This is a genomic window from Streptomyces sp. NBC_00094 (assembly GCF_026343125.1).
Taxonomy (GTDB): Bacteria; Actinomycetota; Actinomycetes; order Streptomycetales; family Streptomycetaceae; genus Streptomyces.
On the sequence record NZ_JAPEMB010000001.1, the window covers coordinates 56,676 to 112,683 of the forward strand.

At 69.5% G+C, this 56,008-nt stretch carries 53 protein-coding genes and 11 pseudogenes (2 of these 64 only partly in view); 34 read left to right on the forward strand and 30 right to left on the reverse strand.

All coding sequences use genetic code 11. The features are described from left to right. From OG580_RS00280 to OG580_RS00300, 4 genes are all read left to right on the forward strand, one after another. On the forward strand, positions 1 to 60 hold the 3' portion of the coding sequence (locus OG580_RS00280; protein WP_267041591.1) for a transposase. Its footprint begins 690 nt before the window's first position; the window shows 60 of its 750 coding nt (coding positions 691-750); its start codon lies beyond the left edge, outside the window; its stop codon occupies positions 58 to 60. 30 nt (positions 61 to 90) lie between these two features. Beyond that, positions 91 to 1,047, forward strand: a complete 957-nt coding sequence (locus tag OG580_RS36230; RefSeq protein ID WP_354006213.1) for an RICIN domain-containing protein — start codon at positions 91 to 93, stop codon at positions 1,045 to 1,047. Positions 1,048 to 1,171: 124 nt separating this feature from the next. After that, entirely contained in the window at positions 1,172 to 4,564 is a 3,393-nt protein-coding gene (locus tag OG580_RS00295; RefSeq protein WP_267041593.1) for an ALF repeat-containing protein, read from the forward strand. A 341-nt stretch (positions 4,565 to 4,905) separates the two neighbouring features. After that, positions 4,906 to 5,403: a hypothetical protein gene (locus OG580_RS00300; protein WP_267041594.1), complete on the forward strand. Its 498-nt coding sequence runs from the start codon at positions 4,906 to 4,908 to the stop codon at positions 5,401 to 5,403. A gap of 42 nt (positions 5,404 to 5,445) precedes the next feature. Here the strand turns inward: OG580_RS00300 and OG580_RS00305 are convergent, their stop codons facing one another. Both OG580_RS00305 and OG580_RS00310 read right to left on the reverse strand, forming a co-directional pair. Continuing rightward, a complete protein-coding gene (locus OG580_RS00305; RefSeq protein WP_267041595.1) occupies positions 5,446 to 6,003 on the reverse strand; it encodes a transposase in 558 nt (185 codons plus the stop codon). Beyond that, a pseudogene (locus tag OG580_RS00310) lies at positions 5,979 to 6,255 on the reverse strand (winged helix-turn-helix domain-containing protein); the annotation flags it as partial. The pseudogene OG580_RS00310 and the gene OG580_RS00305, both read right to left, overlap by 25 nt. Before the next feature lie 153 nt (positions 6,256 to 6,408). Here OG580_RS00310 and OG580_RS00315 point away from each other — a divergent pair. Together OG580_RS00315 and OG580_RS00320 are read left to right on the forward strand one after the other, a co-directional pair. Continuing rightward, the gene (locus tag OG580_RS00315) at positions 6,409 to 8,013 is read left to right on the forward strand and encodes an IS1182 family transposase (RefSeq protein ID WP_267041596.1); all 1,605 of its coding nucleotides are present in this window, start codon (positions 6,409 to 6,411) and stop codon (positions 8,011 to 8,013) included. 133 nt (positions 8,014 to 8,146) lie between these two features. Beyond that, positions 8,147 to 8,659: a hypothetical protein gene (locus OG580_RS00320; protein WP_267047841.1), complete on the forward strand. Its 513-nt coding sequence runs from the start codon at positions 8,147 to 8,149 to the stop codon at positions 8,657 to 8,659. Positions 8,660 to 8,740: 81 nt separating this feature from the next. On the opposite strand, the gene OG580_RS00325 is transcribed toward OG580_RS00320, so the two are convergent. The 3 genes from OG580_RS00325 to OG580_RS00335 form a co-directional block, all read right to left on the reverse strand. Beyond that, positions 8,741 to 9,385 (reverse strand): response regulator transcription factor, encoded by a 645-nt coding sequence (locus OG580_RS00325; RefSeq protein ID WP_267041597.1) that lies wholly within the window; start codon positions 9,383 to 9,385, stop codon positions 8,741 to 8,743. After that, entirely contained in the window at positions 9,376 to 10,482 is a 1,107-nt protein-coding gene (locus OG580_RS00330) for a sensor histidine kinase (protein WP_267047842.1), read from the reverse strand. Before OG580_RS00330 ends, OG580_RS00325 begins: the two co-directional genes overlap by 10 nt. A 212-nt stretch (positions 10,483 to 10,694) precedes the next feature. Further along, positions 10,695 to 11,354, reverse strand: a complete 660-nt coding sequence (locus OG580_RS00335) for a DedA family protein (RefSeq protein WP_267041598.1) — start codon at positions 11,352 to 11,354, stop codon at positions 10,695 to 10,697. 469 nt (positions 11,355 to 11,823) lie between these two features. Between OG580_RS00335 and OG580_RS00340 the strand changes: the two are divergent. Beyond that, a pseudogene (locus OG580_RS00340) lies at positions 11,824 to 11,883 on the forward strand (hypothetical protein); the annotation flags it as partial. Between the two features lie 93 nt (positions 11,884 to 11,976). On the opposite strand, the gene OG580_RS00345 reads toward OG580_RS00340, so the two are convergent. The 3 genes from OG580_RS00345 to OG580_RS36235 all read right to left on the reverse strand — a co-directional run bounded on the left by OG580_RS00345 (position 11,977) and on the right by OG580_RS36235 (position 13,689). Then, complete coding sequence (locus OG580_RS00345) at positions 11,977 to 12,279, reverse strand: hypothetical protein (protein WP_267041599.1); 303 nt, start codon at positions 12,277 to 12,279, stop codon at positions 11,977 to 11,979. A 90-nt stretch (positions 12,280 to 12,369) separates the two neighbouring features. Beyond that, a complete protein-coding gene (locus OG580_RS00350; RefSeq protein ID WP_267041600.1) occupies positions 12,370 to 12,531 on the reverse strand; it encodes a hypothetical protein in 162 nt (53 codons plus the stop codon). Positions 12,532 to 13,362: 831 nt separating this feature from the next. After that, on the reverse strand, positions 13,363 to 13,689 hold the full coding sequence (locus OG580_RS36235) for a DUF6431 domain-containing protein (protein ID WP_354006204.1): 327 nt from the start codon (positions 13,687 to 13,689) through the stop codon (positions 13,363 to 13,365). A gap of 90 nt (positions 13,690 to 13,779) precedes the next feature. Between OG580_RS36235 and OG580_RS00355 the strand changes: the two genes are divergently transcribed. The 4 genes from OG580_RS00355 to OG580_RS00370 all read left to right on the forward strand — a co-directional run bounded on the left by OG580_RS00355 (position 13,780) and on the right by OG580_RS00370 (position 16,854). After that, positions 13,780 to 14,277, forward strand: coding sequence for a hypothetical protein (locus OG580_RS00355; protein ID WP_267041601.1), 498 nt, complete (start codon positions 13,780 to 13,782; stop codon positions 14,275 to 14,277). A 629-nt stretch (positions 14,278 to 14,906) separates the two neighbouring features. Further along, positions 14,907 to 15,740: a thioredoxin domain-containing protein gene (locus OG580_RS00360; protein ID WP_267041602.1), complete on the forward strand. Its 834-nt coding sequence runs from the start codon at positions 14,907 to 14,909 to the stop codon at positions 15,738 to 15,740. Positions 15,741 to 15,918: 178 nt separating this feature from the next. Continuing rightward, positions 15,919 to 16,650, forward strand: coding sequence for a transposase (locus OG580_RS00365; protein ID WP_267041603.1), 732 nt, complete (start codon positions 15,919 to 15,921; stop codon positions 16,648 to 16,650). Positions 16,651 to 16,659: 9 nt separating this feature from the next. After that, positions 16,660 to 16,854: a hypothetical protein gene (locus OG580_RS00370; protein ID WP_267041604.1), complete on the forward strand. Its 195-nt coding sequence runs from the start codon at positions 16,660 to 16,662 to the stop codon at positions 16,852 to 16,854. Here OG580_RS00370 and OG580_RS00375 read toward each other — a convergent pair. Then, entirely contained in the window at positions 16,832 to 17,044 is a 213-nt protein-coding gene (locus tag OG580_RS00375) for a transposase (protein ID WP_323182538.1), read from the reverse strand. The two genes, OG580_RS00370 and OG580_RS00375, sit on opposite strands and share 23 nt — an antisense overlap. A 345-nt stretch (positions 17,045 to 17,389) precedes the next feature. Between OG580_RS00375 and OG580_RS00380 the strand changes: the two genes are divergently transcribed. From OG580_RS00380 to OG580_RS36240, 4 genes and pseudogenes are all read left to right on the forward strand, one after another. Further along, on the forward strand, positions 17,390 to 17,707 hold the full coding sequence (locus tag OG580_RS00380; protein ID WP_267041606.1) for a hypothetical protein: 318 nt from the start codon (positions 17,390 to 17,392) through the stop codon (positions 17,705 to 17,707). Between the two features lie 281 nt (positions 17,708 to 17,988). Next, positions 17,989 to 18,549, forward strand: a complete 561-nt coding sequence (locus OG580_RS00385) for a GNAT family N-acetyltransferase (protein ID WP_267041607.1) — start codon at positions 17,989 to 17,991, stop codon at positions 18,547 to 18,549. A gap of 29 nt (positions 18,550 to 18,578) precedes the next feature. Further along, a complete protein-coding gene (locus tag OG580_RS00390; RefSeq protein WP_267041608.1) occupies positions 18,579 to 18,722 on the forward strand; it encodes a hypothetical protein in 144 nt (47 codons plus the stop codon). Between the two features lie 485 nt (positions 18,723 to 19,207). Next, a pseudogene (locus tag OG580_RS36240) lies at positions 19,208 to 19,291 on the forward strand (hypothetical protein); the annotation flags it as partial. Between the two features lie 252 nt (positions 19,292 to 19,543). Here OG580_RS36240 and OG580_RS00395 read toward each other — a convergent pair. The 3 genes and pseudogenes from OG580_RS00395 to OG580_RS36245 all read right to left on the reverse strand — a co-directional run. Beyond that, positions 19,544 to 20,128 (reverse strand): 3'-5' exonuclease, encoded by a 585-nt coding sequence (locus OG580_RS00395; RefSeq protein WP_267041609.1) that lies wholly within the window; start codon positions 20,126 to 20,128, stop codon positions 19,544 to 19,546. 469 nt (positions 20,129 to 20,597) lie between these two features. After that, the gene (locus OG580_RS00400; RefSeq protein WP_267041610.1) at positions 20,598 to 21,239 is read right to left on the reverse strand and encodes a hypothetical protein; all 642 of its coding nucleotides are present in this window, start codon (positions 21,237 to 21,239) and stop codon (positions 20,598 to 20,600) included. Positions 21,240 to 21,471: 232 nt separating this feature from the next. Continuing rightward, a pseudogene (locus tag OG580_RS36245) lies at positions 21,472 to 21,768 on the reverse strand (SSI family serine proteinase inhibitor); the annotation flags it as partial. 268 nt (positions 21,769 to 22,036) lie between these two features. Between OG580_RS36245 and OG580_RS00405 the strand changes: the two are divergent. Together OG580_RS00405 and OG580_RS00410 are read left to right on the forward strand one after the other, a co-directional pair. Continuing rightward, positions 22,037 to 22,477 (forward strand): hypothetical protein, encoded by a 441-nt coding sequence (locus tag OG580_RS00405; RefSeq protein WP_267041611.1) that lies wholly within the window; start codon positions 22,037 to 22,039, stop codon positions 22,475 to 22,477. Positions 22,478 to 22,826: 349 nt separating this feature from the next. Continuing rightward, positions 22,827 to 23,261: a hypothetical protein gene (locus tag OG580_RS00410; RefSeq protein WP_267041612.1), complete on the forward strand. Its 435-nt coding sequence runs from the start codon at positions 22,827 to 22,829 to the stop codon at positions 23,259 to 23,261. Between the two features lie 52 nt (positions 23,262 to 23,313). On the opposite strand, the pseudogene OG580_RS00415 reads toward OG580_RS00410, so the two are convergent. After that, positions 23,314 to 23,409, reverse strand: a pseudogene (locus OG580_RS00415) (IS5/IS1182 family transposase); the annotation flags it as partial. 214 nt (positions 23,410 to 23,623) lie between these two features. On the opposite strand from OG580_RS00415, the gene OG580_RS00420 reads away from it, so the two are divergent. The 4 genes from OG580_RS00420 to OG580_RS00435 are packed head-to-tail and all read left to right on the forward strand — an operon-like array spanning position 23,624 to position 27,294. Further along, complete coding sequence (locus OG580_RS00420; protein ID WP_267041613.1) at positions 23,624 to 24,502, forward strand: thermonuclease family protein; 879 nt, start codon at positions 23,624 to 23,626, stop codon at positions 24,500 to 24,502. A 14-nt stretch (positions 24,503 to 24,516) separates the two neighbouring features. Further along, positions 24,517 to 24,915: a sugar dehydrogenase complex small subunit gene (locus tag OG580_RS00425; protein ID WP_267041614.1), complete on the forward strand. Its 399-nt coding sequence runs from the start codon at positions 24,517 to 24,519 to the stop codon at positions 24,913 to 24,915. Positions 24,916 to 24,929: 14 nt separating this feature from the next. Continuing rightward, positions 24,930 to 26,627, forward strand: coding sequence for a GMC family oxidoreductase (locus OG580_RS00430; protein ID WP_267041615.1), 1,698 nt, complete (start codon positions 24,930 to 24,932; stop codon positions 26,625 to 26,627). Between the two features lie 13 nt (positions 26,628 to 26,640). Then, on the forward strand, positions 26,641 to 27,294 hold the full coding sequence (locus OG580_RS00435; RefSeq protein WP_267041616.1) for a histidine phosphatase family protein: 654 nt from the start codon (positions 26,641 to 26,643) through the stop codon (positions 27,292 to 27,294). 387 nt (positions 27,295 to 27,681) lie between these two features. Here the strand turns inward: OG580_RS00435 and OG580_RS00440 are convergent, their stop codons facing one another. The 5 genes from OG580_RS00440 to OG580_RS00460 all read right to left on the reverse strand — a co-directional run bounded on the left by OG580_RS00440 (position 27,682) and on the right by OG580_RS00460 (position 33,514). Beyond that, positions 27,682 to 31,200, reverse strand: a complete 3,519-nt coding sequence (locus OG580_RS00440) for a CHAT domain-containing protein (RefSeq protein ID WP_267041617.1) — start codon at positions 31,198 to 31,200, stop codon at positions 27,682 to 27,684. Between the two features lie 3 nt (positions 31,201 to 31,203). Then, positions 31,204 to 31,353, reverse strand: coding sequence for a hypothetical protein (locus tag OG580_RS00445; protein WP_267041618.1), 150 nt, complete (start codon positions 31,351 to 31,353; stop codon positions 31,204 to 31,206). Continuing rightward, positions 31,350 to 32,000, reverse strand: a complete 651-nt coding sequence (locus tag OG580_RS00450) for a DUF6338 family protein (protein ID WP_267041619.1) — start codon at positions 31,998 to 32,000, stop codon at positions 31,350 to 31,352. The genes OG580_RS00445 and OG580_RS00450 overlap by 4 nt, the downstream gene beginning before the upstream one ends. Before the next feature lie 292 nt (positions 32,001 to 32,292). Next, positions 32,293 to 32,763 (reverse strand): ricin-type beta-trefoil lectin domain protein, encoded by a 471-nt coding sequence (locus tag OG580_RS00455; RefSeq protein ID WP_267041620.1) that lies wholly within the window; start codon positions 32,761 to 32,763, stop codon positions 32,293 to 32,295. A 577-nt stretch (positions 32,764 to 33,340) separates the two neighbouring features. Then, entirely contained in the window at positions 33,341 to 33,514 is a 174-nt protein-coding gene (locus tag OG580_RS00460; protein ID WP_267041621.1) for a hypothetical protein, read from the reverse strand. Between the two features lie 235 nt (positions 33,515 to 33,749). Here OG580_RS00460 and OG580_RS00465 point away from each other — a divergent pair. Together OG580_RS00465 and OG580_RS00470 are read left to right on the forward strand one after the other, a co-directional pair. Next, positions 33,750 to 34,559: pseudogene (locus OG580_RS00465) on the forward strand (RNA repair domain-containing protein); the annotation flags it as partial. Positions 34,560 to 34,600: 41 nt separating this feature from the next. Then, positions 34,601 to 35,119 carry a hypothetical protein gene (locus OG580_RS00470; protein ID WP_267041622.1) on the forward strand — a complete coding sequence of 173 codons (519 nt, stop codon included), beginning with the start codon at positions 34,601 to 34,603 and terminating at the stop codon, positions 35,117 to 35,119. A gap of 866 nt (positions 35,120 to 35,985) precedes the next feature. Here OG580_RS00470 and OG580_RS00475 read toward each other — a convergent pair. Then, a complete protein-coding gene (locus OG580_RS00475) occupies positions 35,986 to 36,663 on the reverse strand; it encodes a class I SAM-dependent methyltransferase (RefSeq protein ID WP_323182675.1) in 678 nt (225 codons plus the stop codon). A gap of 305 nt (positions 36,664 to 36,968) precedes the next feature. On the opposite strand from OG580_RS00475, the gene OG580_RS00480 reads away from it, so the two are divergent. Together OG580_RS00480 and OG580_RS00485 are read left to right on the forward strand one after the other, a co-directional pair. Next, the gene (locus OG580_RS00480; RefSeq protein ID WP_267047843.1) at positions 36,969 to 37,943 is read left to right on the forward strand and encodes a LacI family DNA-binding transcriptional regulator; all 975 of its coding nucleotides are present in this window, start codon (positions 36,969 to 36,971) and stop codon (positions 37,941 to 37,943) included. A gap of 309 nt (positions 37,944 to 38,252) precedes the next feature. Beyond that, positions 38,253 to 39,317: a Gfo/Idh/MocA family protein gene (locus OG580_RS00485; protein WP_267041624.1), complete on the forward strand. Its 1,065-nt coding sequence runs from the start codon at positions 38,253 to 38,255 to the stop codon at positions 39,315 to 39,317. 591 nt (positions 39,318 to 39,908) lie between these two features. Here OG580_RS00485 and OG580_RS00490 read toward each other — a convergent pair. Together OG580_RS00490 and OG580_RS00495 are read right to left on the reverse strand one after the other, a co-directional pair. Further along, a pseudogene (locus OG580_RS00490) lies at positions 39,909 to 40,124 on the reverse strand (transposase); the annotation flags it as partial. A 752-nt stretch (positions 40,125 to 40,876) separates the two neighbouring features. Beyond that, on the reverse strand, positions 40,877 to 41,254 hold the full coding sequence (locus OG580_RS00495; RefSeq protein WP_267041625.1) for a MerR family transcriptional regulator: 378 nt from the start codon (positions 41,252 to 41,254) through the stop codon (positions 40,877 to 40,879). A 65-nt stretch (positions 41,255 to 41,319) separates the two neighbouring features. On the opposite strand from OG580_RS00495, the gene OG580_RS36250 reads away from it, so the two are divergent. From OG580_RS36250 to OG580_RS00520, 6 genes and pseudogenes are all read left to right on the forward strand, one after another. Further along, complete coding sequence (locus OG580_RS36250) at positions 41,320 to 41,841, forward strand: transposase (RefSeq protein ID WP_354006214.1); 522 nt, start codon at positions 41,320 to 41,322, stop codon at positions 41,839 to 41,841. Next, entirely contained in the window at positions 41,765 to 42,514 is a 750-nt protein-coding gene (locus OG580_RS00500) for a transposase (RefSeq protein ID WP_267041591.1), read from the forward strand. The genes OG580_RS36250 and OG580_RS00500 overlap by 77 nt, the downstream gene beginning before the upstream one ends. Positions 42,515 to 42,520: 6 nt before the next feature. Further along, positions 42,521 to 42,797 (forward strand): annotated as a pseudogene (locus OG580_RS00505) (transposase); the annotation flags it as partial. Between the two features lie 269 nt (positions 42,798 to 43,066). Then, positions 43,067 to 43,234: a hypothetical protein gene (locus tag OG580_RS00510; protein ID WP_267041626.1), complete on the forward strand. Its 168-nt coding sequence runs from the start codon at positions 43,067 to 43,069 to the stop codon at positions 43,232 to 43,234. A gap of 60 nt (positions 43,235 to 43,294) precedes the next feature. Beyond that, a complete protein-coding gene (locus OG580_RS00515) occupies positions 43,295 to 43,681 on the forward strand; it encodes a DUF4253 domain-containing protein (RefSeq protein WP_267041627.1) in 387 nt (128 codons plus the stop codon). 163 nt (positions 43,682 to 43,844) lie between these two features. Beyond that, a complete protein-coding gene (locus OG580_RS00520) occupies positions 43,845 to 44,816 on the forward strand; it encodes an aldo/keto reductase (RefSeq protein ID WP_267041628.1) in 972 nt (323 codons plus the stop codon). Between the two features lie 227 nt (positions 44,817 to 45,043). On the opposite strand, the gene OG580_RS00525 is transcribed toward OG580_RS00520, so the two are convergent. After that, positions 45,044 to 46,525, reverse strand: a complete 1,482-nt coding sequence (locus tag OG580_RS00525) for a hypothetical protein (protein WP_267041629.1) — start codon at positions 46,523 to 46,525, stop codon at positions 45,044 to 45,046. 669 nt (positions 46,526 to 47,194) lie between these two features. Here OG580_RS00525 and OG580_RS00530 point away from each other — a divergent pair. Beyond that, positions 47,195 to 47,773: a hypothetical protein gene (locus OG580_RS00530; RefSeq protein ID WP_267048242.1), complete on the forward strand. Its 579-nt coding sequence runs from the start codon at positions 47,195 to 47,197 to the stop codon at positions 47,771 to 47,773. Between the two features lie 56 nt (positions 47,774 to 47,829). On the opposite strand, the pseudogene OG580_RS00535 reads toward OG580_RS00530, so the two are convergent. The 6 genes and pseudogenes from OG580_RS00535 to OG580_RS00560 all read right to left on the reverse strand — a co-directional run. Continuing rightward, a pseudogene (locus tag OG580_RS00535) lies at positions 47,830 to 48,006 on the reverse strand (IS110 family transposase); the annotation flags it as partial. 583 nt (positions 48,007 to 48,589) lie between these two features. Continuing rightward, positions 48,590 to 49,091: pseudogene (locus OG580_RS00540) on the reverse strand (transposase); the annotation flags it as partial. A 174-nt stretch (positions 49,092 to 49,265) separates the two neighbouring features. Beyond that, the gene (locus OG580_RS00545) at positions 49,266 to 50,114 is read right to left on the reverse strand and encodes an NAD(P)H-binding protein (RefSeq protein ID WP_267041630.1); all 849 of its coding nucleotides are present in this window, start codon (positions 50,112 to 50,114) and stop codon (positions 49,266 to 49,268) included. A gap of 368 nt (positions 50,115 to 50,482) precedes the next feature. Continuing rightward, positions 50,483 to 50,875, reverse strand: coding sequence for a hypothetical protein (locus tag OG580_RS00550; protein WP_267041631.1), 393 nt, complete (start codon positions 50,873 to 50,875; stop codon positions 50,483 to 50,485). 16 nt (positions 50,876 to 50,891) lie between these two features. Beyond that, positions 50,892 to 51,056 (reverse strand): annotated as a pseudogene (locus OG580_RS00555) (IS5/IS1182 family transposase); the annotation flags it as partial. Positions 51,057 to 51,085: 29 nt separating this feature from the next. Continuing rightward, the gene (locus OG580_RS00560; protein ID WP_267041632.1) at positions 51,086 to 51,769 is read right to left on the reverse strand and encodes an N-acetyltransferase; all 684 of its coding nucleotides are present in this window, start codon (positions 51,767 to 51,769) and stop codon (positions 51,086 to 51,088) included. Positions 51,770 to 51,957: 188 nt separating this feature from the next. Between OG580_RS00560 and OG580_RS00565 the strand changes: the two genes are divergently transcribed. After that, positions 51,958 to 53,574: a serine/threonine-protein kinase gene (locus OG580_RS00565; protein ID WP_267041633.1), complete on the forward strand. Its 1,617-nt coding sequence runs from the start codon at positions 51,958 to 51,960 to the stop codon at positions 53,572 to 53,574. Positions 53,575 to 53,709: 135 nt separating this feature from the next. Further along, on the forward strand, positions 53,710 to 54,513 hold the full coding sequence (locus tag OG580_RS00570) for an MBL fold metallo-hydrolase (protein ID WP_267041634.1): 804 nt from the start codon (positions 53,710 to 53,712) through the stop codon (positions 54,511 to 54,513). 130 nt (positions 54,514 to 54,643) lie between these two features. Here the strand turns inward: OG580_RS00570 and OG580_RS00575 are convergent, their stop codons facing one another. Beyond that, complete coding sequence (locus tag OG580_RS00575; RefSeq protein WP_267041635.1) at positions 54,644 to 55,390, reverse strand: DUF4232 domain-containing protein; 747 nt, start codon at positions 55,388 to 55,390, stop codon at positions 54,644 to 54,646. A 318-nt stretch (positions 55,391 to 55,708) separates the two neighbouring features. Further along, positions 55,709 to 56,008 carry the end of an aminopeptidase P family protein gene (locus OG580_RS00580; protein ID WP_267041636.1) on the reverse strand. The gene runs 1,212 nt beyond the window's last position, so only the last 300 of its 1,512 coding nucleotides appear in the window; its start codon lies beyond the right edge, outside the window; its stop codon occupies positions 55,709 to 55,711.

Consider the following 56,008-nt stretch of genomic DNA (forward strand, 5'->3'; position numbering starts at 1 on the left):
AGCCCCAACCGCATGACCGCCATCGCCGCAGCCATCCTCACCCTTGAGCGTCAACGCTGAAAATGCTCACTGGTCGACAGATTCTGGGTCCTGACCGCCGCGAGCTGCCTCGCCACCACCCCGGGAACCACCGTCCTCGCCGGCAAGCCGGCTCTCAAGACCACCGCCACGCTCAGCGACGGCAAGAAGATCGAGGTCGTCGAGGTCGCCCCCCGCGCGGACCGGGACGCCGCCCTCGTCCGCCTTGCCACGCCCGTCATCACGACCACACCTGCCCGCCTGTCGACCACCTTCTCGGTAGCCGCCGCCACGGCGGGCGGCACCGAACTGACGGCCGTCGGCTTCGGCCGCACCAAGACCGAGTGGGTACCGGACAAGCCCCACACCGGCACCTTCACCATCGACCCCGCCGCCACCACGGCCACCACCCTCGCAGTCACCGGCAAGAACGGCGCGGCGATCTGCAAGGGCGATGCCGGAGGTCCGCTCCTCAACGCCTCCGGCGAGATCGTTGGCATCAACTCCCGCTCCTGGCAGGGAGGATGCATCGGAACCCCCGCCACCGAGATCCGCACCGGCGCCCTCTCCGTCCGCACCGACCTCCTCTCCGACTGGCTGCAGGAGGTCCGCCTCACCACCGCATCCCTCCAGAACAGCCTGAGCAATCGCTGCGCGTACGTCAGCTGGCGCACCCCCGAGAACAATGCCCCGGCCCAGCAGGTGGACTGCGATCCGCAGTACGCCGACCAGGTCTGGAAGTTCGAACGGGTCGAGGGCGGATACCAGATCCGCAACCACAAGACCGACCGCTGCCTCGTGGTGTCGTGGAGCACTCCCCAGGACGGCGCCCCCGTCACCCAATACGACTGCCACCCGGAGTTCGGCGACCAGGTGTGGAAGCTGGAGCCGGTCGCCGGCGGCTTCTCCCTCCGCAACTCGGTGACCGACAAGTGCATGTACGTCTCGTGGACCACTCCGGGATGGGGGGCTCCCCTGCTCCAGGTCGGCTGTGACCCGCAGTATGCCGACCAGGTCTGGAAGATCTGATCCAGCCGCGCATCCGCGTCCCTGCCTCCCCGGGGGCCAGGGACGCGGGCGCACCCCTTCCCCTCTTTCTCCGTCCGGTGCGTGCCGCGCGGCACGCACCGGACGCTGATCCCGAAGGACCTTTGTGGACAGCACCTATTGGAGCCGACGCCGTGTGCTGGAGGCCATCGCGGCCACCGCGGCCGTCGCCGCCACCTCCAGTCTCGTACTCAATCCCCTGCCGGCCCGGGCGGCGGATGCCCCGCCCGCCGGCGACGATCCCTTCCGGCTTCCGGAGACCGAGCGGGCGAAGGTCGTCCGGGCGTGGTTGCTGGGCGGACGGGCCGTCCGCGCCGCCGCCGCGGCCGCGCTCACCGGATCCGACGCCGACGTACGGGTCTTCCTCGACGTCCAGCTGGCCCGCGAGACGGCGCAGGACAACCGGGTCGCCGTCATGCGGGGCCTGGCGGCGGCCGGCAAGGGCACCCGCCGTGACGCCACCGCTGCGCTCGACAACGGGGACTCGGCCATCGCCGCGTTTCTCGGCGGCGGCTTCAAGGCCTCGGTGCCAGAGGACCTGCGGGTCGCGACGGCCACGGTGATGAGCGTGGGCGGCAAGGCCGTGAACCGGGCCGGCAACGCAGCGCTGAACGACGGCGGCCAGGCCTCCCTGGAGGCCTTCCTCCTCGACGGCCAGTACACGGCGCGGTTGGAGGACCTGCGGGTCGAGACCTCCAAGCTGATGTTCCAGGCGGGGCCGGAGGTGCAGAAGTACGCCGGCCAGGCGCTGTCCGGCACCGAGGACGACGTCGTGTGGTTCCTGGAGACCGGGCAGCACATCGCCCGCGCCCGCGACCAGGAGCGCGCGAAGATCGAGGAGCTCGTCGCCGTCGTCCAGCGCGAGGGCAAGAACGCCGAGGCCAGGACCCGGCAGGCCGAGGAGGCCGCCGCCCGCGCGGTGAGCGCCGCCGCCAAGGCCAGGGAGGCCGCCGAGAACGCCGCCGCCGAGGCGCAGGCGGCCCAGGACGACGTGGCCGCCGCGGGCCGGGCCGCACGCAAGGCCGGTGACGCCGCTAAGGGTGCCGCCGACGCCTCCCGCGTCGCCATCGACGCCTCCCACGCGGCCGTCGAGGCCTCCCGGCGCGCCTCCTACGCCTCCGCGGCCGCGAGCCAGGCGGCGGCCAGCGCGGGTTCGGCCGCGGCCGTCGCGTACAGGGCCGCGATCGCCGCGTCCAGGGACGCCTCCCAGTCGGCCGCCGCCAAGGACGCCGCCGTCGCTGCTCGTAATGCCGCTTCGAAGGCCCGCAGCGCAGCGCAGGCCGCCGACCAGGCGGCGGCCGCCTCCGCTCAGGCCGCCGGTGCCGGTGAAGCCGCCGCGTCCGCGGCGCGCAACGCCGCCGCCGCCGCGTCCGCCTCCGCCCGGGCCTCGGCCTCCGCCGGTGCGGCGCGCAACGCCGCCGCCAAGGCCAAGCACCAGGCGGAGATCGCCAGTTCCAACGCCACGATCGCCACCACCGCCGCCGGAACCGCACAGGCCCTCGCGCATGCTTCCTCCACCGCCGCACAAACCGCCCGCGACGCCGCGAACAACGCCGCCGCACACGCCGACAAGGCCGCCGCGGCCGCCGAATGGGCCGTCCAGTATGCCGGCCAGGCGGTCGAATACGCCCACAAGTCGACCGAGTTCGCCGACGAGGCCACCAAGGCGGCGAACACCGCCACCGAAGCGGTCGCCCAGGCCGTCGCGGTAGAGAAGGCGGCCCGCGAGGCCGAGTGGCAGCGCCTGAACGAGGACACGCAGCGGGCGGTCACGGAGATGCGCCTGCTCGCCCAGGCGGAGGCTGAGGAGCGGGCCGCGTACGACCTCAAAAAGACCCAGGCCGAGCAGACCGACCAGGCCACCAAGGAGCTCATCGCCCAGGCCGAAGCGGCCCTGCGCGCGGGGAACGCCACGAGCGCCACCGACCTCGGCCGCAAGGCCGCCCTCGCTCTGCTGGACTCCACGGGAGGCTGGTCCCAGGAAGCCGCCCGCTACGCCCTGGCCGGGACGGACGCGGAGATCCACGCCTGGATCGACGTCGACCGGCGTATCGCCCAGCGGCAGGACGACCGGGAGTCCGTCCTCTTCCTCGCCCGGATCGCTCCGCCCGACGTCGCCTTCGCCGCCGCGGCGGCCCTTGAGAGCAACGACCCGGACGCGGCCGGCACCTTCCTCCGCGAGGGCGCCGTCCGGGCCGCCGCCATGGACAACCGCGTCGCGGTCGCCCGGGTCCTGAGCGAGGACCCCGGCCCGGCGGTGACCCGGGCGGCGAACGCCGCCCTGGACTCCGGGACCGCCGAGGCGCTGTACGTGTTCCTCACCACGGGTCTCCAGCAGGCTCAGGAAGAGGACGACGCGGTGGCCACCGCGACGCTCCTGCGGACTGGTGGCCCCTACGTGAAGGCCCACGCCCAGGCCGCGCTGGAGGGCCCGGCGTGGATGCGCCGCAACTTCATCGCCTCGGTGCAGTTCGAGAGCGCGCAGCTCGACTTCGACTCGGCCACCCACATCGCCGCCATGCAGGGCGCGATCGCCGCCGCCGCGAAGATCGCCCACAAGGCGCAGGAGGACGCCGCCCGCGCCCAGGAAGCGGCGGCCACGGCGCGCGCCGCCGCCGCCGAGGCACTGCAGTGGGCGGACCGGGCCAGGGCTTCGGCCGAGCAGGCCGCCACCTCCGCCCAGCAGGCGAACACCCTTGCGGCCGACGCCGAGCAGTCGGCCAAGGACGCGCAGGCTTCGGCCGACCGGGCCGGTCAGGCAGCCGCCAGCGCCCGGCTCGCCGAGCGGTCGGCGAACTACTCCGTGAATCGAGCCATCCAATCGGCCCGCAGCGCCGTCGCCTCGGCCAACGCCGCGCAGAACTCCGCCGTCTCCGCTCGTGCCTCAGCGCTCCAGGCCAACCAGGACAAGGCCACCGCCGCGGCCGCCGCCAGCCAGGCGTGGCAGATCGAGGGCGAAAAACGCCACGCGGAGGTCGCGGCAGCGGCCAAGCAGGCCGCGGAGGCGGCCCAGGCGTCCAAGGACGCCGGAACCAACCCGTGCGACACGACCGCCAGCGACAGCGTCAAGGTCGACCCTCCTGCGGCAGGGGACACCGACATCAAATGGTGGGCGGACGTTCTGAGCCAGGCCGGTATGATCGCCGGGCTGCTGGGGACCGGCGTCGGAATCGTCGGAATCGGCGTCGGCCTCTACTTCCCACCCGCCGGTGCGCTCCTCGTCTCCATCGGCACCACCCTCCGCGTCGGTGCCGCCGCGTTCAATTCCGCCAGCGCGATCCTGTACGGAATCGAATACGGCTGGACGAGCCGCGAGTTCATCGAGCAGGCAGCCCGTGCGGTGGGCAGCATCAAATCGATCGCCCCGTCCGCGATAGTGACCCGCCTCACGGAGAAGGCCGTCACGAAGGGCGTCGAGGCCGTCAACGAAATCTCGACACTGGGACGCGAGGGCGTCTCACCGATCGTCAGACGCATCGGGCGCTTCTTCCGCCGCTGATGGGCACCAGGGACGCTCCCGGACACCGGGAAGGCTCCAGCACCACCACCTGGGGAAAGAGACCAGCGAGAGAACATGCCCCATCAGATCGACACGGCGATGCGGCAGCAGCTCGATGCTGTCTACCGCCACCCCGGCCACGACCTGCGCCCCGACGGCCTCGACCGCCTTATCACCGGAGGCGTCAGACGGGGGCGCGTGCGCCGCCGCGCCCTGCTGACCACTGGCCTATTACGGCAACGACCTTCGCCGGCAGCTGTCTCTTCATTGCCCAGTATGCCCAGTATTTGCAGTGAACAAGAGGCCCTGCCTATCACATCGTACGTGGGGAGTTTTTGGACGTGTTATCTGCCGTTCGCACCCGGAGCCGTCTGCGGGCCGCCACACTGGCCGGCCTCCTGGCCCTGTTACCTGTCGCTGCGACCAACGTCGCAATGGCCGAAGGGAATCCGACCACCCCGACCAGCTCCGACTTCGACTCGTACTGGCCGCCGGAAAAGTGCGCCGACGCATCAGAAGAGTTCCGCTTCCGGTTCTACTACAACTCCGACTTTGGAGCATGGGTGAACATCGGCCGCTCCATCTACGACCTCGCGGCGCTGAGCGAAGGTGGAACCGGCAGCAGCCAAGTGCTCATCTTGTGCGAAAAGGGCAACGGTGACGGTAAGCGAGCGGCCAACAACTCCGCTTCGACCTACAACTGGTACCGCGACTACTGCTCGGTCGTCTACTACAAATCCGGTTACAAAGGTTTGGCCGACCCGGTCTACCCGAACTCCGGAGGGAACCTCTACCACACGTACAATAACAACAAGTCGATTAAATTCAGCTCCTGCTGAATGGACGTCACATGATGCGCACAAGCCGCCGCAGAACTCTCTTCATCGTGTTGGTCCTCGGCGGTACTGGATGTGCCGTAGGCCGCGTCGGATGCGCTGGACGAGGTGTTCGGGTGTGCTGAAGGCGACGTTGGAGAGCCAGCCACGTCGCAGCAGGGACCAGATCCCTTCGACGGGGTTGAGGTCGGGTGCGCAGGGCGGCAGGTAGTAGATGGTCAGCCAGTCCCGGCCTTGGGTAAACCTTCGCAGGTCAGCGGCCTTGTAGGCGTTGAGGTTGTACCAGACGAGCGCGATCGGGCCGCCGAACTGTTGGTGGGCGGTGATCAGCAGGTCCCGGTAGTCGCGCCAGGAGAAGCTCTTGCGTCCGTCGCGTTGGCCGTAGTCCCGGCGCGGCCGGTAGATCAGCCTCGACCGGTGGCCGGGTTGGTACCAGGTCAGCGCGGCGATGGAGACCCGTCTGCGGGACCGGCCCCGGACCCGCACGACCGGTGTCCGGCCGCGCTGTGACCAGGTCTTGGCCTGCGGCGGCGTCATGGAGAATCCGGCTTCGTCCTCGAAGGCGAGCCAGGCTCCGCTCAACGCCGCGAGTCTTCCGCGCATGGCCACACCTCCTTGACCCACCCGGCCACCGCGGCGTCGTCCCGCTCGATCGCGCGCCGGGCCGGGACCTGGCAGGACCAGCCGTTACGCACCAGCCTGCTTCCGCACGTCCTGGATGGTGGAGCTCATGTGGAAGCGCCGGCCGATCAGCATCTTGATCCGCGCGAGCGTCCATCGCTGGTCCTCCCAGCCGTGGGCGGCTGGTCCCTTGGCCAGCTCCGCCTCCAGCTACGCGAACTGCTTCTCGCTCAGTGAGTGACTCTGTCGGGGATCTTGAGGTTCCAGAGACAGGGCTGTTGGGGGTTCGGGACACTCTGGGTGGTTCGGTGCAGTCCTGACTTCCTGGGGTGGCCAGTGTCCGTTCGTCCCCTGTCTGTTGTGGTGGTGCCGAAGCTCACGGCTCGGATGGCGCGGGCCAGTAATCCCCGCGGGACCACGGCCATGTGGGTGCGTGACCATCTCGACGGGCTCTGGGACGACGAGGACTTCGTCTGCTGGTATCCGCGCGATGGCCGGCCCGGCCTCTCGCCGGCTCAGCTGGCCACCGTATGTGTGCTGCAGTTCCTGCTCAACCTCTCGGACCGGCAAGCAGCCGAGGCCGTCCGGTGCCGTATCGACTTCAAGTACGCCCTGGCCATGGAACTGGACGATCCCGGTTTTCACCACAGTGTGCTGACGGACTTCCGGGACCGGCTGTCCCAGGACGACCGCGCAGACCAGCTCCTCTCCCTGGCCCTGGACCGGATGCGGCAGGCCGGCATGGTCAAGGAACGCGGAAGACAGCGAACCGACTCCACCCAGGTCCTTGCCGCAGCCCGAGAACTCACCCGCCTGGAACTGCTCCTCGAAGCGGTACGCGCCGCACTGGAAGAAGCTGCCAGTCGCACTCCGGAGATCCTGGACGAGCTGGTGGATGCCGAGTGGGCCATCCGCTACGGCCGGCCCGTCCGCCTTCCCAGCCAGCCGAGTCATCCCGTCACCCGTCTCAAACAGGCCGGGACAGACGCCCACCGGCTCCTCGAACGCCTGCCGCCCCACCAGCGTGGTCCCCGCGCAGAAGTTCTGCGGCAGATCATGGTGCAGAACTTCCTCCTCGATGCCCGCGGCACCCTGCATCTCCGCACCGAGAAGGACGGACAGCCCAAGGGAGCTCTCCGGATCGTCTCGCCCAACGATCGCGAAGCCCGTCGTGCCATCCGCGGCAACACCCGCTGGAGCGGCTACCTGGTCCATATCACCGAGACCTGCGACGCCGACTCCCACGCCAACCTGATCACGGACATCGCCACTACCACCCCGACCAGAGACACCGAGGCCCTGCCCGGCATCCACCACAGGCTCCGCCACCGTCGACTACTGCCCGGGCAGCACCTGATCGACGGCGGCTACGTCTCCATCGCCCTGCTCGACCGCTCCGCACGAGACCACCAGGTCCAGCTCATCGGGCCGGTCAAGACCAGCGGCGCCTGGCAGCACAAAGAACAGACCGGCTTCACCAGGGACGACTTCACCATCGACTTCGACCGGCGCCGAGTCACCTGCCCCAACGGCCAGACCAGCAGAATCTGGATCGAAGCCCCGGCCATGGCCCCCTACACGGTCGCCCGGTTCCGCCCCACCCAGTGCAACCCGTGCCCCGACCGACCTGCCTGCACACGGGGAACCTCAGCGCGCACAGTGAACTTCCTCCCCCGCCACCTGCACGAACTCCAGGCCCGTAACCGCACGGACCAGCAGGACCGCCGGTGGAAACGGCTCTACGCCACCCGGTCCGGAGTCGAAGGCACCATCTGCGAACTCGTCAACGGCCACCGGGCCCGCCGCAGCCGCTACCACGGCCTCCGCAAAACCCACGTCCAACACGTGCTGACCGGCATCGCCATCAACATCGAACGCCTCGCCTCACGCGCACCCGTCCACGTCTACAGCCCCAGACCCCCCACGGCCTTCCAGAAGTACCTCGACTCCCGAAACCTGAGCTGGGAATGCTGGTGGCGGCAAGGCAAGTAACCCGACAACCGAAGATCCCCGACAGAGTCGCTCACCGTAGTGGGGTTCTCACCACATCTGCGGTCTTCTCATCCAACCTGCTGCAGCACAGATCAACCACACTGCGAGCAGGGCGAAGGAGCATCTCATCCATCTGCGGCATCGCAGCTCAGAGCCATCTACCTATCGCAGAAAGAATGAGAACGCATACTCGGTCGCCGACGTCGAGGCCGAGGCGGACATCATCTGCACGGTCACCTCGGTGGCGGTCGGCGACGGCCCGGTGCTGCTCGGCCAGAACCTTCGCCCGCACGTGCACATCAGCGCCTTCGGTACCGACCTCATAGGCAAGTTCGAGGTGCCGCGGCGCGTGCTGAAGTCGGCGTTCGTCACAGCGGACCACCGGGGCCAAGCCCAGCGCGAGGGCGAGGCCCAGCACCTGGTGGAGTCCGACCTCGGACCGGACCTCATGGAGCTGTGCGCGCGACTGGCGTTTGTGGCGGAGCACCGGGACGGGATCACCGTCTTCGACTCCACCGGGTTCGCGCTTGAGGACCATGTGGCCTTCGGTGTCCTGCTCGAACTCGCCGCCGAGGCGGGCCTGGGCACCCACCTCCAGATCGAGCAGCTGCCGGAGGACGCGCTCAACCCCTACGCCTTCGCGTAGGCGTGTCGCGGGCCGTCCCCACCGCCACCATCGGCGACGGTGGGGACGGTGGGGACGGCCCGTTCCGCAGCGGCGACCGGCCTACGACTCCAGGTAGCGGAGCACCGCCAGGATCCGCCGGCTGTAGCCGGTCGTGTGGGACAGCTCCAGCTTGTCGAAGACGGTGTTGAGGTTCTTCTCCACCGAGCTCAGCGAGATGTGCAGCTTCTGCGCGATGGCCGTGTTCGTGTGGCCCTGCGCCAGCGCCTCCAGGACCGTGCGCTCCCGGGGCGTCAGCCGCGCCAGCGGGTCGCCGTGCGTGGTCCGGATGACCAGCTGCCGTACGACCTCCGGGTCGATCGCCGCCCCACCGGCGTGGATCCGCTCAAGCGCGTCAAGAAACTCCTCGACCTGTGCCACCCGGTCCTTCAGGAGATAGCCGACCCGCTCGGCGTTGGACGCGAGCAGCTTGGCCGCGTAGTTGCGCTCGACGTGCTGCGAGAGGACGAGCACGCTGACCTCGGGAAAGCGCTCCCGGATCTCGACGGCCGCCCGCAGCCCCTCGTCCGTATGGGTCGGGGGCATCCGGATGTCGACGACGACGATATCCGGCCGCTGCTCCTCGACCTCCTTGAGCAGCGTCACCGCGTCACCCAGCGCCGCCAGGACCTCGTGGCCCTCCTCGGCGAGCAGCCTGACCAGGCCCTCTCGCAGCAGGGTCGAGTCCTCGGCCAGGATTACGCGCATGGAAGCTCCGCGGTGATGGTGGTCGGTCCCCCGAGGGGGCTGTGGATGTGCAGGACGCCGTCGAGCGCAGCCACCCGGCTGCGCAGCCCCGTAAGGCCGCTGCCGGTCTCGCTCGCGCCGCCCGTACCGTCGTCCTCGACCCGTACGGAGAGCCGCGCCCCTTCGAGCGCCACCGCCACGGAGATCGCCGAGGCCGAGGAGTGCTTCGCCGCGTTCGTCACGGACTCCGACACCACGAAGTAGGCGGCGGTCTCGACCGGCCGGGGCAGCGGGGTGCCGACGTCGAAACGGGTCCGCAGCGGAATGCTGCACCGCTCGGCGACCCCGCCGATCGCCTCTTCGAGCCCGAGACTGTCGAGCGCCGACGGGTACACCCGCCAGGCCACCTCGCGCAGTTCGGTCAGTACGCCCTGGGACTCCTCGTGCGCCTGGAGCAGCAGCGCGTCGGCCTGCTCGGGGTTGCGGCCCCGGCGCGCCCGGCCGATCAGCATCGCGAGCGCCACCAGGCGCTGCTGGACCCCGTCGTGCAGATCGCGCTCGATGCGCCGCCGCTCGGAGTCCACGGCGTCGACGACCGCGGCCCGGCTGGTGGCGAGTTCGTCGATACGGCGCTGGAGCAGTTCCCGCTCGGACGGTCCGAAGCATTCCCGGGCGGTACGGGCGTCAAGCGCGGCCAGCGAGTACAGACCCTGGACGTCGAGGAAAAGCAGCACGCTGCCGAGGAGGACCTGCGTGAGCAGCTCGTCCCAGCCGAGGGTGCCCCGCACCGCTCCGCTGACCAGGAGACCGGCCAGGACAGCGCCGAAGACCAGGAGTCCGATGACGACTCCGCAGAGCAGGCCCGTGTAGCTGCGGATCGCGAGATAGCGCAGGATCTTCTGGTCGGAGGCCTTGTAGTGCTCCGGGAAGAGGTCGCCGAAGAAGGCGGAACGCCTGACCCGTTCGAGGGTGACCAGGTGCCGGGCGCCGGCCATCAGGATCTGCAGGGCGCCGGCCCGGGTGCGCGGCCAGAGCAGGAACGGGCCGAGGGCCGCGCCGACGCCGAGGAAGTAGAGGACGCCGACCAGAGCGGTCGCGCAGCCGACGAGGGTCCCCAGGCCGCGTCGCGGCCAGGACGGGGTGGTCGTACGGGTGGCGGTCTCGTCCTCACCGGAGACGTTGCCGCCGGGCTTGGCCGGCGGTCGGTCGGACGCGGTGCCTGCTAAGTCCCCTTGCACGGGGCCCGAGACTAGTGCGCCCGCACAGGCCGAGCAAGATCGCCCGGGCTGTGCGGGAAGCTGTGCCGTACTGGTGGGGCGGGAGTCGAGGGTCACGAGGCGCGTCGATGGGCCTGGCCGCGGCCGCGCAGCCGGACCGCCACGTAGGCCACGACGGCGACGACGACCAGGACCAGGACGGCCTTCGACAGGACACCGACGTAGGTCTCCACGACATCCCACTGGTCGCCCAGCCAGTAGCCGGCCATCACGAGGATGCTGTTCCAGATGAGGCTGCCAAGGGTGGTGAGCATGATGAACAGGGGCATCGGCATCCGCTCGACACCTGCGGGCAGCGAGATCAGGCTCCGGAAGATCGGCACCATCCTGCCGAGGAAGACGGCCTTGGTGCCGTGCTTGGCGAACCACTCCTCGGTGCGGACCAGGTCCGAGGCCTTCACCAGGGGCAGCTTCCCCCAGATCGCGTGCATCCGCTCGCGGCCGAAGAGCACCCCGATCCAGTAGAGCGCCACCGCGCCGACCACCGAGCCGAGCGTGGTCCAGAACAACGCCGAGGTCAGGCTCAGCACGCCCTGACCGGCGGCGAAGCCGGTCAGCGGCAGGATGACCTCGCTGGGCAGCGGCGGGAAGAGGTTCTCCAGGGCGATGGCGAGACCGGCCCCGGGGCCGCCCAGCGTGTCGACGAGGTCGGCCGCCCAGCCGGCGACGCCGTCCGCGGGCTGCTGGGCGAGCGCCTTGGTCGTGAGGTTCATGAGGGACTCCAAGCTGGCGGGAGCGGTGGGGGCGGGCGCCCCGTTCTTCCTCAAACTTAGAAATCGCTGCTCAGCGCCGGTATGAGGGTTGCCGCCCACCCCGGTACTGTTCTCCGTACTTCCCACCCTGCGGAAAACCGCAGGGTCCGGGGGTCCCGCCGAAGTTCCTGCCTGCGGACGGTCTCAAAGACGGACCGAAGGTCGTGTGACGGCAGACCGACGGCCGTGCCGACGGCCGCGCTGACCCGTTCCCGCCAGGTCCCCGGGAATCCCTGTTCCTTTCCGCGGGGCCGGTTCTCCGTTGAATCCCGTTCGAGCTGAACACCGTCGGGACGCCGGATCCCCACCGCAGTAGGTCTCGAATTGCCCCGGATCCCCGCCGGCCGCGGACGACACCGGAGCCCGCCCCGGCCACCACCGCCCGCTGGCGGGCCTCACATAAGGCCCGTCCCCATCTCGCGGGCGGCGCGGCGCACCCGTGTGGCCGCCCGGCATCATCGGCAGCATGACCCACCACGACGGCTACCGCGCCGCCGCCGCACGGCAGCGGGGGGTGCCCCTATGCCTTTGGTCAAGGTGGCCGGGTGGTCGGGTGGTTGTTCGAGGCGTCTGGAACGATGTGTCAGTGCATGCTGATGATCAGGTTGGCGAGGGTGTCCCTGCGGAGCTCGCGGACACGGATCCTCAGCTCGTACCGGGCGCCACTGCTGATCGCCTCGGCCTGTTCGGTGAGGTCGGCGGTGGTGAAGCCGAGGAGCACCTTGTCGGCGGCCGCGCGCAGCAGCGGCACCATCTCCGTGACCGGCTGGCCGCAGTGTTTGGCGGCGAGCTCGGCGTAGGCCCGCTGGTACGGGGTTCCGTACGCGCGCGCGGGATCGCAAAGGAGGTGGTCCATGTCCTGCACGCTGACCGTGATCTCACCCATGACCGCTCCCCGGCGTCATCGGCCGGGCGGCTCACGGCCTTCCTGCTCACGACGCTACGAGCCGCCACTGACACTGCCCGAGGCGAACGGCTACTGGCCGGGCTTCACCGGGATGATCTCAACCTCACTGACGCCGTCCTCGGCGGCCTTCCGAGCCTTGTAGTGCTTGGCACTGTTCGCGTCGTAGCTGACGGTCGAGACCTGCTGCTCATCCCGTCCCTCCAGCATCCACGTCAGCCGGTAGCTCTGCACGTCGTCCTCCGTTGCTTGGGGGTGGTGCCCGGGACAGCATCGGCATGGGGGCCGCCGGGCCCGTACAGGCTCGCACGCGGCACTGACAGGGCAGAGGAGACGCGTCAACACGACCGCAGCCTCTGGGGCGAATGGAGCGAAGTGGCAACCGGCATCCTTGAACTGCTGCCACGATGGGTAGGGGCATTAGACAGTGCGAGGAGGTTCCGTTGAACGAGTCGACGGAGAACAAGGGCCCGATGGTCCCGCCAAGTTATCCGCCTCGCACGCCGCCGCCGCAGAAGAAACCGGTCGAGCTCCCTCGGCCCGAGCCGAAGACGAAACCGGTCAGCACGGCGCTCCCCCTGCCGGGGCCGGGTCAGGCTCGCGTCGGGACCCGGCGCCCACGTATGGCCGTCAGGAACCGGCGAGTCAGTAACTGGGTCTTCCCCGCGGACTCCTGGGCGTCCTGCAAGGCGGTCCGCAACGTGACGCAAGCCGTGCGTGGCTGGGAGTACAGTCACCCCCGGGACAGCCTGTTGGAGGAGTCCGTACGGCTTCTCGTCGACACGGCCGTGAGGGACGCGGGCAAGCGCGTCAGCGTTCACGTAGCTGACCAGGACGGCATGGTCCTCGTCGTGGTCCTCAGCCATACCGAGGCTGAGCCCGACCAGACCGTGTTGGTCTCACTGGCCTCCGTCACCGGCACGGTGAGCTGTGGCGCTGATACCTCCGGTGAAGGCCGCAGGATCTGGTCGCTGTTTTCCACCGAACCTCCGCGGAGCCGGACGTCTGACCGAGCTGGCTGATCCGCGCGATGCGGAGGGAACTCACACGATTCGCCCCGGCTGACTACCGCGGGCTTCGTCCGGCCCCGATCACCTCGGCCGCATCCAGCTGCCGCGTCCGCAACGCCTCCGGCAGCAGCACGTGCGTGACCTGGCAACCCGTACAGCGCGAACGACGAGGACGTACGAACCGCCGGACCCCGCGATCGCCACGGATCTCCCGCGGTCGCCCGTGGCCCCGCGGCGCGAGCACTGCCCCGCATGACGGACACAGCAGTTCGCCAGTCCGCAGCCGGCGTTGCACCAACAGGACGTCCGAGTCCACGATCAGCACCGGCACGTACGTCTGACCTGCAGTAATCAGCCGGAATCTCTCCGGACGAGCCAGCATTCATGTTCGTGTCACCCGGTCAGCGGCCTCACCCGACAACAGCCCGCCCCCATCACCCTGCCCTCATCGGACAGCAGCGATGATGCGTCCGTGGCGACAAACCTTGAGCTCTTCGCGGACTACTTCCAGATCTACGTCATGGACGACGACTCCGAGGCAACTGAGACCGGCGTCGGTGACGTGTGGACCGAACAGGCCATCCTGGACGGCCTCGGCGTCGCTCAACACGCTCTGGCCTTCGGCACGGCTGTCAACGTAACCGTCGACGTCACCATCGACCTCCTCACAGGCCAGCCGGACGATGACAGCGACGACTTCGACCACGTCGTCGAGGCAAGCCTCAACCTGGCCTCGGGACGACTCGTCGTTCTGGGCTGCACTGACTACATCCCCGACGCAACACGCTTGGACATGCCCGCCGGATGGATCCGCATCCGGACATCGCGGCGGAACCTCGAAGCCGCAGCCTTCCCCGACCTCGACTGCGAGGACGAGCCCGAAGACAAGGAGGCGATCCGGATCCAGGCATGGCCGGCACCGCACTCTCAGCCCCACATCATCAAGCGGTGGACACCGCCCGAGGCATAGGCCGCGAGTTGCTGTTCGTGTTCACCGTGTCGTCGCGCACCAAGCACTCCTCAAGCGCCCAGGCCCTCCCCGGAACATCTCCACCGTGAGCGTCGCCAAGCTGCTGGTTCCTGCTCATGCTGAGAGTCGCCCAACAGCCCGGGCGCCTACGCCGCGGTGCTCGACCGCACTCCCCCGCAGTCCGCTTTCTGATCAGCGTGTGGCTGTGATGCCGTCGGCCGCCTCCGTCCTGGGCGTCTGGTCGGCGTGGGCGACTTCGAATCCTGCGAGTATGAGCACGCACTCCCCCTATCGTTGAGAACTCATGCTGGCCACAGGGGCGTACCCGGTGTCGTCTCGCGCCGTCAGGTCCTGGGTCCTGCGACGGTGTCGTGCGGCCGCCTCCCTGCACTCGGGGCCGTCCGCCTTCAGCCCACGTGCACCCGGAGCCGGGACCGCGCGGCTCGCCTCGCGGGCCGGCGTATGGCCTGGGCTGTGTCGGCGGCGTCGGTGGGGCGGGCGGCCATGAGGGCCTGTCCGGCCGTCGTGCCGGGCTGCTCAGCGATGCTCTGCCGTCGCCAAATCTGTGGTGCGGTTGTCTTACCGAATGCGTAGAGTCCGCCTGTTCACAGGGGAGGGATCAAAGTCCATTGAAGATCAGCAGAACGGTCCGGGCGGCCATCATGGTAGGCCTCATAGGAGCCTTCGTAGGATGCGCACCGCTCGGGTCCCGGGCGGGGGACGTCACACCGAAGGCGCAGTCGCCGGGCGACGCCCGCCCGGCGGCACGCAGCGAGACGACCCTCTATGCGTCCGCCGAGCGGCTGCCTGAAGGAGTGGCTGCGGACGGTACGACGATCGTGGTCGGGAATCCCTCGGCCCGCTCGACGGTGCAGGTGTATGAGGATCCGCGCTGCCCCGTCGTCGAGGAGTACGAGCGCACGGGCGCCGAAGCACTCCAGAAGCTGCTGCTCGCGGGGGAGATCAAGGCCGAGTACACCTTCGCTTCCTTCAAGGACGACCGGCTCGGCGGCGACGGCTCGAAGCGGGCCGTGAACGCGCTGCGCGCGGCGCTGGAGAAGGGCAAGTTCGTCGAGTACCACGCGGTGCTCTTCGCCAACCAGGCTGCCGTCGAGAGCAGTGGCGGGTTCACCACCGAGCGCCTGCAAAAGCTGGCCGGGAAGGTTCCGGGGCTTCGCGACGAGGCCTTCGACCTGGCCGTCAGGACGATGAAGTACAGGTCGTTCGTCACCGCCTCCCAGCAGGCATACCAGCAGACCGGCGACGATCCGATCGGCCCCGGCACACCCACAATCGTCGTCAACGGCCACAACATCGACGGCGGACTGTACTGGGTCAACTTCGACGCGGGCCTGTTCCGCCTCCTGGTGGAAGACCTCCACAAGCGCCCGGCCACGTGGGACGCGGTGTACAAGCCCCTCAAGGAGAAGGCGGAGGCCGAGGCCGAAGCCGCCGAGTCCTGAATCGGGCGGACCCGGCCAGTGCCAAAGCGGCGAGCATGCGCATGATCGGCTGGCCGGGTCCCGGTTCCTGGCGGCTTTTCCGGAAACTTTCGGCGGGCTGTCCTACGGCGTTTCGTAACGAGCTCGTGCATGGTTGGCCGCTGGTGCGTCGGACCTCTGATCGTTGAGCATGGTCTGCATGGTGGGGAACCGGGCACGTGCACTGATCATCCAGAGTCGGCAGATCACGGGGCTGTCGCCTGAGGTGATTGCTGAACTCGTTGCCGAGGTCGGCCCGTTGTGGCACGAGCGGCATCAGGCTGGGCGCGCGTCGCGACCACGGCGCCGGGCGGTGGACGCCGGGGCGAAGCACAAGCTGGTCTTCGTCGATCGGCTGCTGGCCACGCTCGTCCACCTTCGCCACGGCGCCACCCATGACGTACTGGCCTGCTGGTTCGGTGTCGACCATTCCACCATCACGCATGCAATCGGTGAGGTGCGGCCACTGCTCTCCGAAAGAGGCTGCACCATCTCGCCTGGCGTCCGGCTCCATAGTCTCGCCGAGGTCGTCGATTATCTCGGCGCGAGCGGGCAGACCGGGATCATCGACGGCACCGAGATCCGGGTCCGCAGACCCGCCGCGGGACGCAAAAACCGGGAGAAGTTCATCTCCGGCAAGAACAAACAGAACGCGGTGAAGTCCATGGTCGTCACGGACGCCGACGGAAGGCTGCTGTTCTGCAGCCCGGCCCAGCCGGCCAGTTGTGCGGACATCACCCATGCCCGCCAGTTAGGGCTGGTCAAGCTCCTGGCGGACGGGCTTGTTGTCGAAATCCTTGCCGATGCCGGCTATCAAGGGCTCGGTGCCCAGACCGGCGGTCGAGTCGTGACGCCGCCACACCGCAAGTTCAAGAAGGACGCCCCCGACTGATACGAGGAGATGCACGAACGCCAGCGCAAAGCTCACTCCTCCCGCCGCATCCGCGTCGAGCACGGCATCGCGCACCTGAAGAACTGGCGAGCCCTCGCCCGCCACCACGACCGCCGCGAGCACATGACCGACACCATCCAAGCCATCGCCTGGCTGCTGTCTCACCAGCAGACCACCATCCTCATGGCTGATCAGCGAATGTGAACACCGAGCGGAACCACGCCTCAAAACACACCGGCGCCAACCATGCACGAGCTCGTAAGGCAAGCCAGGCTGCCAGGCTCAATGCTTCCCGATCAGGGAGGAGATCGATGGGACGGCGGGTTTCGACGTCCACCAGGACGGTTCCGTAGTGGCGGCCCTTGCGGGCGGAGTACTCGTCGACGCCCACCACCCCGCGGCGCGGGCACTTCCGGTTCGGGCAGAGCCTCGACCAGGCGCAGGACTATACTCCGGCTGGTGGCCATGCCGAGCACGGCAGCCGAGCGGATGCCCGCTCGGCCGGCCAGGGCGAGGCCGGCTGCGGCCAGGGTGGAACGCAGCCGCTCGGTGCGCTGGCCATACCTGCGGGTCAGGCCGGGTATCTGCTCCACGAACGTCCGGTGCGGGCACTTGGTGTTCCGGCACCGGAACCGCCGGGCCGCAGCTGGAGGACGACACTTCGTCCGGCGCTCGGGACATCAGAGAGAAACCGCAGGTAGGAGCCCTTGCGGTGCCAGGGGCGCGCGATCCTGAAGGTATGGAGATCGAGATCCTGGTCGTGCCCGATTGCCCCCACCAGCAGCTCGCCGAGCAGCGGATACGGCAGGCGCTCGAGGCCGCCAGCCTGACCGCCTCCGTCTTGAACACGCGCGTGATCGCCGACGAGGCCGAGGCCGAGCGGGCCAGCTTCACCGGCCCTCCAACGATCCTCGTCAACGGCCACGACCCGTTCGCTGAGGCTGGCGCCATCCCGTCGCTCGCCTGCCGGATCCGCCACACCCCCGACGGCCTGGCCGGAGCACCCGGCGTCGACCAGCTCCGCAGGGCGCTCGGTGCGGCCGCTGAGGGAGCGTGACCGCCGCGTACGTCGTCACGCCCCCGGTTCGCGTCGGGCGGCCCGGCCGCCACCGGCGAGTGGACGGACGACGCCACCGCGCTGGACCCGTACCGCCGCTGGGTCGGGCTGTACGGCAGCGACCCGAGCGTCGTCATCCGCCTCACCGCATGCGGCTCATCAGCCCGGGCGCGGGGCTTCCTGGTCGAGCGATCCGAGGTCCGCGCGGCATGAACACCACCGCCTGCCCCCGGTCAGAAAACCAGTGGCAGGCCCGGCCCGCCCGTGGTGAAGATCGCGGCATGCCCAACTTCCTGGAGACCGACCGGCTCGTGCTGCGCGCGTTCACGGCGACCGACATCGACCACCTGCTCGCCCTGGACAACGACCCCGAGGTCATGCGCTTCATCAACGGTGGCCGCCTCACAAGCCGGGAGGCGATCGAGACAAGGACCCTCCCGCGGCTCCTGCACGACTACCCGTGCTGGAAGACCCGTGGCTACTGGGCCGCGCAGGAGAAGCCCACCGGCACCTTCCTGGGCTGGTTCGAGTTCCGGCCGTTGGAGGAGCACAGCCCCGCCGTGGTCGAACTCGGTTACCGGTTGAACCAGGCGGCATGGGGGCGTGGCTATGCCACCGAGGGGTCCCGGGCCCTGGTCCACAGGGGGTTCGCGGAACTGGGGGTCGAGCGGGTCACCGCAAACACCATGGCCGTCAACACCCGTTCCCGTCGCGTCATGGAGAAATCGGGCCTGTCCTTCGTCCGGAACTTCACCGGGGACTGGCCGGAGGCGATCGAGGGCTCCGAGCACGGTGAAGTCGAGTACGAACTCACCCGGACCGAGTGGGAGCAGCACCGATAGACATCAATGGCCGGCCCAATCCACAACTCTTGACAATTACTCGCGTCGAGGTCGCCCAGGTCCGCACGTGGACGTGCCTGCGCGTCTCCAAGCGCCAGGATCAGCTGACCGTGGTCGTGCCCCGGTCGGTGTTCGCCACCCCGTTCGACGCAGTGAGCGACGGCAAGCTGTAGGACCACCGGCCGACATCAGCTCGACGGCCCACAACGGGGGGCGGCACCTGCGGTGCCCCCCCCCCGTTGTGGTGTTGAAGGCGACGTTCGCCGGGATGTCCTCATCGCGTCCGTCGTACGCGCGGGTGTTGCGCTCGCCGAGCCCAGCGGCGCCGGCCTGGACGCGCATGCCGAGGGTGGTGCCGGTCAGCGGTACGAAGCTCCGAGAGGCTCCTACGCTCCCAACGCGACGTCGCCGGAACCCTCCAGCCCCACAGCGCACCCGTACCGTCGCCGACTACCTCGACACCTACCGTGTCGCCGTTCCAGCCGCCTGAAGGACCCCCTTGATGCCCGACTCCCTCACCCTGATCGCCGCATACGCCGACGGCCACCTCATCGGCTACGGCTACGGCTTCCGCTGCACCCCCGCCTACTGGTAGGGCGAAGCCCTCCTCCCCCGCATCACCCCCGAAGACGCCCGCACCACCACCGCCCTCGCCGGAATCTACGAACTCGCCGTACGCCCCGGCCGGCAGGGACACGGCATCGGCACCCACATCCACCAGAGCCTCCTCGACGCCATGCGCCCCCGTGGGTGTCCCTGCTCGCGATGCCCGGCGCTCCCGCCCAGCACCTCTACCGTCGGCTCGGCTACCAGTACGCCGGCCCGTACAAGACCGGCCCGGACGCACCGGAACTCGACCTCCTGCTCATCCGGGCCGACTCCTGACAGCACGCGCGGTCCGTACTCGGGGTCTGCGAGGAAGGCGTTTCACGTCCCTGCAACAAGGTCTCGTACCCGCTTCTATCGGGTGGTTCTGCCGGCCCAGGCGGGTTCGTCAGGCGGGGTGTTCGACCGTGGCCGGCCAGACGCCCCGTTCGGACAGGTGGAACACGAGGGCCGCGATGTTCCAGGCGTCGTCCTCGCCCCGGTGGTGACGGCCTTCAAGCCGCAGTCCGGCCATCTCCAGCGCCTGTGCCATGCCGGGGCGTTTACGCAGGCCGTATGCCTCGGTGAAGACCGCCTTGGCGTTGGCGTGGTGGCGGCCGAAGGGGTAGGGCGTCCGTGTGGCCCGGCACTGCCGGGTGAACTGGTGCCGGTCGTAGTCGCCCCAACTGACCCACGGCCGGGTCCCTGCGCGGTGCTCGGTCGCCAGCAGCCGGCACGCTTCGGCGAAGCTGACTCCCTGATCGACTTCGTGTGGGGTGAGGCCGGTCAGCTCCGTGCAGAACTCGCTGACGGTGGACCGGACGGGCCTCACCAGGATTCGGTGCCGGGCGAGGCGCTTACCGGCGTCCAGGTCGATGACGGTCAGTCCGATCTCAATGATCTCGCTCACCGCGCCTGACGGCTGGGAACCAGCCCAGCAGGTCGCTTCGACGTCCACAACGTTGACGAGGTGCTCGGGCCAGGTGTTGTCCATGGCGGGGAGCGTAGGGAGGCGCCGCGGCTGGGGCACCTGGTTTTCGGGGCTGCCCCGACGCTCCATTCCGTCCTCACCCGCGTCGGAAGCGTCAGCTCCCAGGATGCGCGGGCTCCCTCATACATGTGCGGGGGCTGGCAGGGCGATGCCACGCCATCGATCGTGAAACGCCGGGGCGCGATCGATCTCCGCAGCGAGTATCCCGTGGTCCAGCCACACGTCCATGTGGGGTCGTCCGTCCGGGCGAGGGGACACGCAGGCCTCGTGCCTCAAATAAGTACTGGACCCGACGGCTCAGGCCTTCCGGTCCCCGATGGGTCAGCGGCACCCGGGAGTCCGCGGCCACGTCAACCGGATCAAAATGATCAAGCGCCAGATGTACGGCGGGCCGGGTTCAGCCTCTTGCGAAAACGAGTCCTTCTTGCCTGCCCGCAGCTCTGTAGCTCTGTAGCTCGACGATTGGGTCCGTTCAGCTGATCGCCAACGGCACAGGATCCAAGCCCAGCTTGCTCCGGCATGAGTCGACGGCCCGCGTGACCCAGGCGGTCACGGCGTCGCGATCTGCCGCGATCCCGTGAAGCTCACGCGCTTTCTCCTGGGCATCGACCATCCACGGAACCAGTGCGTCCTCGCGAAGGACTCGTTCGAAGTGATCGCGGGCCGTATCCGGGTCCCCCACCAGGGCGGCTGCGATCCCGGCGTCGAAGCTCTCCCAGAGGAATCCCCGCCGCACCGGCCTGGACGTCAGGTATCGGGCGACATCCGGCAGAGCCGGGAACCTCTCCCTCAGCGCGGTCACGCTCGCGGCCGCCTGCCGACTGAGTTCGAGTGCCAGCGCCGTGAACTGCTCCTCGGTGCGAAACAGCTCGGAGCCGACCCGGAGTGCGTCCACGTGGAAGGCCAGGTGGTCCACGTCGTGCCACAGCCACATCGCACCGACGTTCAGACCACTGCCGGCAATCCGCGGCGGGGTGAACTCCACCACCCCGAGCCACCACCCGTGATCATCAACCCACAGCCGTGACCGCCCGCGCTGGGCCAGGCCGAGCGGCTTCAGGGACTCCCGCGCCGCCGAGGTAATGATCCGGAGCACCGGACTGCGATCTGCCATGCCCGGCATTATCGGCTGGCCCACCGACACACCGTCGGTCGTGGTGGCACATCACCATCGCGGAGTAGTTCAACAACACTGAGCGTCGCCGCTCCACAAGGGGTGGGCCAGAACCCGTTCTCGCGACAAAACCAGTACGAGGCGGTGCGTGGAGCAGAGGACCATTCGGCTCGGGGCCCGCCTCGCGGTTCAGGGTGCGGGCGTCATACCCGCGTACGGGCCTGGGCGTCCGTCAGAAGTAGAACACCGCCTCGGTGTCACGCACCGCTCCGCAGTTGTTGCCGTAAGACTTGGTCCAGTCGACGGTGCGGCCGCGGTAGGTGCCGCGCGCCGTCAGGGTGACGGGGGCGTACTCGGCAGTGCAGGTGGCGTTCGGCTCGGCGTTCAGGCGGTCGAAGTCGCCGTCGACGGCGGCGAGGGCGGCGCAAGCCTCCTTGCGGTGCGGATGGGCGAGGCGGTCGGAGGCGGGGCAGTCGAGCCAGACGTTGCCGATCTCCTCGGTTTCGCCCTCGGTGCGGGCGGCGGTGAGGTGGAGCCGGGTGTTCTCGGTCGGCGGTCACCTCGCTCGATGGGGTCACGCCGGGCGGCTGCTCTGCTTGATGGGACGCTCTCCGTACGGTGGAGTTCACCGCGACCAGCGCCCGGCCGGTGCTCGCCTGACGTACTTCACGAGCGGGGCTCGGCAAGGCCTCACGTGCGCCGAATCCCTTCGTCCATGCGGGCGGTCGTTGTCGCACGGTGGGGTGATCGCGGGCATGGCCCCGTGACGGCCCTCGCTCCGGCGGGGGTTGGCTGGCATGCGAATCAAGATCTTGAGCCTGGCAGTTCTCGGCGCCGCACTCGTGGGTGCGGTCCCGGCAGGGCAGGCGGTCTCGGCGTCGGCGGACCGACCGTGTCCGGCGGAGCTGCGCTGGGACGGCGACCGGAAGTGCTACTCGGCTACCGCGCGGGGCGTGGCCCTGGTGGACCTGCACATTCAGACGATGCGGGGGCGCGACCACGCGCGTGCGGTCGGGATGGTGGAGGAGGGTGGCGCGGTCTGGATGGAGGTGAAGAAGAACGGCGGGCCGGCGAAGAGGGTGTTCCTCAAGCGGGTACCGAAGGGCGGTACGGACAACCCGAACGCGGCGTCGCGGCAGAAGGCGACGGGCTGGCAGTACGACGGCCCGGGCTATCTGGTCCGGGGGTGCGCGGCGAACGCGGGCGATCGGCTGAAGGCCTGCACGGGCTGGCACTGACCGGCTCGGTGAGCTGTTGTGGGGTGGCCCTCGAAGGACGGGGACGTACTGCCTTCGGAGGGCCACCCCTCCAGGGGCCGGAAGGCGGGTCAGTCCCAGATCGGGTCGCCGGCCGCACCCCACCCGGGATCATCCAGGCCCCAGCCGATGTCGCTCGGTCCGGTACCCCAGCCGGTGTCGCTCATGAAGATCCCCTCCGTGGCCCGCGGGTATGCGGCGCATCCTGGTGCGGTGACGCTGCCTCCTGACCAGGGGAAACGGCAGGGGGTCCGGGAACTGTCCGGGCGATCACCTCGCGATGCGGCATGCCAAGTACTCCTGTCATACGTGCTCGGTAGGGTTCGCCGGCATGGGAGCGAGCAGATGGTCGTACTTCACGCCTTTCCAGCAGAGTGAACAAGTCGCTCTGAACGATCTTCGCGAGGCGGTCTTCGCCCGCGATGCCGAGTACTACCGGGAAGCGGGCGTTGAGACGCTGGCAGTACTGATGGCGAGCGGTTGGCTGGAGGAGGAACCAGCGCATTCGGTGCTTGACGTCGAACGCGTGGTCCGCTGCGAGGAGGACACGGAGGAGCCCGGCGACGTAAGGGTGGTCGAAGCGGCGGAAGCAGTCGAACTGTTCGGGACGGCGCAGCCCGTGCGGGAGGTTGTCGAGCAGGCCCTGAAACGGGCCGGTGACGGATGGTTTCCGCCGCTCGATCGTGGCTCCGGCTGCTGCACGATCGTCTACGGCGCCGAGGGCCGCCCGACAGAGCTGTGTTTCTGGGGCTTCACCGGCGACTGATCCGTGCTCCATGGCCAGACATACCCGCTAGCACGGCTGGTGAGCCCTCACGAATGGTGGAGTCCACCGAGATGTCCCCGTCGATCTCGCCAGCCGCGTCGGCCTCGGCCTGGACCTGCTGGAGCAGGCGTTGCCAGGTTCCGTCGGCCGGACAACTCCTAGGCGGCCGGGGCTGCCAGTGAATTCGCGGGGTGGGTGCCGTACCTGATGGTGGCCTCTGAGTGAGGGGCCGGGGGCGAGAAGGGCTGAACGAGCGGCCACCTTGCGCGGCTTCACTCTCTGTGCACAAGATACCCCTATCATGTGACACTGAGTGAGGATTTGTTCGGTGTTCGTGCCCGCCGCCAGGGAGTCGCATAGTCATGCCCATGTTGCTGATCAAGGGTTCGTACCACCTCATCGGAAGCCGGTCGGACGGGGACACCGTCCACTTCAAGCCGGACAAGAAGGAGGAGTGGAACCTCGTCCCCGGCCCCCACAAGGTCGAGCACAACGGGTCCGGCAAGGCCAAGCTGCGGCTGGACGCCATCGACACGCTGGAAACCCACTACTCACGCAACGGCAACCCTGAGGTCCATCAGCCGTGGCTCCACGGCCGAGCGGCCCGGAACGAGCTGACGAACTGGCTCGGCTTCACCACCGTAGAGCGCACTGAGGACGAGACCGTCACCGCGGCCACTCCCACGACCCGACCCGGCTGGATCCTCACCCGCGGCGCGGCCCGCGACAAGCGTTGCATCGCCCTTGTCGGCAAGGGCACACCCCCGGGCACGAGCGGCACACAGATCCACGTCGACGCGGCCCTGCTGCGCACCACGTTCAATCACCACGTGCTCGCGGAGGGCCTGGCCTACCCGACGTACTACACGAACCTCTTCCCCGACCTGCGCGACGAGTTGACCGCCGCGGTACTCCAGGCACAGGAGGCCGTACCCAAGAAGGGCCTGTGGAAGGACGACGACACGCTGGACGGCGCGACCGTCATCGGCATCGACTCCCTCCAGGACGACGCCGTGATCCTGCCCAAGCTGTTCCGGCGGCTGGTGGACTACCTGTACCTCGGCGACCCCGACGCCCCAGACCTGTCCGGCTTCCCGGCCTTCCTCGACCAGGCCGCGGACGAGTTCTGGATCATCTCCACCAGCCACCACACGACAGGCCTCGACGAAGTCGTCGACGTCATCGACAGCAAGGTGCGGATGACCCATCCGCCCGAGGACCTCGTATTCGTCGAGAACTGAACGAGGAGCGCGCCATGACCCACGCCGCGGACTTCCGCGCCCTGTCCGAACTCCTGACCGGCGAAACGCCACTGGACCAGGCCACCGCGGACGCACATCGCACCCGCCTCGAAGCCCATTACCCGGCCTCGCTCACCCGCCTGGTCGACACCTACCGCACCACCTCAGGTCAGCCCGACCCAGGGGCTGCGCTGTTCGCCGCCGTGAACGCCGATCCCGAACTCGCCCGCATCGCCCGCGAGACGCTCGCGATCTGGTACACCGCCCAGTTCGCCCGGCCCGACAACACCCAGGCAGGGCCCGACACCCCCGCCCGCTACCGCGGCGCCCTGGTGTGGCAGGCGATCAGCGCACACCCGCTCTCCGCGGCACCGACGCCCGGCGGATACGGCTACTGGGCCCAGCACCCCTAAGACGAGGACACCCCATGGACACTGCCTACGACGTCGTCATCGTCGGTGCCGGCGTGGCAGGCGCCCTCTGCGCCTGCCGGATCAAGGAAGCCAAGCCCCAGGCCCGCGTCCTGCTCATCGACGCCGGCGACAACGGGATCGACGACGATCAACGGGCCGCGTTCGTCGACGCCTACCAGGTCTCCGCCGCGAAGAACGTTCCCTCTCCGTACGCGGCTCTGCCCAACAACAAGGACGGCTACGCCCCCTCCTCCGACGGGGTCGGCGACCCGGTCGCCATGAACCGCTACTACGTGGAGAACGGCCCCGACCTGTTCAAGAGCGGCTTCCAGCGCATGGTCGGGGGCAGCACCTGGGCCTGGCGCGGCAACAGCCCCCGCTTCCTGCCCAGCGACTTCGCGATGAAGACCCGCTTCGGCGTCGCCGTCGACTGGCCGCTGACCTACAACGATCTCGAACCCTTCTACGCGCAGGCCGAGAACGAACTCGGGGTCTCCGGCAACCGCGACGAATGGGCAGCCCTCACTCCGCGCAGCACCGACTTCCCCATGCCCGGCATCGTCGCCAGCTACGGAGACGAGCTCATGCGGGCCGCCCTCGCCACCATCGACCCGATCGACGAGATCCCCGTCACGGTGGTCACCACCCCGCAGGCACGCAACTCCCAGACCTATCAGGGCCGCAGTGCCTGCCAGGGGAACTCCAGCTGCATCCCGGTGTGCCCCTCGGGTGCCAAGTACGACGCCTCCATCCATGTCCGCAAGGCACGCGATGAACTCGACGTAGAGGTACGGACCGGCTGCACCGTCACCCGCCTCATCCCGCGCCCAGGCACCGCCTCGCCGACCGTGGCCTTCCGCGACTGGACCACCACCGACCGGGCCGAGCAGCAGGTCAACGGCACCCATGTAGTCCTGGCCCTCAACGCCATCGAGACCCCGAAGCTGTGGTTGATCTCCGGCCTGGACAACCGCAGCGACCAGGTGGGCCGCAACCTCATGGACCACCTCGCCGAAGAGGTCGTCGGCCTGTTCGGGCAGCCCGTCTTCCCCTTCCGCGGGCCCCAGTCCACCCTCAGCATCGAGACCTTCCGCGACGGCGACTGGCGCCGCACCACCGGTGCCTTCCGCATGACGATCGGCAACGACGGCTGGGGGCGCTTCGAATCACCCGCCGCCGCCCTGGACAAGCTGATGTGGGACCCCGTCGGCAAGACGCTCAAGCACTACGGCGACGACCTCAAGGACAAGCTCGCCGAGCGCGTCACCCGCATGGCGCGCATCGGCTACTCCACCGAACAGCTCCCCGACTCCGCCAACCGCGTCACCCTCTCCGACCAGCGCGACGGCCTCGACGTGCCCCGCCCCAAGATCGCCTTCAAGATCGACGATTACTCCAAGCGGGCCCTCGCCTACGGGCACTCGGTCGCCCGCCGCCTCTGGCAGCACCTGGAGGACACCGCCGGCGCGGAAGAGATCGAACCACTTCAGCCCACCCTGAAGTACAACGGAGCCGGACACCCCATGGGCACCACCCGCATGGGCACCGACCGAGCCACCTCCGTCGTCGACGCCGACGGCCGCTCCCACGCCCACCCCGGCCTCTGGGTCGTCGGCAACTCCGTCTTCCCCACCGGCAGTACCGCCAACCCCACCCTCACGCTCGCCGCTCTTACCCTCCGCACGGCGGACAAACTCGCCGCAAGCCTTTGACAGCACATCGATCATGACCGTCACCACGCGTCTGGCCATCGCCCGCCACGGACAAGCCCGGTGCAACGTCGAAGGCCGCGTCGGCGGACCGAAGACCTGCACCGGACTCACCGACCTCGGGCGGCACCAGACCGAACGCCTGGCTGCCCGGATCGCCGCTGCGCAGAGCACCGATGACCGCATCGATGCCGTCTACGCGGGGCCCCGCCGACGCCTCCAGGAGAGCGGTCGGATCCTCTCGGCCGCCCTGAGCCTCCCCCTCCTGACCGATCCGGGCCTCGACGGCCCCCGGCACGGCCAAGCGGACGGCATGCTCTGGCGCGAGGTCGAAGCAGCTTTCCAGGGAGCCCCGCAGACCCACCCGGACCGCCCGTACGCGCCTGGCGCCGAACCCTGGAACAGCTATCTGGCCCGAGCCACCCGCCACCTCACGGGTCTCCTCGAACGCCACGACGGTCAGCACATCCTGCTGGCCGCACACGGCGAAACCCTCTATGCGGCCTGCCATCTCCTTCTCGGCATCCCGGTCAGCCAGAGCCCGGCGATCGGCTTCGGTACCTCCCACGCAGGCCTCACCCGCTTCGAACGACGCCAGGACGGCTACCACAACACCCGCTGGATTCTCGCCGCCCTCAACGTCACCGCGCACCTGAACGAGCCCGCCTGACGCAGCGCCTGTACGTTCGGGTACGGGCCGTTGAGCGAGGCTCTCAGATGCCCTTGGCGCTGGCGAGGGCATCGCCGAGCTCTTCGTGACTCGCCGGACAGGCTGCGCATGCCGGCTTTCGTTGCGCGTAGGACCTGATCACCCCTACCGGGCAGGCCGCGGCGTGGGCAGTTCCAGCAGAACCGGCCCGCCGACTGCCGCGGAGTCGATCCGGCCGATCTTGGACTCAGCGCCGGCGAGGCCGCCCCGGAGCCTCTCGTGCCCGAGGTCGAAGTGAGCCCAAGGCTTGACACAAAGGGGAGCCATGAGCGGATGCCGATGACCGCTACCGACGCAGCCGGCCGAGTCGGCTGCGGATCAACCTCCGCCACGGCGGAGTGCGCGTCATCAGGCTCCCGCGTGGACGTGCGCGGCCCACACCGAAGGCAGGTTCGGATACTTCTTCCTGAGCTGCCTGACCGCGCGATGGACCGCCGCCGACGCGCACAACGCACCGGATCGATCCGCGATCAACTCGCCGTAGATCTGCTGACTGAAGACTGGTGCCACGACGTCGTCGACGCGCCAGAGCGTGCCGACCACCTGGGAGAACCCCGCTATCTGAAAGGCCGCCAACGGGTGGATCGCCTCGTCGGACAGGCGCACGGTGGTGCGGGCCGTGTCGCAGGCCGACAGGAACGCGAACTCCGCGTTCCGCAGGCGCAGCCGGGAAAGGTCCAGCACCCGAAACGGAGCGCGGTCGTGGTCGTGCAGCGCGAGGTGGCTGTCCGAAGGGTTGTCCGGGTCGCTGTACCCGTGGCAGGCGAAGTGCGCCCAGCCGCTGGCCGGCAAGGCGTCGAGAACGGCGTCACGAGTCGCGTCCGCGCCGACCAGGACCGTGGCGCCGGGTACGAGAGCGGCCAGGTGGTCGGCTTCGGCCTGTGCGCCAGGCAGGTCCGGGGCGTCCGGAGTGCGCGGCATCGCGACCACCAGCAGCCGCGGCTCGTTCCGGTCGTCGCGGCGGCCCGCGCGGGCGTGGCCCAGAGCGCGGATCGTCGGCGTCGTCGAGGAGACGACCCGGTCGAGGAGCACAGGTCCGTCGTCGCGGTGGTGGCCCGCCGCGTGCAGGGGGAGCAGGCTGAGCGACCCGACCGGGGCCCACCAGATCCTTGGCCACGGACCATCCGCCGCCGGTTGCGCCGTCAGCCCCAGTTCGCCGAGCACAGGGCCCGCGACGGTGTCCCACAGCCACTCGAGCGTGTCATGGATCGCCTGCTCGGCGGCCAGCCGCCCCTCCGTGAACGCGGTGTGCAGAGCGCGTACGCGGTGACTCACGGTCTCTTCGCTCAGCCGGTCCAGCGCGCGTGACCGGACCCCGTCCGGAGTGATGATCAGCGCGTCACACCGGTGCCGGCTGACGTTGACGTACACGATCGGGCCCTCGTGCGCCTGCGCGGTGAGGTCGGTGAGCAGTGGGGGCCGTAGGAACCGCTCCATCCCGGGCAGCGCGCGGATCCTGTCGGTCACCGCGTCGAGCTCGTCGGCGAGGGCCACGCGGTCGCTCGTGGTGTCGGTTTCGAACTCCGCGGTGAGCGTCTGGAAGCGTTCGGCCAGCTCGGGCGCCCGCTCGCGCAGGTCGGAAAGATCGCCGCGGCTGTCGAGTGCCTGGGCGGCGAGCACGCAGCGTCCGGATTCGAGCAGGGTCACCGCGCTCACCTCGTCGCCGGCGGCCAGCGCGCACGCGGCCGCGTCGGCGGCGACCCCGGCGAAGCGGCCGAGCCAGTACTGGGCGTCCTCGCGGCCCAGGCGGCGCCCGGCGAGCCGGGGCAGCAGCCGGACCGCGGCGGCGTACCCCTCGGCGGCCGCGTCGAACTGCCCGGCCTCGGCGGCCAGATCGCCCCACCGGTCCGCCGCTTCCGCCCGGCTCTCCGTCGGCGATCCGGCAGACGCCGCAGCCTCCCGGTAGCAGCCGAGCGCCTCGGTCAGCGCGTCGCCGTCGCCGAGGTGCCGGTAGCCGAGCGCCAGGACGTTGGCGACGCGGGTCAGCAAACCCGCCCGGGAATAGGCGTCCTGCTCGGGCCTCCGCGCCGCACTCCGGGCCAGGCCGATCGCCTCGGCGAGGAGTTGCGGATCCGGCGGCTCCCGTCGCGCGACGGCGGGTGCGGCGGGGTTCGTGCACCAGTCGCCGAGCGCGGCGGCGAGGCTCGCGGTGTACCCGGGCCAGTGCGGGCTGTCCTGCGGAGTCGCGGCCACGGACGCGCGACGCGCAGCGATCGCGTCGCGCAACGCGTTCCGGTCGCCGAACTTCTCGTACGCCATCCCCAGCACACCGCCGAGATTGGCGAGCCGCACGGCCCGGCCCGGGTCGTCGTCCGCCGTCACATCCGCGGCCGCGCGGTGCGCGGCGATCGCCTCGTCGAGCACGCTCGCCTCGCCCGTCCTGGTGAACCAGTCGGACAGCATGGCGCCGAGGTTGGAGAGCCGCTGGGCCTGCTCGGCGACCAGGCTCGCGCCGAGGCGGACGGACTCCCGCGCACGGTCGACCGCCTCCGACAACACCTGCAGCTCGCCGGTCACCCGGAACCGGTTGTGCAGCACGACGGCGAGGATCCCGAGCGACCGCGGGTGGTCGCCCTGCCCGGCCGTGGCCTCAGCGGCACGGCGGGCGACGTCGATCGCGTCCATGACGTGGGCCAGGTCTCCGGTCGCGTGGAACAACGCGTTCAGGTTGATGGCGAGGTTGCCCATGAACTGGACCCGCAGCGGATGGCCCGCCGACGTGCACGCGACCGCCTCCCGCTCGACGCTGACGGCCTCCGCGAGCGCGGCGTGGTCCCCGAACTCTTCGCCCCGGGTGGCCAGCGCCGTGGCGAAGTGGTCCAGCCGCACGCCCCGACGGGGGTGTCCGGCGGGGGTCGCCGCCGCCGCCGAACGCCCGAGCTCGATCGCCCGGTCGAGCAGGGCCGAGTCCCGGGTCTGCTTGAACTCGGCGGCGTACCGGCCGCACACTTCGGCTTCGGTATCGGCGCGTTCCCAGCCACGGTTCGATTTCGGGCGCTCGCCGGTGAGCGTGGCCCAGTCTCGTTCCGTGGTCGTCAGCTCGGAGAGGTTCTGCGAGTGCCGTGGATCGGTGACCGGAGTGTGGGCCACCAGCGTCTTCCGGACCCGAAGCAACTCGGCCAGATCATCCCGCGCTCCGCGAGCCCGGTAGCGGTCGTCGAGAAGGTACGCGAGGTTCTTCAACCGGTCGAGCACGTCGGACGACCCGGCCTGCGTGAGCTCCACCGCTCGCCGCGCGGCGTCGACGGCTTCCTCCACGACGCCGGTCTCCCCTGTCTCATGGGACCAGTCGCGCAGGACGACGGCGAGGAAGTGCAGGCTCCTGGCGGTGGACACGTCATCGGGGGAGCATGCGACGGCGGCCCGCGCGTGCTCGGCTGCTTCCGCCAGGGCGGCGAGGTCTTCCGTCACGGTGAACGCCGTCCGCAGCGCGACAACGAGGTTACCCAGGTAGAACGCCTTCTTCGTGGACGGTTCCTCCTCGACGGCCGTCCGGCTCCAGTCCAGCGCGTCGGCCAGGGTTTCGCGGTCCTGGTTCCGCCGGAACGCGGTGTGCAGCAGCATGCCGATGTTGTTGGCGTAGCCCGCCGAAGCCTCCGGACTTCCGTACGCCAGGAGGTAGGCCTCCGTGACTGCCCGGACGGCTTCCTGCAGGAACGCGAAGTCGCCGGTCTGGTGGTAGCGGGTCTGCAGCAGGCCTCCGAGATTCGACAGGACCGAGCGGCGCTCGGCCACGTCCTCGGCGGCCAGCAGGGCATGGCCGAGGCCGATCGCCTTCTCGACCGACGCGGGGTCCGCGCTGTGCCGGGCCACGTGGAACGCCTCCCAGAACCGCTCGGCCAGGCCGTTCGCGGGCCCGCCACCCATGCGTCAGTCCTCGTTGCCGTTCGAGGTGCCGGCCGGGCCGTCGGGCGCCTCGTCCGGCTCGGCGACCGTGCGTTTCGGGGTGTAGCCGCGTTGTGCGGATTCCTGCAGCAGCGCCGCCTCTTCGGGCGAGAGCTCGGGTTCGTCCGCCATCATCGCTCCTCCCCCGGCACGACCGCCGGTTCTCCGGCTTCGACGAACTCCAGCACGTCGAAGTCTTCCGCCCGCAGCCGCAGGCCCGCCGTCCCGTGCACGCGCGCGCCGAACGACCCGTCGGCACCCATCACGCGCGCCGATTCGAGGTACAGCTCGGCCGGGTGGGGGTACGAGGAGGCGTACGACCGGTTGCCGTACCAGCCGCCCGCCCAGTTGCCGTCCTTGAGCCGCACGCGCACGAAGCACGGTTCGCGGTCGCGGAACGCGTGGTCCCAGGCGCTGGGCGTGCGCAGGAACCGAGCCTTGCGCCGCTGCCGATCCACCTGGGAAACGATGACCGCCGCCACGGCCGGCACGACGAGGAACAGCACCACGGCGACGAAGCCGACCTCTCGCGGCCGCTCCACGAAGCCGTCCCAGCCTCCGCCGGTGCCTCGCGCCAGGCGAACCAGCGCCGGCCCCGCCACCACGGCGTACAAGGCGTCCAGCGCGATCGACGCGACGATCGCCCGCAGCACCCGCTCACCCAGATCACGCTCACCGGGCACCGGCCCACGGCGGCGTTCCCGGACGAACTGATAGGTGACCCCGGGCAGCACCAGAAGGACGAGTAGAGCGAGCTGCACGACGGTCGCAGGCGCCTGCACTCACCACCCCCATGACTCACGGGCTCCGTTCGATCAGGCTACTGGCTTGCGTGTCTGAGCGCGAACGACGGTACGAAACACGGCAGTTGGGACCATCGCTCGGTGACCCCGGGCACCTCGCCGGGGGCTTCGCCGTGCGGCCCGAGGAAGACCACCGTGCCCACCTTCGAGACCCTGCCCCGCTTCACCGCTGACCCCGGGTGTTCGTCTGTGACGCGCGCCGAGACGGCGCGGGAACCGACGGGCGGGGTCGCTCACCAGTCGTTGCCAGGCCGGTGGCTCTCGTCCGTCGCTACTGGCCCTGCCACGCGAACTTCTGGAAGTCGCTGTAGTTGCAGTCGAGCGTTTTGAGCCCGTTGATGCTGTCGTCGAGGCAGCGGCCGGTCTCCTCGTTGACGAACGTGAAGGCCCACTTCTTCGAGTCCAGGACAAGCCTCCAGCGCTGGAACGGCAGCCCATTGCAGGGGATTGCCTGGAGTCCGTTCACGCTGTCGTCAAGGCACCGGTCCGTGCCGGCGTTCTTCAGCCCAACGTTGCCGTTGGAGGCCGGTTTGTAGATCCAGTTCTGGAACGGGTAGCCGTTGCAGGGGTGGGCCCGGAGGCCGAGGTTGCTGTCGTCAACGCACCAGGTGGTCTTCAGGTTCTTGATCTCACCTGAGGAAGGTGCCGCAGTGGCTGTGCCGTTGCCAGTGAGGCAGAGGAGACCCACCGTGGCAAAGACGAGCCCGCTCCGCCTGGAAGCTGAACGAAGAAGCATGGCCATGCGTGTCCCCCTGAACGCCGGACTCCCGCGCTCGATGCGCTCGATGCGCTCGATGCGCTAGGTCGGGCACTTTGCCGTTGCCAGAGGACTGTCGGCATCTGACCGGTTTTCGGCAGCTGGACTGACCTGTTCCCCGCCCACTGGAGGGCGAGCGAGCCCAGAGATCCGCCGCACCGATAAGGCCTCGCCCCCGTGGACGAAGAACCCGGCACTTCCGCCACAGCTGGTCAGCCGTCGCCCCGCTGGAAGACACCGAGCACAGTCGGAGGGTGCCGGCGGGATCTGGTCCGCGCCGACGAGGGCGTTACGGTAGGCGGTGACGTACGGCTCGTGAGCAAAGACGTCGACGCCGCGCACGCGGTCGAGCCGGAGTTCGGATCGGAGCTGCGCCGGCTGCTCCCGCATGTCGCCGAACGCGTCATCGTCCCGGTCACCGCTGGGGACGACCAGCACCAGGAACCGGACGCGGACTCCTTCGACCTGGAAGCGCTCGGCCGGATCCTCCTGGAGGTGCTCCGTGAAGGCGACTCCCTGCGCCTGGAAGTGGGCGTGGCCATCGCCCGGACCGTCATCGCGATCAGTCACTGCCGGGGTCGGTGCAGCCGGCGTCCAGCTGCAGATAGGCCCGCCGGCCGTCGTCGTACGCCCGGACGGTCGCCTCGTCGCCGCAGATCCGTACATCCGCGATCCCCGGCAGGAGCGTACGCTCGGTCCGCTCACGGCGGGGACGGGGCGGGCCACCCTCGGGCAAAGAGGCCGCCCCGCTCTGAGTGAGAACGGGTTCTGGCGCCGGTCCGGGATCGGCAGGGGGCGGGGCGGCCCGTTTCCGATGTACCCCAAGGCCATACCCCGCGAGGTTCCGGCCTCGGGGATCAATCGATCCGTGGTTATCGGCGCGATTGATCTTGGTGCCCGAGACACCTCCCAGCCGAATTGCGGGGCCGGCCGGGCGCGCGTCACCCTGATAGTCGAGGGCAGGTGCTGACGTGCACACCAGCGACGAGATCTACCACCGGGTTCTCTGGGACCCGCGCTTCGACCCTGAGCGGTTCGTGATGGGGATCGCCGAGCGCGGGGCCCCGCCGAAGCGGGTCCTGCTCGGCGACTTCGTGCCGGGCGGGGAGATTCCCTGGCACCGGGTGGTGTTCTTCGAGGCGGACGGCCAGGTCGTCTGGGACCGCGCCTCCGGCGTCGACCGGCTCGACGAGACCCTCGTCGGGCAGGTCGGTCCCGTGCCCGCCCCGGCACCCGGCGATGTCCTCGCCGTCCCGTCGACGAACCGCACCGCCGTCGCCTGGCTGCCGCCGGCGGAGTTGTGGCCGCCGATCCAGCACATTCGCCGCGAACACGACCGGCAGATCCACCGCTGGCCGCCGCACGTCAACGTGCTCTTCGGGTTCGTTCCCGAGGCCGAGTTCGCCCGGGCCCTGCCGTTCGTTGCCGCGGCGCTCGCCGAGACGCCGCCGTTCACCGCCCGCCTTGCGGGCGTCCACTGGTTCGGACACCGCGAGGACGCCACCGTCTGGATCGACCCGGCCGCCGCCGGCCACGAGCCCTGGGCGCGGCTGCGGGAGTCGTTGGATCTCCGCTTCCCGCTCTGCGGATCGCACGCGCACGGCTTCACCCCGCACCTGTCCCTCGGCCGTACCCCGGACCCACACCCTCTCGCCCGCAAGGCGGAGGCCCTCCTCGGCCCCATGACGGCCCGGGTCGACGAGCTGGTCCTCCTCTCCCGGCGCGGCGACGGGCCGATGCGGGTCCGGGCCCGCGTCCTGCTCGGCAGCGGCGACGTACGTCACCCGGAGAGTCCGGCCCTTCCGGGCAACTCGGGGCGGGGGTGGCCGGGGTTATAGCGGGCGCCGTAGGGGATCCGGCGGAGTCCGAGGATGAGGCGTACTGGCACAAGCTCAAGCTCTGTGCGTGGGCCGTCGGCATCGTGACCGTCGGGGTGGCCGTGGCGATGGCGATCGTGGGGTCGGGGTTCCTCGCGGTCCTCTTCCTGATCGGCACCCCGGTGACCCTGGGAATCGCCGTGCTCGGTCTCTACGCGACGAGGATGCCGTACTACGAGTGGTACCTGCCCCGGTACGGCATCACCGTCGAGGCGGTGTACCGCGGCCCCCGGAGCTACGCCTACACCGACCTGCACGGCACGGCACGCACCGCCTCCGTCCCGGGCAACGCCCCGACCAGACGGGTCGCCTACCACCCGGACAGGCCCGGCGAGGCGTTCGCCGCGTACTCGTGGATCCGCAAGGTGCTCCGCACCCTGTTCTGTCTGGCGTTCCTCCTCGTCGGCCTCTCCCTCTTCGCCTTCAACGTCTACATGGCCGTCGACGGCTTCCAACGCGGCTAACTGATCGTTTCAGGATTCGGAGGGCATGGCGTCGGCCTGCGTGTTCCAGGCGAAGGCGGCGTGCGGCCGTCCGAGGTCGCGGTGGATCTCCGTGGCGTCGGCCGGCGGCTCGCAGACCGCCGCTCCCCTTGCCGCATATGCCGGTGGCTGGTCCGTGCACGCCTCTGGCGCACCCGGCCGGCGCGATGGCAGGGTGAACGACAAGCGGCCCCCGCAGCCCCGCCCTGCGGTGCGCGGCCGTCGGCCCGGCCCCGCACCGCCCCGCGGCAGCCTGGCCGCGCCCGCCTCCCGGCTCCCCACGGGAGGCCATCGGCGCGTACGGCCCGTCAGTCCGTGTCGGGGAGTGGCCGGTTCACACAGGCCTCTTGGGGAGGATCGGACCGCCTGGTAGCGACTCCGGGAGCCACTGGCGGGTGTCGTCGCTGAGTGCCGACGGGCGGCGAAGCCGGGCTTGGATCTGTTCGACGGATTCGCCGCCCGCACGGTGCACAGCCTTTCCGGACTTCCGATCGGGAGCATGGTTGGCTGCGTCGTGATCCCAGCCAGGTGACGTGGATCGAAGACCGTGTTCAGGACCTTGGTGCTGCGGCCGCCGAGAAGGGAGGGGTGAAGTGACGGCGGAAGCATCTGGGCCGGCGCCCCGCGAGGAACTTGGCTTGTTCCTTGTGTACCTGGCGGAGCGGGGCTTCGCCGATCAGGTGGGTACGTGGATCAGTCCCAACGTGGCCACCGTTGCGCTCACCGCCGAGCAGCTGCTGGGAGCTACGCCCGAGGGGGCGTTCCCAGAGGTTGGTCGTTCCGATCCTCCCCTACGGCCACACAGCGAAGCCCCGGCACGCGCCGGAGCTTCACTGCTGCGCGGTGGGTCAGGGCGCGGTCGTGGCGGTGATCAGGAGCGTGCCGAGGGCGGTCGGGTCCGGGTTCGGCAGCACCTTCGCCTCGACGGCGGTGAAGCCGTGGCACTCGAGGGTGTCGGCCCACTGCTCGGGCCCGTACTGCCATCGCCATACGGTCAGCTCGGTCTCGCGGCCCTCCAGCCACTTCCCGCCCATCTGCTGGGCGCCATAGTGTCCGGCGACCGGTTCGCGGTGCGAGAAGGCGAGCACGCCGCCGGAGGCGAGGGGCTCGGCGACACGCGGGAACAGGTCCTCGGGGTCGGTGAACCAGACCGCTCCCCAGGTCGAGTAGATCGCGTCGAACCGGCGGGGCTCCTGATCGAGGAACGCACACGCCTCGGCGTGCACGAACGTGAGCCGGGGCTCGCCGGCCCAGAGCAGTCGGGCGCGCTCGACCTGCACGGCCGAGAAGTCCACGGCGGTGACCTCCACCCCCGTGCGGGCGAGGACGGCGGCGTTCTCTCCCTCCGCCGGCCCGAAGTCCAGAGCCGTGGCCGGGGTGCCGAGGAGCTCAGCGCCGGGCCCGCCGTCGGCGAGCCCCGTCCCGTCGAAAGCCCCGGCCGGGGCTGGGCTCCCCCTCCGCTGAAGGGCTTTGTCCCAGTACTCGGCCGGGGTGGCGGAGCCTCGGCGCCGCCTCCCGAGGTGCACAGGCCGCAAGGGCCGCCCTCCGCGCTGCAGCCGGTACCTGAATCGCGTGCGGGTGGAAGGCCCTGGACGGCACGTCGCCAGTGCCTGATCTCGACGTGCTCGGTGGTGCCGTCGGCGTACTGGATGGCGCAGCGTTCTCCCGGGTGGCCCTCTTACGCTGGGTGATGCGCCTGTCGTCGCCCGTCGAGGATGTGCAATCGTTTGCGGCATGCCTAGGGCTGTAACGCCGACACTGCGTCCGGCAGGGCCCATGGCGTCCGAGGCACAGAAGGAGAAGGTCGACGATGCAACACCAGCCTGTGACGATGAGCGATGTGGCCCGTGCCGCAGGGGTCTCGGTGACCACCGTCTCCTACGTGCTGAGTGGCAAACGCCCGGTGGCTCCCGCCAAGAGAGAAGCAGTGCAGGCTGCCATCGCCGAGCTGGGGTTCCGGCTGAACACGGTGGCGCAGAGCCTGCGCACGGGGCGTTCCAGCACCGTGGCCCTGATCATCCCGGACATCGCCAACCCGTTCTACGCCCAGCTGGCACGCGGGCTGCAGGACACATTGCGCCCGGGCGACTACCACGTCGTCGTCTGCAACACGAACGCGGAGCGCGCGGAAGAACTGCACTTCCTCGACGACGCGGTCAAGCGCTGGCTCGACGGAGTGGTGATCACCCCCTCGTGGCTGACCACGGAGGACTTCGACGCCATCCGGGCAGCGGACATCCCTGTCGTCATCAGCGCCGACAGTCAGTGGAGCGACCTGGACCACGTGCGCGCCGATTCCCGCGAGGCCGTCGACGAGGCCGTAGCTCATCTCGCACGGCAGGGCCACGAGCGACTGGGCATGCTGGTCGGGCCGGCGGGCACACCGGGCGGTGACCCTCGCCTCGAACTGTTCCGCGCCGCAGCCCGGCGTCACGGGCTGGATCTGCCGGCCGGCCTGGTCGTGCGCGGGAAGCACACCCGCGAAGCCGGTGCCGCGGGCCTGCGTCGGCTGATGAGCCGCAAGAAGCCGCCGACCGCGGTCGCGTTCGTCAACGACCGTACCGCCATCGGCGCCATGGAAGCGGCGGAGCAGATGGGCCTCGCGATCCCCTCCGACGTGGCGCTGATCGGCCATGACGACATCGAGCTCGCCTCCCTGGTGCGCCCCCGGCTCTCCACGATCCGCTATCCCGCCTACGAGGTGGGATCGACCTGCGGACGCCTGCTCCTGGAACGTCTGGAAGGCCGCGTCAGCCCGTCACAGGTCGCTCTGCGCACGCGGTTCGTCCTGCGCGAGTCCGTCTGATCCTCTTCGGGACCGCACCCCAGCTAGTCGGCCGTCGGGCTTGACAACCTGCGGCGCACCCGACATATCGTTGCGCAATCGATTGCGCGAGAGGACGGCCAGCCATCCCGGCTGCCTCCCCGGACCGGCTGCCTCCGACGAAGAAGGCAAGACCGCTCCCACGTCTCCACACCGATTGCTCAGCGTCCCCGCAGGGCGGACGCCGGGTGTCCGCCGCAGGTCGCACGAGGAGATGCGCACCGCGAGATCCGAGGCAGCATCGCCGCTCCCGCGCACACCGCATTCGCACCCGAGCCGAAAAGGAACCCCATGACGCAGGACCATTCAGGCAACACCCACGAGGCGGCCCGCAGGGCGCTGCCCGCACCCCGGACGCCTTCTCCTCATGACGCACCGGCTCTGAACTGGGGGGTGATAGCCCCGGGCTGGATCGCGGCCTACTTCGTCGAAGCGCTGCAGAGGTACACCGAGCAGAAAGTGGTGGCAGTCGGCTCGCGTGACGCCGAGCGTGCCCGCGCGTTCGCCGACCGCTTCGGCATCCCGGCGGCCTACGGCAGTTACGCCGAACTCGTCGCAGACGATGCTGTGGACATCGTCTACGTCGCGTCGCCGCATTCAGGCCACTTCGAGCAGGCCCTGCAGGCAATCGAGGCCGGCCGGCACGTACTCGTGGAGAAGGCGTTCACCCGCAACGCCCATGAGGCCGAGCAGCTGATCGAAGCCGCCCGGGAGCGGGGGGTGTTCCTCATGGAGGCGATGTGGACACGCTTCCTGCCCCACATCGACGTGGTCCGCCAGGTACTCGACGCCGGGCTGCTCGGCGAGGTGCACACGGTCATCGCCGATCACGGCCAGCCGATGACCCCCGAGGTGCAGCACCGTCACTTCGCGCCCGAACTGGCGGGCGGAGCACTCCTGGACCTCGGTATCTACCCGGTCTCCTTCGCCTCGATGGTGCTCGGGCCGTTCACCTCGGTCAAGGCGGTGGGCACAAAGACATCCACCGGTGTCGACGGCCAGGCGTCGATCCTCGTCACCGCCGAATCCGGAGCCCACGCACTGCTCAACACGACCCTCTTCGGCCGTACTCCGACCACGGCGTCGATCGCCGGAACACATGCCCGCCTGGAAATCGACGGCCCGTTCTACGGACCCGCCGCGGTCCGGCTCATCGGCCGGGACAACGAGCTGATCGACAGCTACGTCCCTCCGCAACTCGATGGCGGGCTCTGCTACGAAGCCGCCGAAGCCGCCCGCTGCATCAGCGCCGGGCAGCTGGAATCCGACCTGATGCCGCTCGCCGAGACACTGAGCATCATGCATGTCCTGGACGGTATCCGACGCGACATCGACGTCACCTTCCCCGGAGAGTGACCCACACCCCCTGGGGCACCCGCACAGTGCCCCAGGGGCATTCCCCCCACCAGATCACGGAAGACATCAACAACAGCTACGGGCCCGACCGCAGCCGACCTGCTCACAGCCCACCGATGCCACCCTGCCGAGGCGCAGGATGCGGCCAAGGAGGTGTCTTAAAAAGTCACGCCCGCATCAGGAGCGACGCGCGGGTGGCGGCTGTGCCGCGGCGTGTCAGCGACGTTCGTAGGCCGTGAAGAGACTGGACCCCGTCGAGTAGGCGCCGCCGTAGCGGGCGACGACGAGTCGGCCCTGGTACATGAAGATCTCGTCCCTGGAGTCCGCGTCGTCCGGGAGGTCGCGGATCTCGCGCTGCTCGCCCGTGGCCGGGTCGAGGACACGGACGCGGTAGGGGCCCTTGCGGCGCGAGGTGAGGACGGTGAGCGTCCCGTCCTGGACGAGGAGGCGGTACCCGCTGTCGCCGTCGAGGCGGTCGTCGTCGGGGGTGCCGCCCCAGACGGGGGCACCGGTGGCCAGGTCGAAGGCGGTCAGGTGGATGCGGCTGTCACGGGACCTCTTCGTCGGGGGTTCCGGCATGGCGTAGAGCCTCCGGCCGCGCTTGCCGCGGATCGGCGGGATGCCCTGGATCAGCGGGATCAGTTGAGTGACGTCGTTCCGGTTGCCTCCGGTAGTGATCGCGGCGACCGGGATGCCGTGCGCCTCGACGATCAGATGGTGCTTGCTGCCGGCCTTACCCCGGTCCACCGGGGACGGACCGGTGGCCGACCCGCCCTTCATCGCCCGGATGTGGCTCGAGTCAGACGCTTACGACCTGGACGCCGCGGATTACGCGGGACGGCCGGCAGCAGCGGCTCGATGCGTGCCCACAACTCGTCGTCTATCTCCCACGGTCTGGCAGCGGTCTTCCTCATCTCGACTGGCTCGCACCCCCTTCGGCCGACATCCACGAAAACCGGCACACCGTCATTCCCTAAGATCCAGAACCCTCCTTCTGTGAGGAGTCGTTAGGCCTCACGCGGCGTCAGCACTGCTCCGTAGTTCCTTTCGTGGTCCAGCCATGCCACGGCGGCAGATGCGGTGGTCCGCTGCCGGGAGACCGACCGGTCATGACCACCGACAGGCACGCCAAGCGAGCCGCCCGTGGACTCTCGGCACGGTAGGGCGTCTCGTACACCGCCGGCCGCCGGCGTCGGACCGTGCGCGGCTGCGGGCCGCTGTCGCGGTGGACGGCCTGGTGGCGGTGGACGGCCTGGTGGCGGTGGTCTGGGCGATGGAGCCGCTGGACCGCGCGGCCGCACGCCTGATCACGAAGGTTCCGGAGATGCGGGCGGGGCGAGGTGAAGCCGTGCCTGGGCACGTATGCGGACGCCGTGGAGGTCGGCGACCGGGTGCTGTTCACCTGGCAGGAGGTCGATGCACGGCACTTCGTGGGACGATTGCCGCCTCATTTGGCCGGTGTGGTTGTGGAGTCGGTCGAGTCGGCGGCCGGGGTGGTCACGTTTCGTATGCCATGCCGACTCCGTCGTGCGGATCGGGAAGCAGAAACTGAGAATGCGTCAGTTCAATGCCCGTCGGTAGAACGCGATCTTCTCGCGGACGTATGCCTGCTGGCCGCGCAGGTGGACGATGTGCTCCTCCACCTGCGCGTCGTGCTGCTCCAGCAAGGCCAGGCGCTCGGCAAAAGTCCCGTCGCCGTCGCGGACGAGTCCGGCGAAGCGCCGCATCTCGGCGATCGGCATCCCGGTGTCGCGCAGGCAGCGCAGCACGGCCAGCCACTGAAGATCGTGCTGGGTGAAGCGACGGTGGCCGGTGTGCGAGCGATGGACGGTGCCCAGCAGGCCGATGCGTTCGTAGTACCGCAGGGTGTCCAGGCTGAAGCCGGACCGTTCAACCGTCTCGGCCGGGGTCAGGTACTCGGTCGTGGGTGCGCTCATGCGGGGATCATGCCATCGGCGGTAAGGCGCCGTTTCCTTAGGTGGCTTGGCGCGTCACGCTGGGCATGACGAGTCTTGCCAAGCCGTTGGTGCCGGATGAGTTGTGCAAGTTCTTCCGCAGGGTGGTGCCGGAAACGGTGGTGGTGCGGCCGCAGGGAGGTGGTCGTCGGCGGGCCGGGGATCGTGAGTGTCTGGCTGCGATCGTGTTCGTGGCCACGTCAGGCTGCACGCGGCGGCACGTGCCGCCGCTGTTCGGGCCGGCTTGGCCGACGGTCTACCGGCGCTTCGCCCGCTGGAGCAAGGACAGGGTCTGGGCCCGTCTCCACCGAGTCATCCTGGACGAACTCGGTGCCCAGGGCGATCTGGACTGGTCGCGCTTTGCCATTGGCTCAGTGAGCTCTTTCAGAGTGGCCACTGATCGGGTGACGGGCCAGCGTCCCGCAACGCACGAGGCTCCTGTGCCGTTGAGAGAGGTGTTCGACGTCTCAACTCATCAGCGCAGGAGCCTCGTTGGTTCCCTATCCTGCCGCACTCGACCTGCCTCATGCTCTGGTCGAGTGGGTATCCATGCTCATCGTCACCCGTGAGGGTGACCGCCGCTGCAAGCTGCCGCCCCACCAGCGTGCTCTTGTGGGCCTGGTCTACCTTCGCCGGCACGACACGCTCGCGCAGATCGCCGCCGGCTTCGGCATATCCGTCGGCACCGCCCACGCCTACGTCACGGCCGTCGTCGAGCATCTGTCCGGCCGGGCGCCCGGTCTCCTGCGGGTCCTGCGCGAGGCCGATCCGGACTACGTCCTGCTCGACGGGACGCTCGCTGAGTGTGACCGGGTCGGCGACAGCCGGGCGGACTTCTCGCAGAAGCACCGCCGTCACGGCGTGAACGTGCAGGTCGTGGCGGATGCCGCGGGCAAGCTGCTGTGGATCTCGCCCGCGCTGCCCGGCCGCACGCACGACCTGACCGCGGCCCGTACCCACCGCATCATCCGGATCTGCGAACGCCAGGGCGTCCCCGTCCTCGCCGACCGCGCCTACATCGGCGCCGGCCCCTGGGTGACCACACCGATCAGACGGCTTCCCGGCCGGGACCTCACCACGACCCAGCAGACGATCAACCGGGCCCTGTCGGCGGCACGGGCGCCGGTCGAACGAAGCATCGCAAGGCTGAAGTCCTGGCGAATCTTCCGCCGGGCCCGCTGCAGCCCCAACCGCATGACCGCCATCGCCGCAGCCATCCTCACCCTTGAGCGTCAACGCTGAAAATGCTCAGTGAGTGTCCGGGCTCTCAAAGGGGGCTATTGGCCGGACCGAATCCGACCGATCGCGGCAAGACCGGATCGAAGATTCACCTGATCACCGACCGGACCGGCCTGCCGTCGCGGTCGCCATCTCCACGGCCGACACCCATGACAGTCTCGCGCTGAAGCCGCTCGTCGCGTCGATACCGCCGATCCGCAGCCGCCGCGGACCCCGCCGTAGACGGCCCGACAAGCTCCATGGCGATAAGGGCCACGACTACCCTCACCTGCGGCGATGGCTCCGCATCAGCTACCGCCGACTCACCAAGTGAAATGACACCTTGGCGTTTGAGAGCCTGGAAGGGACACCCGAGCTTGCCGACGTCGTAGGCGACCTTCCCTCCCCCAGTGCCTCGCGGCCTGGTACTCGCCGACGGCGGCCTGTGCCCTGGTACGGATGGCGGGGTGGGCCTATACGACGTGGCGAGATGCGTCCGGGAGCCAGGCATCCCTGGTGCTGTCAGAGGCAGCTGGTAACTTCCCGGCGATTTCACATAAAGGGTGGGGACTAGCCATGCACGAACGCACAGCGGACCAGATCCTGGGCGAGAGCTGGGGGAACTACGCTCAGGAGGAAACTGCACATGCCGACGAGTACTACCCCGGCCGGGACAGTGTCGTCGACCTCTTCGGCGAACCCGCTTCGTTCGATGATGTGGTCGCTCCCTTCGGCGTTCAGTAGCCCGGACTGGCAGTCACGCCGTCCGAACCCTGGCCGGACGCCGAGCAAGTAGCGGCGCAGGTGCTGGCCGAGCTAACAGAGGATGAGGACGATGCTTGGGAGCCATACCTCCTAGACAGGGCCTACTGCAGCACGGAGCTGCCTGCCCTGGCGGAAGAACGCGGTCTGGCAGGCGCCGGCTGCTGGCCCTATGACATGTCGGAGATGCGCGTAGTCCTGCGGTCTTGGGAAGAGCGTTTCGGTGCCCGGCTTGTGGGACTGGGGTACGACCGACTGATTGTCTCAGTCGCGGCACCCGTCAGGACGATGAGTGAAGCAGAATCCATCTCCGCCGAACACTTCGCGTTCTCATCCGACAGCATCACCCAGGGCGACGACGAGACCCTCCGCGCGTATGCAGCCAACCACATCATGGGCAAGCAGATGTGGTCCTTCTGGTGGGACTGAGTCCCTCTCGGATCGACATGGACCAAGAGAATGGGCCATTAAAGGGCCAGCCGAGTGGTTTGACCTGGACCGCGCTCCAGGTGGCACCGTTCCTTCCATGGCTCCCGGCGCCCCACGCCGAAGGCCCAACCCCACTCCCTTGTGTCTCTGTAGAGGAACTCCCATGCGTTTCCGTACCCTTGGCCTGCGCGCGGACGGCACCCCCGGCCCCACGGTGAGCACGATCTGCCTTGGCACCCTGCCGTTCGGCACCCGCATCGACGAGCAGCGCGCGATGGACCTGCTGGACCGGTTCGTCGAACGTGGCGGAACCTTCATCGACACCGCCAACTGCTACTCCTTCTGGCTCGACGGCGCGAACGGCGACGAGAGCGAGCTGGTGATCGGACGCTGGCTCGCCGCCCGTGGCAACAGGGACGAGGTCGTGCTGGCCAGCAAGGTCGGCGCCCGGCCGACCGGCCCCGGCGAGTGGCCGGGCACCGCAGAGGGATTGTCGGCGGCAGCCATCCAGGCCGGCGTCGAAGGCAGCCTCAAGCGGCTCGGCACCGACCGGCTCGACGTCCTGTACGCGCACATGGAGGACCGTCGGCCGGCGCTGGCCGAGACGGTCGCGGCGTTCGGCGGACTCGTCGCCGATGGCACCGTGGACGTCCTGGGCGTCAGCAACCAGGCCACCTGGCGCATCGACCGGGCCCGTGCGCTGGCCCGCGAGCAGGCAGTGGCCGAATACAGCGTCGTACAGCAGCAGTACACCTACCTTCGACCCCGGCCCGGCGCGACCTTCGGTTCCTGCGAGCACACGACGCCGGAACTGCTCGACTACATCCGCAGCGAACCCGGCGTCACGCTGCTCGCCTACACCTCCCTGCTGGCCGGCGCGTACACGGACCCCGCCAAGCCCCTCCCCAGCGGCTTCGATCACCCGGGCGCAGCCGCCCAGTTGGCGGCGCTGCGCGACGTGGCGGCCGAGACCGGCGCGACCGCCAACCAAGTCGTCCTCGCCTGGCTGCTCGGTGGCGACCTCCCCGTCCTGCCCGTCGTCGGGGCCTCGACCGTCGCCCAGCTCGACGAGGCCCTGGACGCCGTCGAGCTGGATCTGACCCCGGCTCAGCGCGCCCATCTCGACCAGGCGTAAGGCCTGGCCTGGACGTCCGGGACGGAGCCGGACGCGGGCGGCGTGCGCTTCGCGGCCCCCTGCGGCGAGGGCGGACACGGCGCACCTCGTCCGTGGGAACCACCAGGTCGTTGGGGCTGCACCGCTGACAACCAGAGGACGAGCCTCCACTGACACTCCCCCGCAGACCATCACGGGGTGGGGTTGGGGTGGCGGCTGTTTCGTCGCTCCGGTCTCGTTGCGTCGGGTCAGTCCTCGGCGGGCTGGAGGAAGTCCGCGCCGATGGACCGGGCTGTGTCCTCGACCGCGTCGCGGTTCTTGTCCGCAGCCGTGAAAAAGACCATGCCGATGCTGCCCTTGTCGCCCCACAGACACGTCGCCCGCCTCGTGCCGGTGGCCACCTCGGTGTACGTGAGGCACCGCATCCAGGCGCCGTGCGGGCCGGCCTCGGCCCGCCAGGTGTCATGGACGATGCCGAACTGCTGCGTTCCCTCGGGGAGGATCCCGTCGTCGTACACGTACGACTCCCGCATCTCGTGGAAGTCTCCGGTCGTCACGGCCACCAGGTACTCGGCGGCGGCGTCAGGACCGGCGTCCTCGGCGACGTACACCCGCGCCGTCGACCCTTTCTTCTCGCTATTGGGCACGGCCCCGAACGGGTCGAACTCCTCGCGCAGGTCGAAGCCTTGCAGACCCCGGAAGGTGTCGTGGGCGACGATGTCGTAGCGGGGGTAGGCGAGGGAGGAGGCGTACGCCGCGGCGCCGACAACCAGCAGGAGGGCGATTCCGGCCCCGGCGAACGCGTACTCGCGCGGGGTCACGCGCGGCACGGGCCGCAGCTCCGGCGGTCCGAACCGGTCGTCCCCGGCACCCGCCTCCTCGTCCCGTACGGCCTCGGGCACGGCTGCGGCCATCCGCTCGGCCGCTCGCTCGCGGGCGGCCCGCAGCTGTTTGCGGAGACCCAGGAACGGCAGGCCCAGCAGCAGCCACACTCCCGCCGCCATGCCGTACGGCATGGCCGGCAGAACGGTGATGCGCAGGACGATCAGCACAGCGACGACCACACCTGCGGCGAAGCGGTATTCGAGACCGCGGCGCAGCAGCAGGCGCGGCCAAGTCCGGCCGGTGGCGGCGAGGGCGGCCGTTGTCTCGGCAAGCACGGCGAGCCGCTGATCGTGCGGGGCCGCGGCTGCCCAGTGTGCCGCCTGAGCGGCGGCAGCCTGAGGCGTGGGCGCTTCGGCGAAGGCACGGGCCGCGTCGAACGACTGTACCCGGCGCACCGAGACCCTGTCCTTGGCGCTCGTGGAAACGGAGCTTCCCGCCGTCTCGGCCCGCAGCAACTCCGGTGAATACGGCGCGAGTTCCCGCAGACGAGCCAGGAGGACGGGGCCGCGGGAGTGTCGCCCCGGCCGGTCCAGTGCGTCGGTGCGGGCGCAGAGTTCCGCGTACCCGGCGAGCAGGCCTATGTCGTCCGGGAAGGCGTCCAGACCCTCACGGAAGACCCGCTCGGCGTCGTCGTCATGGTCGTCGTCGTCCTCGGCCATATGGGCGCGGGCGAGCGCGAGGAGGAGCCCGGCGTCGGGCCCGGCGGTGTCAAGCGCGGTCCGCGCGGTGGCCCGCGCCTCGGCCGGCCGGCCCGCGGCGACGAGCGCGTCGGCCCGCCCCCGCACGTCGTCACGCACGTTGTCGTTGTTGCCGTTGTTGTCGTTGTTGTCGTTGTTGTCGTTCAAGAGTCCCCACCCCTGGTGCAGCAGGCCGGACGAACGCGGCCGCGACCGTCACTATCGCCCGTACCGGAACCCTGGTCAACCAGAAATATTCCCCTCTGACCTCCCCTTTTGCCGCACAACAGGATGCAATCGGACGCACTTCGAGCACCCGTGCCGCTTGAGCTCCGTCACCGCGGACGGCGTGCAGGACCGCAGGTGGAGTTCGACGATGGGTGGCCAGTCGAGACGGGCAGGCAGAGGGAGCAGGGGGCGGCAGGTGGGGGAGGGTGGAGGCGGCCGGTCCCGTCGCTTCACCGAGCAGCGCACCGCGATCCAGTTCCCGGCCGCGGTGCTCTCCCGAACCCGACCGACCGCGGGAGCGCCGGAGTCCTTCTGCACCCGAGTGCTGGGCCGACCGGCCCATTTCCCCAGCGTGAACACCGAGTCGCCGAGCAACGCCATGTCCCCGCGCCTTGCCTGTTCCAACAGGCAGGCTAGTGATCACTCTCCCGTGGAGTGGGGAGCGGTGGGCGCCTGTTCAGCGCATCACACCCAGCCGTGCCTCTCTCCGCCCCGGTCCCCCGTCCTCCCCTGGGACCGGTCACATCCAGGCCCGCCGGGTCACTCGTCCCGGTGGCCGCGGGCCGCGCCGCCCACCGGCCCCTTCCTGTCTCCGGCAGCGTGGCGGTCATGAACCCTCGCCGTACCGTGCTCCTCGCCCTGGCCGTGTTCGTCGCAAGCGGCTGCGTGGCCGTCCCTCCAGCCCCGGCGCCTCGTCCACCGGTGGACCGGCCGGGCCACTTCGCCCCTGCTGCCGAGCGTCCCCCAGCCCCGCTGCCCACCTGGACGGATCCCACCCCGGCCGCACCGCGCGAGGAACTCGGCGCCGCCGAACCCCACCCGGCCTCTCTCCCGCCAGCCGCGGCGCCCACTCCCCCGACGCCCGCTCCACCGGCGGTTCCGGCCGCGCGGCCCGCGGCGGCGGATCGTACGGCGGAGGAACCACCCCTCCGCCCGGCCCGGCGCGCAGGTGCCCCGCAGCGCCCAAGCAGCACGCCGAAGAAGCCGCAGAAGCCCGCCGCGCGCAAGGGCGGCGGGAGCGCGAAGCCCCGGGCCGTACCGAAGAAGGAGCGGATCCCCGCGCCGGTCCGCCGACAGGGGCCGCCGTCCGGGCAGGTGCCTGAGATGCGGACCCTCTGCGCCGAGGCTCGACGGATCGGTGCGCCGATGGGCGCCGCAGAACTCTGCCGCGGCATGTACGACCGTTGACCTGCACGTGCGAGACCTGCCCGTCGATGTCTACGGAGCTCGGGCGGCTGGCCGGTGGCCACGGGGATCGGCGTCTCCGCGCTGTCGCCGTGGTCGGCCATCAGGTCCAGTAGCAACTGGCAGCCGTCCAGGTCGTCGTCGGTCCGGCACTTCGCCAGCAGCTTGCCGGTGGTGCCGGTGATCGCGACGTCGTGGTGGCCTTCCGCCCAGTCGATCGCGCAGAACACGTCCATGGATCCCGCCCCCTTCTCCGGTGGCGCTCTCGAACGCGAGCAAGCGGGGCGCACTGGGCCGTGTCCGGTGAATGGTCTTTGGGTGCAGCCCCTTTGACGGCGAGGTTGGGGGCCGCTCGTGAAATCACCCGCCTGCTCGTAGATGTCCCATCGGTGAGCGAGCGGTCCGACCGGCAGGCAGACCGGAGGCGACATAAGGAGGATGCATAGAATCCGATGAGCCGATCTACCAGGTCCGGACGCTGGATCAACGGCACACGGTGATCTGCCTGGGCCGCGCAGCTCAGTTGCGAGGCGCGTTGATCCTCGCCGACGAGCAGTTGTTTCCCGAAGTGTGCCCATTGCGGTGGAAGTTCGCAGAGGTCGCTCCACCGTCGCGCTTCTGACCTGTGCGGACCTGTGCCGGGTGCGGCCCGGACGCGGCGCTCGCATGTGCATCGGGGACGCCGGCTTCACTCGCGACAACCGCAGTCTTGGTCATTCGACTGACCAGAGTCGGACGGCAGCGGCAGCAGCTGTGACCGTGCCCTCCTTCTTCTCCCTCGGCCATGACGTGTTCGAAAGCACTCCCGTCGTGGGCTGGACCGGGAGTGATGAGCGAGCCGAGTGGACGGCGGCTGCCTTCGTCGGCCAGATGAATCTTGCTCGTCAGCCCGCCGCGGGACCGGACGAGCCCTTCTTCAGTGCGGTGCCGGGCAGGGACCGCCCGTTCGTTGAAACCGTTGGTCGGAACGGTCTTCCGCGCCCCTGCGGTGTGCTGGTGGGCCCGGCGGGTGGTGGAGTCGACGCTCACCTCGCTCCAGTCCAGACGGCCCTCCTCATCGGCGCGGGTCGGGACAGCTTTCAGAATCCGGGATCCGGTCCCGGGTCCCGTCCGGAGACCAGCGCCGATGAGTTTCGTAGACCGTCCTGCAGTTCCCGTGGCGCGCGGACAGGTCGCGCCCCGGTACGCCGGTGCCCTCGCGGAAGTAGGTGCCGTTGAGCACACGCCGGTGGTCGCTCCGCTGCCCGCACCGCCCGCCATTCGCGGGTAGGTGCGGCAGCAGTCGAGCCCCTTTCTCGTCGGTCAGATCGCCACGTCCCACGCCCGTCAAACGATCAAGAAAGCCCCCACGGCGCTCGAGATGGTGGCCCGCGGGCTGGGAGAGGTGACCCGGCAGTGGATCAGTGTCGGGTTGCTGATCGGACAACCATGTGGCCTACGGGTTCGAGGAGTTGCTCGGCCGGATCGGCGCGCAGGAGCTGTACTGGCGTCCCTCTCAGCGGAAGTCCGCCGCGTGGTCCACCGCCCACTCCCGGAAGGATCGGGCCGGGGAGCCCGTGATGCGCTCCACCGCATCGTTGACCGGCTCAGGGTTCTCGAGCATCTTCGCCTGGGCCGGCAACACGGCCTCCACCAGTTCCGCCGGGTAGCCTGCGGCCTTCATCTGCTCGACGGCCTCGTCCAGCGAGACCTCCTCGAACCGCACCGGCCGCCCGATCGCCTCGCCGATCAGCGCCACCTGCCGTTCCTGGGTGATGAGTTCGAGACCGGTGAGCAGGGGGCGGGCGCCGAGCAGGGTGTCGGTCGTCAGCGCCTGGACGGCGACCGCGGCGATGTCCGCCTCGTGGATCAGCGGGCGGGCGAGCCTTGCCAGCGGTGCCCGTACCGCACCGGTACGCACCTCCTCCGCCCAGCCAAGCGTGTTGCTCGCGAACCCCGTGGGCCGCAGCGCCGTCCACTCCAGGCCCGATGCCTCGATCAGCCGCTCCAGCTCCGTGTGGAACATGGTGATCGCCTCGTCCGGCTCCTCCTTCTCGCTCCCGACCCCGGCGGATGACAGGTACACCACCCGTCGAGCGCGCTTCCCGATCACGTCGATCACGTCCGACGCGCCCTCGGCGCTCAGGAACGGCCACACCAGGAAGACCGTATCGACACCTTCCAGAGCCGTGCCCAGGGATGCGGAATCACCGAGATCGCCACGTACCGCCTGCACACCCTCCGGGAAGTCCGCCTCCCCCCTCACCAGCGCCCGCACGGGCACACCCGCCGCGTGCAGTTGGGCCACCACCGCACCGCCGACCTTTCCCGTCGCGCCGGTCACCAGGATCCTGGGCTGTGTCATCGCAATCTCCTCGTCTCGCCGTTCGATGACACGACTCTCATACATCAACCTAGGTTCAGGTCAAGCGCCGGCCGACCGGAACCTCCATCAGATGCCGCGCCCGCCCCCGAAACGACATCGGTCACCGGGTGTCACAGGCCGATTGGCGACCGGAAAGGCCACATCCAAGGCACCGTCAGAGTGAGCTTTCCCCACCTCAGGAGGAGGCGCGGGCTTGTGAAGGTGGCCATGGCCCGCTTGTCGATGTATCGGATCCGGCGTGTGTGCTGGGGCGGGGGCGTGCCGGCCGGCGGCCGTGCCCGTGCTGCGCCGACGGGGCCGTTTCTTCCTGGTGACACGCAGCAGGGACAGGCCGCTCGCCCGTTCGTTCAGGAAGCCCGGATCGCCTGGTCGATCTCCGCGCCGGTACGGGCCACGACGACGGGCCACTCGGCCCTGAGGGAGGCGGGCAGAAGCTCGCGGTCCTCGTCCCGTTGGATCATGGTCGGCCCGCCCGGGACGACGAGCACGGCATCCAGGCGTCGGAGCAGGACGGCAAGGAGGTCCATGATCCCCTCCCCTCCGAAACGGTTGAAGGTGATGCCGGTCGGGCTGTTGACGTACACACCCGCCTCCTCCCCCTCTGCCGTACTCACCAGCAGGAAGCCCGTCTGGGGGTCCCGCGCCACCACATAGGGGCCGAGGACCTCGTGCGCTGCTCTCATGTCCAGCGTCGCCGGCTCACCGTTCTCGAACCGCAACACGAAGATGTCAAAACTCATGGAGCCTTATCTCGCCTCAGGCTGAGGCCTGGTGAAGGACGACGACGGCTTTCACGATATCGGTGATCCGGTTGGTGCCGCAGCGGAGCTTTCGCAGATGGCGGCAACTCTCGAGAGTGGCCATGGTCTGTTCGCCGACGCTACGGATCTCGGCGATGGCCCTGTTGCGTCGCCGCCTCCCGTGTTTGCGGCGCGGGCCGATGTCTGCGCTCACCCAAGGTCAGCGGCTGACAGTGCCTCGCGGGTCATGGGCAGGGTGGGCATTCTTCCTCGCCAGAGGTAACGCTCTCCCGTGATCTCGAAGCCGTGGCGCAGGTAGAACCGGATCGCCCGTCCGTTGTAGTCGGCGACCCCCAGGCGGATGCGTGCCGGTCCCGCCCACGTGAAGAACTCGGCCATCAGACGGTCGCCGAGCCCGTGGCCCTGGGCATCGCTCAGCAGATACATCGGTCCGAGGGTGACCGACTCCTCCCAGTGACCGCAGAGATAGCCGACGATCTCCGTCTCGGACCGGACGACACGGCAGAAGTGCGGGGCAGGGTGCTGGTTCGCTACCTCGATGAACTCCCGCCACTCCGTGATGCCTTCCGCGGTGGCGGACGAACCACGGTGCTCACGGATCCAGGACTCATCGACACCCGCGGCTGCGTTGGGGTAGTTCTCCAGCCAGTTCCGCAGATGCAAGGGCCCCAACGTCGTAGCGTCGTCAGGGTGAGCGGCGGTGATCACATACGTCATGTCAGATGATACTCGTGCACTGGCCACGTCACTGTGCAGCTGCCCGGGAAGCTCGGCGATGGTCTTGTTCAGCAGCTTCTCGTCAGCTGACTCGACCAGATCGTTCGCCGGCTTCGGCGCGAGGGTGTAGCGGACGCGGCCCGGGTGATCCGGCACCCACCGCCACCGGGCCGGAGCGCAGTCTTCGGCTCGACCGGTCCGACATCTCGGTAACTCCGCCCCCGCTGAGACGGGACGACAGCCAGTCCGGCCCACCCCTGTATACGGCTGCGGGGTGGTACTTCTCCGCTTGAGGCCGGCGCGTAGGATCCATCGCCAGATGCCCGGCCTGAGAGGGAACCGACGTGACTGCCCGCCTCCTCCCCGCACTTCCCGGAGACCCTGCTCGTGTCGGCCCGTACCGGATAGTGGGCCGTCTGGGTATCGGAGGGATGGGTACCGTCCATGCCGCCGTGGACACCAGTGGCAATCGTCTGGCAGTGAAGGTCGTCCACCCCTCTCAGACCGGCGACGAGGAGTTCCGCGCCCGGTTCCGTCGTGAGGTGGCTCTGACGAGCAGGGTGAGTGGGCCGTGTCTCGTGCCGGTGGTGGCGGCGGACTGCGATGCCGAGAGTCCGTGGCTCGCCACGCCCTACATACCGGGCCTCACGATCCAGCAGCACATCGTGGCGCACGGGCCCCTCCAGGACGTGATGCTGCACGCCCTGGCCGCCGGCACCGCCGCCGCCTTGGCGTCGGTCCACGAGGCTGGTGTCATCCACCGTGACATCAAGCCGGGCAATGTGATCCTCTCCCCCAGCGGTCCGCGTCTGCTCGACTTCGGTATCGCGCACGCCTTCGACGGGACCTCGGTCACCCGCACCGGCATGCTGACCGGAACCCCGGGCTGGATCAGTCCCGAGCAGTACCGCACCGGCGGCGTCGGCCCGGAGTCCGACGTCTTCGCCTGGGGCGCGCTTGTCGCCTACGCCGCAACCGGCCGCCACCCGTTCGGGACCGGCGCCCCGGACACGGTCGCCTTCCGTGTGATGTCGCAAGATCCCGACCTCACCGGTCTGCCCGAGGACCTCGCCCGCATCGTGACGAGCGCGCTGTCCAAGGAACCCGGTGACCGGCCTACCGCGCAGTCCCTCAGCAAGGAATGCATAGGGCTACTCGGCCAGGAGAGCACCCAGGTCCTGCCACGTGCGGCACACACGCTGGTCGACGGTCTGGTCACAGGCCGCTGGAGCCTACCGCCCGCGCATGCGGACATCTGGCCGACGCCCCCGCCCAGCGGCCGGGTCCGCAGGTACGGCCTCATCGCCGCTACGGCGATCAGTGTCCTGAGCATCGCTGCCGCGGCCGTCTACACGTCCACGGTCCGAGAGCGGCAAGCGCCGTCGGCCGCCGCTGCGCCCGCCGGCACATCCGCTTCCCCGTCCTCGTCGCGTTCCTCTTCTGCCCCTGCTACTCCCGCTGCCAGTTCAGCGCCACCTGCGAGTACGGGACCTGCGGTCGTCGCGGTCGCCACCCCCACCGTCGCCACACCGACGGCCGAGCCGCAGCCGGCGTATACCCGCAGCGACTACGCCGAGCCCAGCCTCGGGGAGTGGGCGGCCGCGCGTGACGCCATGACAGCCTCCGAACGAGGCATCGCCGACGCCATCAACAAGGAGCTCAGGACCTTTCTCCGCGACGAATGGGGACTGTCCGAGGGTGTGCAGGTGACGTTCAACCCCGAGGCCCAGACCATGTTCCTCACCGCTGGTCCCTCACTGACAGCGGAGGAAAACGGCGGTGACTACACCGAGCTCCAGCGCAGCATGATGTTCACCGGCTGCTCCCGCGGCAACGACAAACTGCGCACCGACATCAGCTGGCCCTACGGACGCGTAGTCGTCATCTACCGCGAATCCATGGCAAATCCCGTAGTCGCCGGCTACCGCGAAGTCACCAACAGTATGAACTGCCGAGTCTGACAGCCTGCGTCCACGAGTCGAGGAGTCGCGCGCCTCGTGCGCGCTACCGAGCTGCTCCACCCCGCGTCGGTAAGTAAGGCACTACGCCACCCACCGTCGTCGATTCCTGTGGATCGGGTGTTCTAGGCTCTCGGGGTGACCAATGAGCTTCTTCGCCTCACGGTGCTGGGGTGCGCGACGCCATATCCGAGCGTGGACAACCCGTGCTCCGGCTATCTCGTGTCCAGCGAAGGCACCCACGTGTGGGTGGACGCCGGCACCGGGACGCTGGGGCCGCTGCAACGTCACGTTCCGCTGGATGAGTTGGACGCGATCTGGATCTCGCACCTGCACGCCGATCACAGCGCCGATCTGCTCACCGCCTATTACGGCGCTCTCTACGCGGACGTCCGCCTCACCGCGCCGATCCCGCTCTACGGCCCGCCCGGTATCGCCGACCGGCTTGCGGACTTCCTCACCAACACCCCGGTCCGCAGCCCGATCGAGTCCGCGTTCGCGGTCACCGAGCTGCACGACGGACACGAGGTGACCGTCGGCCCGCTCAAGCTGACCAGCCGGGCCGTGGCACATGGCATCCCGGCCTTCGCCCTGCGCGTCGAGGCCGCGGGCCGGACACTGGTCTACTCAGGGGACACGGCCCCCTGTGACGGCCTCACGAGTCTGGCCGACGGATGCGACGTACTGCTGTGTGAGGCCGAGAGCGCGCAGGTGCCCGTCGAGGGCGACCAGGTGCACCACACCCCCGAGGACGCGGGCGACACTGCCGGCGCGGCCCGGGCGGGCCGACTGATCGTCACCCATGTCGGCCGGTTCCTCACGCCGGAGGAAGCGGTGGCCCGTGCCTCAACCCGCTTCGGTGGCCCCGTCGCGTACGCAGCACCCGGTTCGACCTTCGAGATCGGCCGGGCCGCCGATGCCCGGGAGCGTTCGATGAGCTGACCGCTCGCCGCAGCCGTGTCGACGAGTTCCCGCGACAGACGCCCGGCACGGAGACCGGCCGGGACCGTCTCCCCCCGCGGGTCCGCCGCACGCCCCGGCGATGGGCGTGCGGCGGTGCCCGCGTTACTTCTCAGAGCTGGGTGATCGGGCGCATCGCCAGTCCCTCGGTGCCGGCCCAGCCGTTCACCCGCGCCGCGTCGTCGACGGAGACGGTGTCGAGACCGTCGGGCAGGTCGAAGATGAGCGTGCCGCTCAGTTCGGTGCCCTCGCCGGCGACCAGGGTGGCCGTGAAGCGGTCGGACTGGTCGTACTCCGCCTCGCCGCCCTCGTCGTTGCCGAAGACGTACAGGCCGGCGTACGCCTTGCCACCGCCCTCGACGACGACGGGCTCGCTGTCCGGCTCTCCGAGCGTCTCGACGATCGGGGCGTCGTTGCCGGCCTTGAGCCGTACCATCGGCGCTTCGTTGAGGACGCACGGCGTCCTGGTCTTGTTGGTGACGGTCAGCAGGAAGTGGCGGGGGGTCTCCCCGGGGCCGTCCTGGAGCTCGACCTCGGTGTTGAGCCCGGTGGCCTCGCAGTCCTCGTACGCGGTGCCGTTGTCGCCGCCGGTCTCACCGCTGTCCCCGGTCCCCGCGGCCGTCGGGCTGCTGCTGCCGGTCCCGGAGTCGTTCGAGGGGGGTGTGGTGCTCTCAGGCGTGCTCGCCCCGGGCGACGCGGAGCCCGACGGGGCGGCGGTCGGCGAAGCGGCGGCGCTGTCGTCGCCCCCAGCGGGCTGGCAGGCGGTGGCCGTCAGCAGAGCCGCGACCACGGTCGCGCCCAGGACGGTGCCACGCAGCCCCCGACGCAACGAACCGGCCCTGGCCGTCTTCGAGTTCATAACGTTTCCTCTTCCCCCGTGACCGAACCGGAGCCGGCCGATGTTCAAGCGACAGGACCATTCTTGCCGCGTGGGGAAGCCGGGTCACCGGCATCGCACGTTTGTTACAGCCCGCGCACGAACCAGCAGCCGTGGCGTGACCATGACTCCCCCTCACCCAGGAAAGTCGCTGTCGGGGAGGAGAGTTGATGTGCTCTACGTGAGGCGAGGCGCCTGCGGCCCGACGGCTGCAGACGCCTCCTTCCAGTGAGCGAGCTCACCGACGCCGCCGCGGTGGATTCCGGTGATCACCTGTCGTGACGATCACCGGAATCCGCCTCAGCGGTCTTCCGTGGGGCCCGACACCCGGGCGATCCACGCCTCCACTTCGTACGAACCGCGCGGCATCGCGGCGGACAGGTTCTCGTAACCGTCCTCGGTCACCAGGACGTCGTCCTCGATGCGGACCCCGATGCCGCGGAACTCCTCCGGGGCCAGCAGGTCGTCCGCCTTGAAGTACAGGCCCGGCTCGACCGTGAGGATCATGCCCGGCTTCAGTTCGCCGTCCATGTAGTCCTCGCGCAGCAGCAGCTGGCAGTCGTGCACGTCCATGCCCAGGTGGTGGGAGGTCCCGTGGAC

Coding starts and splice junctions, on each gene's coding strand:
- OG580_RS00400 (WP_267041610.1), bottom strand. CDS start 21,239: ATGGCAGATCGCAGTCCGGTGCTCCGGATCATTACCTCGGCGGCGCGG.
- OG580_RS00430 (WP_267041615.1), top strand. CDS start 24,930: ATGGACACTGCCTACGACGTCGTCATCGTCGGTGCCGGCGTGGCAGGC.
- OG580_RS00410 (WP_267041612.1), top strand. CDS start 22,827: ATGGGAGCGAGCAGATGGTCGTACTTCACGCCTTTCCAGCAGAGTGAA.
- OG580_RS00545 (WP_267041630.1), bottom strand. CDS start 50,114: ATGACACAGCCCAGGATCCTGGTGACCGGCGCGACGGGAAAGGTCGGC.
- OG580_RS00405 (WP_267041611.1), top strand. CDS start 22,037: ATGCGAATCAAGATCTTGAGCCTGGCAGTTCTCGGCGCCGCACTCGTG.
- OG580_RS00315 (WP_267041596.1), top strand. CDS start 6,409: ATGGCGCGGGCCAGTAATCCCCGCGGGACCACGGCCATGTGGGTGCGT.
- OG580_RS00425 (WP_267041614.1), top strand. CDS start 24,517: ATGACCCACGCCGCGGACTTCCGCGCCCTGTCCGAACTCCTGACCGGC.
- OG580_RS00370 (WP_267041604.1), top strand. CDS start 16,660: ATGCACGAACGCCAGCGCAAAGCTCACTCCTCCCGCCGCATCCGCGTC.
- OG580_RS00455 (WP_267041620.1), bottom strand. CDS start 32,763: ATGGCCATGCTTCTTCGTTCAGCTTCCAGGCGGAGCGGGCTCGTCTTT.
- OG580_RS00380 (WP_267041606.1), top strand. CDS start 17,390: ATGGAGATCGAGATCCTGGTCGTGCCCGATTGCCCCCACCAGCAGCTC.
- OG580_RS00335 (WP_267041598.1), bottom strand. CDS start 11,354: ATGAACCTCACGACCAAGGCGCTCGCCCAGCAGCCCGCGGACGGCGTC.
- OG580_RS00445 (WP_267041618.1), bottom strand. CDS start 31,353: ATGATGGCGGACGAACCCGAGCTCTCGCCCGAAGAGGCGGCGCTGCTG.
- OG580_RS36235 (WP_354006204.1), bottom strand. CDS start 13,689: ATGCTGGCTCGTCCGGAGAGATTCCGGCTGATTACTGCAGGTCAGACG.
- OG580_RS00550 (WP_267041631.1), bottom strand. CDS start 50,875: ATGAGTTTTGACATCTTCGTGTTGCGGTTCGAGAACGGTGAGCCGGCG.
- OG580_RS00420 (WP_267041613.1), top strand. CDS start 23,624: ATGCCCATGTTGCTGATCAAGGGTTCGTACCACCTCATCGGAAGCCGG.
- OG580_RS00575 (WP_267041635.1), bottom strand. CDS start 55,390: ATGAACTCGAAGACGGCCAGGGCCGGTTCGTTGCGTCGGGGGCTGCGT.
- OG580_RS00530 (WP_267048242.1), top strand. CDS start 47,195: ATGAACCCTCGCCGTACCGTGCTCCTCGCCCTGGCCGTGTTCGTCGCA.
- OG580_RS00395 (WP_267041609.1), bottom strand. CDS start 20,128: ATGGACAACACCTGGCCCGAGCACCTCGTCAACGTTGTGGACGTCGAA.
- OG580_RS00365 (WP_267041603.1), top strand. CDS start 15,919: ATGGTGGGGAACCGGGCACGTGCACTGATCATCCAGAGTCGGCAGATC.
- OG580_RS00345 (WP_267041599.1), bottom strand. CDS start 12,279: ATGGGTGAGATCACGGTCAGCGTGCAGGACATGGACCACCTCCTTTGC.
- OG580_RS00495 (WP_267041625.1), bottom strand. CDS start 41,254: ATGAGCGCACCCACGACCGAGTACCTGACCCCGGCCGAGACGGTTGAA.
- OG580_RS00480 (WP_267047843.1), top strand. CDS start 36,969: ATGAGCGATGTGGCCCGTGCCGCAGGGGTCTCGGTGACCACCGTCTCC.
- OG580_RS00305 (WP_267041595.1), bottom strand. CDS start 6,003: ATGCGCGGAAGACTCGCGGCGTTGAGCGGAGCCTGGCTCGCCTTCGAG.
- OG580_RS00325 (WP_267041597.1), bottom strand. CDS start 9,385: ATGCGCGTAATCCTGGCCGAGGACTCGACCCTGCTGCGAGAGGGCCTG.
- OG580_RS00385 (WP_267041607.1), top strand. CDS start 17,989: ATGCCCAACTTCCTGGAGACCGACCGGCTCGTGCTGCGCGCGTTCACG.
- OG580_RS36250 (WP_354006214.1), top strand. CDS start 41,320: ATGACGAGTCTTGCCAAGCCGTTGGTGCCGGATGAGTTGTGCAAGTTC.
- OG580_RS00435 (WP_267041616.1), top strand. CDS start 26,641: ATGACCGTCACCACGCGTCTGGCCATCGCCCGCCACGGACAAGCCCGG.
- OG580_RS00510 (WP_267041626.1), top strand. CDS start 43,067: ATGCACGAACGCACAGCGGACCAGATCCTGGGCGAGAGCTGGGGGAAC.
- OG580_RS00520 (WP_267041628.1), top strand. CDS start 43,845: ATGCGTTTCCGTACCCTTGGCCTGCGCGCGGACGGCACCCCCGGCCCC.
- OG580_RS00440 (WP_267041617.1), bottom strand. CDS start 31,200: ATGGGTGGCGGGCCCGCGAACGGCCTGGCCGAGCGGTTCTGGGAGGCG.
- OG580_RS00485 (WP_267041624.1), top strand. CDS start 38,253: ATGACGCAGGACCATTCAGGCAACACCCACGAGGCGGCCCGCAGGGCG.